Here is a 57,671-nt window from a genome sequence, read left to right as displayed (position 1 = left end):
CGTGGAATCATCAGGTAGCGTTTGAATTTCCCTTCTGGCGTATAGATAACAACCAGTGAACTGCACGGCGCATCCGTTGAGGCCAGAGTAGGAACCACGGCAATAGGCAGCCGCAGGCTGGCGCCGGTTGCTTTTGCCGTATCCAGGGTTTTCCCACCCCCCATACCGACAATCACATCGGCGCCAATTTCCTGCGCGCGTGCGGAGATGCGAGCAATTTCCTCATCACTGCACTCGCTACTGAACACTTCGATATCAAATTCAATCACCCCGTGCAGTGCTGTTGCAACTGTATCCCGGTAGGTGTTGTGAACAACAGGATCCTGCAAAATCAGCGCCTTATGACCGAGTGCGGCCAATTCCTGCGGGAGATGCGTTGTCAACGCTCCTTTACCCTGAACATATCGTGACGGAAAGATCGCGGTAGTAACCATTGTTTCTCCTTAAAAAGCATTAAAGTTCAATATACAGAACATAAATTCCACATAAAGAATTTAATGCTGTTTACTCTGAACACACAATGACCAGGTGAGAGCATAATCTTATCCTGTGAGGCAGTGCACAATTTTGGCTATGTATTAGACCGATGAGCAGTTTCCATTGGGTTACCCGCTCTTTCTCACCTTATCTCCGTTCATTTTTGAAGCAAATCACAAAATATAACCTTCCTTAGAGTATGGAATTGACGCTGTATGAATACGTCGGCATAGTGTCAATATACAGAACAGTAGTTCCATATACAGAACAAATTTTTGATACTAAAGGGATGCAATGATGAGCATTGAAATAGAGAAACCGACCACACGAGGGCGCTGGCTGCATATTATTCCAGCCACGATCCTCGTTTATATCGTGGCCTATATGGACAGGACCAATATCGCCATTGGGATCGCAGGCGGCATGGATGAAGATTTAGGCATGACGGCTTCTTTTGCCGGTCTGGTCGCCGGGATCTTCTTTATTGGTTATATCTTCCTGCAAATTCCCGGCGGTCAGATAGCCGAGCGGCTAAGCGCCAAAAAGTTAATTGCCTGGACAATCGTCGCCTGGGGTGGCTTTGCCCTGCTGACCGGTTTTGTTCAGACACCGACGCAGTTGTTGATTATTCGCTTTGTGCTCGGCGTGGCAGAAGGTGCTGTGTATCCCGCCATTCTGGCGCTGATTGGCCACTGGTTCCCAAATGAGGAGCGCGCCAGGGCTATCGCCTATTTCCAGATGAACCTGGCCGTCGCTTCTATTATTACCGGGCCGCTTTCCGGCTGGCTTATTGAAACCTACGGCTGGCGGGAGATGTTTATCATCGAAGGCTTGCTCTCTCTGGGACTGCTCTTTGTCTGGCTACCTTTGGTTTCCGATCACCCGCATCAGGCAAAGTGGCTGGATCCGAAAGAGCGCGCCTGGATCGAACAAAAATTGCTGGCCGATCGCGCGTTGAGTATTGGCGGAGAACAAAGCAGCATTCGCGGCGTATTAAAAAGCATCAACCTGTGGAAGCTTGTCGGTATCTATTTCTTCGTACAGGTCGGCTTCTATGGCTTCGCGCTATGGATGCCAAATCTGATTAAACACCTGACCGGCAGCGGCATGACCATCGTTGGGGTACTCACTGCGGCGCCTTACGTTCTGTGCATCATCGGTCAGTATTACATCGCCAAATGGTGTGATAAAACGATGAATCGCCGCCTTTACACGGCTATTCCTCTGCTGGGTTTCGCGGTCTGCCTCGCCCTCTCCTTATTACTGAAAGATAACGTCTGGCTCGCCTACGGCATGATGGTTATTTGCGGGTTCTTCCTGCAAGCCTATGCCGGTCCATTCTGGACGCTGCCGCCATTACTCTTCGCCCCCAACGTTCTGGGCGGCGTGCGCGGCACGATCAACGCCCTGGGCAACATTGGCGGCTTTATCGGTCCGTACCTCGTCGGGCTGTTAACGGTGACGTTCTCGCAAACAGCAGGAATGACCGTACTGGTTGCCGCCCTGCTTATCGCCGTTGGACTGCTTTTCAGCTTACCTTCTGTTACCGCTCGTCCTGCAGGTAGCAGTAACACACCTAACACCTCGACGCCGGGTGCGTCACTTAAACAGGAAGGAATCGCCAAATGAGCCAAAAATGTCAACATGCTCGCGACCTGTGGTCGCAGCTCGACGCCCTGCGTCTTGGAATGAATTACAGCAAAGAAGATGTCAATAAACTGCAGGTCCTGGTGGATGATTGCTATGGCGAAAGTCATCCGGGCAGTTTCCATCTTAACCAACTGGGCGATGAAGCCGTGCTGGGTGTTCATGAAAGCGGCGGGCGCGCGGTCCGTCACCATGTGACGGATATCTGCGACGGCTGGGGTCAGGGCCACGATGGGATGAACTACATCCTGGCATCTCGCGAAGCCATTGCCAACATGGTCGAAATTCATGCCTCAGTGGTGCCTTATGATGCCGGTATTCTGATCTCAAGCTGCGATAAATCTATCCCGGCGCATCTGATTGCCGCCGCACGCCTGAACCTGCCGCTGCTGCATATTCCCGGCGGTTCTATGCGTCCGGCACCGAATATGAGTACTTCTGACCTCGGCGGGATCACTGCTAAGTTGAAGAAAGGCGAAATCGGCATTCAGCAAGTGGAAGCCATGCAGCAATGCGGTTGCCCCACCGCCGGAGCCTGCCAGTTTATGGGAACGGCCAGTACCATGCAGTGCATGTCGGAGGCATTGGGGCTGGCCCTGCCAGGCAGCGCTTTGCTGCCATCGACCCTGGCGGAAATTCGCCGCGTTGCCAGAACCGCAGGCCACCAGGCGCTGTATCTGGCGGAGAAAAATATCACCACCCATAAGATCCTGACTCCTGCGGCGTTTGAAAATGCTATCAAAGTCCATGCCGCTATTGGTGGCAGCACCAATGCGATGATCCACCTTCCGGCCATCGCTCATGAACTCGGATGGGAGCTGAAGCCCGAACTGTTTGATCGGATCAATAACGAAATCCCTTATCTGACCAATATTCAGCCCAGCGGTGAATACGTTACCGAAATGATGTGGTTCGCAGGCGGCGTGCCAATGGTGCAATGGTATCTGCGCGATTATCTGGATCTTGATGTTCTTACCGTGACTGGCCGTACGCTCGGCGACAACCTGGAAATGCTCCATCAATCCGGCTTCTTTACCCGCAACCACGGTTACCTCAACAATTACAAAGTCAGTCCGGAGGCGGTAATCCGTAAACCAGAAAATGCCACCAAAAAAGGGTCGATTGCGGTACTGAAAGGCAACATCGCGCCTGAAGGAGCGGTCATTAAATACGCGGCCTGTGCGCCGGATATGCACCACCATACCGGTCCGGCTCGGGTCTTTAACTCCGAAGAAGACGCTCAGCAGGCCATCATCCATAACCATATCGAACCCGGCGACGTCATTTTCATTCGCTACGAAGGCGCAAAAGGCTCTGGCGCACCGGAAATGCTGATGACCACCGATGCCATCGTGTATGACAAACGCCTCGACGGAAAAGTCGCATTGATTACCGACGGTCGTTTCTCTGGAGCGACCAGCGGGCCATGTGTCGGACACGTCTCGCCAGAAGCCGCTGATGGCGGGCCGATTGCCCTGGTGGAAGATGGTGATTTAATCGAAATGGATGTGAAAGGCCGCAAGCTCAATATTGTAGGGATCGACGGGATGCCTAAAACAGAAGAGGAAATACGCCGCTGTCTTGAAGAGCGTCGAGCAAGCTGGAAGAAACCTGATTATTCAAACCGTCGCGGCGTCTTTAAACAGTTCACCGCTAATGCAACATCATTAATGGCCGGAGCCTGGCTTAAATAATATCCCTGGCGGGCTACGGCTCGCCTGTTTTAAGGATCAATACATGACTCAGATTACGAAATTTCACGGCGTATTTCCGCCAGTTCCGACCATTGTTAATGCGCAGGGAGAGTTAGATAAAGTCGGCATGGCAACCTTGCTGGATCATCTTATTGCAAGCAAGGTCAATGGCGTATTACTGCTGGGCAGTGGAGGGGAATTTTGCCATATGACCAATGCGCTGCGTCTGGAAACCGCAGAGTTTTGCGTCCGTCATATTAACCGCCGTATTCCAGTACTATTAGGTATTAGCAGCACCAGCACGCAGGAAGTGATTGAGTATGGTCAACATGCCGACCGACTCGAAGTCGATGCCGTGCTGGTACTCAATCCCTACTATGCCAGATTGACCGATGAGTATATTTATCATCATTTCAAAACCGTGGCTAATAACATAAAAAGCCCGGTCATTCTCTACAACTTTCCAGCATTGACGGGACAGGACCTTAGCGTTGATTTAATTACCCGGCTGGCGCAAGATCACCCCAATATTATCGGCATTAAGGATACCGTTGATAATATCAGCCATATTCGTGAAATCATCAATAATGTCAGGCCAGTGCGTCCGGACTTCGTTATTTTCTCCGGCTATGATGAATATATGATGGATACGCTTATCTTAGGCGGCAACGGCGGGATCCCAGCGACAGCGAACTTTGCGCCGCAGCTAACCTGCGGGATCTACCGCGCGTGGTGTGAAAAAGAGTATGAGACAATGTTCGGATTACAGCGCAGGCTGTCCGCGCTTTCCACTATTTACAGCCTGGATTCACCTTTCTTCGGGATAATCAAAAAGGCAATTCAGCTTAGCGGAGTCGATATTTCAACTCATGTAATGCCCCCCGTTTTGCCGGCAAATGAAGAACATATTTCGAATTTGAAGCAGATCTTACAGCGTGCGGGACTTTAAGCGATGACGAAAGCGGGCTTCTTGCCCGCTGTGTCTTTTTATTTCAGCACATCAGACGCGTCAGGCTACGGCTGGCATCCATCATCAGCGTAGCAAGCGACTCGCGTTTATCATCGGGGATCTGGAACGTAACGCCGGATACGCTCAGGGCGGCGATCACTTTCCCCTGCGTATTGAATACCGGCACCGCAATGCAGCGCACGCCAAGGGAGTCTTCTTCGTTATCATAACCCCAGCCGCGACGGCGAATTCCTGCTAACTCCTGCTTAAGGATATTCACATCCGTGATCGTCGTATCCGTAAAACGCGTTAATATCTGATCTGGAGGCAGCAACTCCTCCAGCTCTTCCCCGCTAAGCCATGCAATCAGCACCTTTCCCAGCCCTGAGCTATGTAATGAGAGGCGCTTGCCCTCCCAGCTTCGAATCACAATAGCCTGTGGGCTTTCGACTTTCAGAAGGTAAATAGGGGCATCGCCCTCCAGAACGCCAAGATGGCAGGTCAGGCCGGTGTTATCGCGAATCTCTTCAAGAATCGGTAACGCGATTTTTTTAATGTCATACTGTTCTGCCGCTTTATTACCTAATTCATACAGGCGTAGCCCCAGATAATACTTGTCTTTTTCCTGGCGTAATAACCCATGCTCCACCATGCCGTTGAGCAAAGATGAGGTACTGCTTTTCGCAATCCCTGAATTTTGATGGATCTGGGTAAACGTTGCGCCATCGCACTCCAGAAGGTAAGCAAATACGCGCATAATTTTATCGAGAGCCGGAATAGATGTCGTAATCTTTTTCATATTATTATCAATTAATTATGGATTTTTCTGCTAATACTATACACCAGTACTCAACCCTTTTTCCATGACAGAGACCAAGTGCCGCTAACAGATTCAGCAGACGAATATCGGCATACCCCCCGAATATACCACGATAAAAAACGGGGCCGTTTGGCCCCGTTCTCAAGCGTTAAACCGCTACAACCGCACCGGATCAATATGCCAGATATTTTCGGCATACTCTTTGATGGTTCTGTCCGATGAGAAGTAGCCCATATTGGCAATGTTGAGCATCGCTTTCGTCGTCCATTCTTCCGGGCGACGATACAACTCATCCACCTTATCCTGGCAGTCCACGTAGCTGCGGTAGTCCGCCAGCACCTGATAGTGATCGCCAAAGTTAATCAGCGAATCTACCAGATCGCGGTAACGGCCTGGCTCTTCCGGATTAAAGACGCCGCTACCAATCTGCGTCAGTACCTGATGTAGCTCTTCATCTTTTTCATAATAGTCGCGAGGCTTATAACCCTGCCTGCGCAACGCTTCCACCTCTTCGGCAGTATTACCGAAGATAAAGATATTCTCCTCGCCGACATGCTCCCGCATCTCTACGTTCGCACCATCCAGCGTACCAATGGTGAGCGCGCCGTTCAGGGCAAATTTCATATTACTGGTGCCGGAAGCTTCTGTCCCTGCCAGCGAAATCTGCTCAGACAGGTCAGCAGCGGGAATGATCACCTGCGCCAGGCTGACGCTGTAGTTCGGGATAAACACTACTTTCAGCTTGTCGCCAATCTGCGGATCGTTGTTAATCACTTTCGCCACGTCGTTGATCAGATGAATAATGTGTTTTGCCATGTAATAGGCGGAAGCCGCCTTACCGGCAAAAATATTCACCCGCGGCACCCAGTCGGCCTCCGGATTTTCTTTAATGCGGTTATAGCGGGTAATGACATGCAGCACGTTCATCAGCTGACGTTTGTACTCGTGAATACGCTTAATCTGCACGTCGAATAACGCTTTAGGGTTCACCACCACATTCAGTTGTTGCGCTATCACTACCGCCAGCCGTTTTTTATTTTCCAGCTTCGCCTGACGCACCGCATGATTGACCAGCGGATAATCACAATGCTGCTTCAGCTCGCTGAGCTGACTAAGATCGGTACGCCAGGTACGGCCAATATTCTCATCCAGCACGTCAGACAGCGGCGGGTTTGCCAGCGCCAGCCAGCGGCGCGGCGTAACGCCGTTAGTGACGTTACAAAAACGGGTCGGAAAAATCTTCGCAAAATCCGCGAACAGCGACTGCACCATCAGGTTGGAATGGAGTTCAGAAACGCCGTTGACTTTATGGCTGACCACCACCGCCAGCCAGGCCATCCGTACCCGGCGGCCGTTCGACTCATCAATAATCGACGCGCGTCCAAGCAGGCTGGTATCGTTGGGATATTGCTCCTGCAACGTTTTCAGGAAATAGTCGTTAATCTCGAAGATAATCTGCAGGTGACGGGGCAGAATTTTCCCCAGCATATCGACAGGCCAGGTCTCCAGCGCCTCGCTCATCAGCGTATGGTTGGTATAAGAGAAGACCTGACAGCACACCTCAAACGCGTCGTCCCAGCTAAATTTATGTTCATCAATCAGCAGGCGCATCAGCTCAGGAATTGACAGCACCGGATGCGTATCATTGAGGTGAATGGCGATTTTATCCGCCAGATTCTCATAGGTTTTATGCAGTTGATAATGACGGTGCAGGATATCCTGCACCGTCGCCGAGACCAGAAAATACTCCTGGCGCAGGCGTAGCTCTCGTCCGGAATAGGTGGAATCGTCCGGGTAGAGCACCCGTGAAACGTTCTCAGAGTGGTTTTTATCTTCCACCGCCGCAAAGTAGTCGCCCTGGTTGAATTTACCGAGGTTGATTTCACTACTGGCCTGCGCATTCCACAGCCGCAGTGTGTTAGTGGCGTCGGTGTCGTAACCGGGGATGATCTGATCATACGCGACGGCCAGAATCTCTTCCGTCTCAATCCAGCGCGCTTTTTTACCTTCCTGCTGAATGCGCCCGCCAAAAAGCACTTTATAGCGTGTATTGTGGCGCTTGAACTCCCACGGGTTGCCATATTCCAGCCAGTAATCCGGAGATTCTTTTTGCCGCCCGTCGACAATATTCTGCTTAAACATGCCGTAATCGTAGCGAATGCCATACCCGCGACCCGGTAATCCTAGCGTCGCCAGCGAGTCCAGGAAGCAAGCCGCCAGCCGTCCTAAGCCGCCGTTGCCAAGCCCTGGGTCATTCTCTTCATCGATCAGCTCTTCGAGATCTAAGCCCATGGCCTCCAGCGCGCCTTTAACGTCATCATAAATGCCCAGCGAGAGCAGCGCGTTAGAGAGGGTACGACCAATCAAAAACTCCATCGACAGGTAATAAACCTGCCGGGTTTCCTGCGATAATTGGGCTCGATTAGAACGCAGCCAGCGCTCCACCAGACGATCGCGCACCGCGAACAACGTGGCGTTCAGCCATTCATGTTTATTGGCAATGACCGGGTCTTTACCAATCGTAAACATCAGCTTATAGGCAATAGAATGCTTAAGCGCCTCAACGCTGAGTGTGGGCGATGCATAAGTAAACGGAGCATTCATATAAATGATTCCTGGATGACTATTTCAAGCGATAGTACAGCTCGCGGTATGATTTCGCGGCAACTTGCCAGCTAAAATCCATCGCCATCGCCTGCCGTTGTACAAACCGCCAAAGCGAAGGCCGTGACCACAACACAAAAGCACGCCGAATCGCGCGTAGCAACGACCAGGCGTTACTGTCTTCGAAGACAAAACCGCTGGCGATACCGTCCGCCAGATTTTCCAGCGAACTGTCGGAGACCGTATCGGCCAACCCCCCGGTACGCCGCACCAGAGGCAGCGTGCCATACTTTAAGCCATATAACTGCGTTAAGCCGCACGGTTCGAAACGACTGGGCACCAGAATAACGTCCGCGCCGCCCATAATGCGATGCGAGAAAGCTTCGTGATAGCCGATCTGTACGCCAACCTGCCCTGGGTGTTCCGCCGCCGCCGCGAGGAACCCTTCCTGAAGCACCGGATCGCCCGCGCCGAGTAGCGCCAACTGCCCGCCCTGCTCCAGCAGCCCCGGTAACGCCTCCAGCACCAGATCCAGACCTTTCTGGTTGGTCAGACGGCTTACCACGGCGAACAGCGGCACTTTGTCGTTAACCTTCAACCCCATCGCAATTTGTAGCTGACGTTTGTTTTCCGCCTTCTCTTCCAGGGTATCGCGCGTGTAGCGCGACGCCAGCAGCAGATCGGATTCCGGGTTCCAGATCTTCTCATCCACGCCGTTCAGTATGCCGGACAAGCGCCCTTCCAGATGCCGCTGGCGCAGCAGGCCTTCCATACCATAAGCAAACTGCGGTTCAGTAATTTCACGCGCATAGGTCGGGCTCACCGCCGTAATATGGTCGGCATAGTACAAACCGGCCTTCAAAAAGGAGAGTTGTCCGTTGAACTCCAGCCCATGCATATTAAAGAATGACCACGGCAGTTCGATGTCATCCATATGCTTTGCATAAAACATGCCTTGATAGGCCAGGTTGTGTACGGTAAAGACCGATTTCGCCGGCCGCCCGCGCGCCGCCAGATAGGCGGGCGCCAGCCCGGCGTGCCAGTCATGGGCGTGCACCACGTCGGGGCGCCAGAATGGATCAAGTCCGCAGGCCATTTCACAGCCGACCCACCCTAACAGGGCAAAGCGCAGCACGTTATCGGTATAGGCATATAAATTCGTATCGTGATAGGGACTGCCTGGACGCTCGTACAGATGCGGCGCGTCGATCAGATAAATGCCCACGCCGTTATAATGCCCGAACAGCAGCGATATCTTACCTGCGAACGTATCGCGGCGGCTCACCACATGCGCATCGGGTATCCCCCGACGGATATCGGGAAACCCTGGAAGCAGAACGCGAACATCAACACCATCCGCAATTTGTGCCGCAGGCAACGCGCCTATCACATCCGCCAGCCCCCCAGTCTTCAGCAGGGGGAACATCTCTGAACATACATGTAAAACCTGCATTATCGCTCCTGTTTGACCTGCAGTTTGCGCAGCATTTCACGCGTGACCAGTACAATACCTTCTTCTGAACGGTAGAAACGACGAGCGTCCTCTTCCGCATTTTCACCAATCACCATGCCTTCCGGGATAATACAGGCACGGTCAATAACACAGCGACGTAAACGGCAGGAGCGCCCTACCCAAACCTCAGGTAACAACACTGCCGAATCAATATTACAAAAAGAATTTATTCTCACCCGTGGGAAGAGCACAGATTGCACCACCACCGAACCGGAGATAATGCAGCCGCCGGAGACCAGCGAGTTCAGCGTCATACCGTGGCTACCGGAGCGGTCCTGCACGAATTTCGCAGGCGGTAGCGATTCCATATGCGTACGGATAGGCCAGTTCTGGTCATACATATCCAGCTCCGGCGTCACCGAGGCTAAATCCAGGTTCGCCTTCCAGTAAGCTTCCAGCGTACCTACATCGCGCCAGTACGGTTCGGCTTGTGGATCGGACTGCACGCAGGAGAGCGGGAAAGGATGCGCGTAAGCCATACCTTCGCGGGTGATTTTGGGGATAATGTCTTTACCGAAATCGTGGCTGGATGCGTCATCTTTATCGTCTGCCGCCAGCAATTCATACAGGTAATCGGCGTCAAAAACGTAAATGCCCATACTGGCCAGCGCTTTGCTGGCGTCACCAGGCATTGCGGGGGGATTCGCCGGTTTTTCGACAAAATCAATAATCTTGTCGCTTTCATCGACCGCCATCACGCCGAACGCCGTCGCTTCTTTGATCGGCACCGGCATACAGGCCACCGTGCAACGCGCGCCCTTTTCAACGTGATCGATCAACATACGCGAGTAGTCCTGCTTGTAGATATGATCGCCTGCCAGGATGACGACATATTCCGCTTTATAGCGACGAATAATATCCAGGTTCTGGGTCACCGCGTCTGCCGTGCCGCGATACCAGTTTTCGCCCTTCATACGCTGTTGGGCTGGCAGCAGATCGACAAATTCGTTCATCTCTTCGCTAAACAGTGACCAGCCGCGCTGAATATGCTGCACCAGCGTATGGGACTGATACTGAGTGATCACGCCGATACGGCGAATCCCGGAGTTCAGACAATTAGATAAGGCGAAATCGATGATGCGGAACTTCCCACCAAAGTGGACGGCTGGTTTGGCGCGTTTGTTCGTTAAATCTTTTAGACGCGTGCCGCGGCCGCCGGCCAGGATTAGGGCAACAGATTTCAATGGCAGCTGGCGCGCCAACATTACACGATCGTTCTTCTCTAAACTCACCATGATTAACTCCTTTTTTATCCTCTCTGGAACACACACAGTCCATGCGCAGGTCCCTGCCAGACCGCCGTTATCACCGGATTATCCTCTCCAGCGAATGGGGGAACGGCGCGCCATTCCCCTTCGGGTAAAACTATATCTGTCACCTCAAGCGTGGCATTTATCGCAATCAGAAAACGGTCCGACAACAGAATTTGCATCAGCTTAGGCCCGTTTTGCCACTCATCCGCACTCAAGGGTTGCGCGTTTTTATTTAGCCAACGCACGTTGCCATCGCCTTCTTCCCACCAGCTATTGCCGGTTAAAGCCGGTATCTGCTGACGCAAACGAATCAGCGCGGCGGTAAACGTGGTTAACCCACGATTTGCCTGCTGCCAGTCCAGCCAGGTTAAGGCATTATCCTGACAGTAGGCGTTATTGTTGCCGTGCTGGCTATGGCCGTGTTCATCGCCTGCCAGCAGCATCGGCGTTCCCTGAGAGAGCAGTAGCGTCGCCAGCAGGGCATGAATGCTGTCGCGCCGCCGCTCCATTAAATCAAGCGGACCGCCTAATCCTTCTTTACCATGATTGTCGCTGTAATTGCTGTTGGTGCCGTCGCGATTTTCCTCACCGTTCGCCTCATTGTGTTTCTGATTGAAACAGACGCAGTCCCGGAGCGTAAAACCGTCATGCGCCGTGAGCAGATTGACAGAGGCGCCGGGCGCGCGGCCATTGCGTTTAAACACATCGCTGGAAGCGGCGAAACGACAGGCAAACTCCCCGGTCGTCAGGTTACGCGGCAACCAGAATCGGCGGGCCGCATCGCGAAAATGGTCGTTCCACTCGGCAAACGGTGGCGGAAAATTCCCGACCTGATAGCCGCCCTCGCCAATGTCCCACGGTTCAGCAATCAGCTTGACCGTTGATAACACAGGACACGCTTTAATCGCGGCGAACAGCGGCGCATCCTGGCGAAACGTCGGCGTGCGCCCCATGACGGACGCCAAATCAAAACGAAAACCATCGACATGACAGGTTTCCACCCAATAGCGCAAACACTCGCACGCGTATTCCACCACGCCGGGATGGCTTAAATTGAGCGTGTTGCCGCACCCCGTCCAGTTGTGATAATCGCCATCGTCCCTTATCCAATAATAGCTACGGTTATCAATTCCGCGCAGGGAGAAGGTTGGACCGTCCAGATCCAGCTCGGCGCTATGGTTTAATACGATGTCCAGAATGACCTCAATCCCCGCGCGATGCAGCGCTTTCACCGCATCGCGAAACTCGTCCAGCGCCGTCTCGGGCGAACTGGCCCAGGCGGGATGCAGCGCGAACATCGCCATCGGGTTGTAACCCCAATAATTGGTCAGCCCCATACGTTGCAGGCGCGGCTCGCTGGCAAACTGCGCCACCGGCAACAGTTCCAGCGCCGTAATGCCAAGCTGCTTGAAGTACGCCACCATGACCGGATGACCGAGCGCTTTATAGGTGCCGCGTATCTCCTGGGGGAGTTCCGGATGCAGGTAGGTAAGCCCTTTGACATGCGCTTCATAGATGACCGTTTTTCCCCACGGCGTGCGCGGCGCGGCGTCATCTTCCCAGTCATAATGGTCGCTGATTACCACGCTTTTCGGCGCCACCGCCGCGTTATCGCGGTAGTCCGGTTCATCGTGTCCGCCGTGCAACAGCGGATGATCTTTTAGTTCGCCCTCGACCCGGCGCGCATAAGGATCAAGCAGTAACTTCGCCGGATTAAACCGATGCCCCTGCGCTGGCTGCCACGGGCCATGTACGCGATAGCCATAGCGCAAACCTGGCCTGGCGCCTGCCAGATAACCATGCCAGACATCGCCGCGACGTCCTGGCAGGTCATAGCGACGCTCATTCCCTCGGGAATCAAAAACGCACAGCTCTACGCGCTCCGCATGGGCGGAAAAGAGCGTGAAATTCACGCCATGACCGTCATACGTTGCGCCATGCGGCGTTGCTTCGCCGATCGCAAGCTGCGTCATTCCCCCTCCCGCATCAGCCAGATCGTCGCCAACGGCGGTAACGTCAGGCTAAGAGAGTGCTGACGGCCATGGCTTTCGATCTCATCGCTGTGCACCACGCCGCCATTGCCGGTGTTGCTACCGTGATAATGCATCGAATCAGTATTGAGAATTTCACGCCAGCGTCCCGGCTGGTTGATGCCAAAGCGGTAGTCGTGGCGAGGCACGGGCGTAAAGTTGCTGGCGACGATGATCTCGTTACCGGCTTTATCACGGCGTACAAAAATCAGTACCGAGCGTTCATTGTCATCGACCACCAGCCACTCAAAGCCGTAAGCATCAAAATCCAGCTCATGCAACGCTTTATGGTGGCGATAGGTGTGGTTGAGATCGCGCACCAGACGCTGAACCCCGTGGTGCCAGTTATCGCCCCCCTCCAGCAGGTGCCAGTCGAGGCTGGCGTCATGGTTCCACTCGCGTCCCTGGGCAAACTCATTCCCCATAAACAGCAGTTTCTTGCCGGGGAAGGCCCACATCCAGCCATAATAGGCGCGCAGGTTGGCGAATTTTTGCCACGCATCGCCCGGCATACGATCGAGAATGGATTTCTTGCCGTGAACCACCTCATCGTGCGACAGCGGCAGAACAAAGTTTTCGGTATGGTTGTACAACATACCAAAGGTCAGCTTGTCGTGATGATACTGGCGGTACACCGGGTCCAGCTTCATGTAGTCCAGCGTGTCGTGCATCCAGCCCAGATTCCACTTGTACCAGAACCCCAGGCCGCCCGTTTCCGGTGGACGCGTCACGCCAGAGAAGTCTGTCGATTCTTCCGCCATGCTGACCGCGCCGGGCACCTGCTCGCCAATAATGCGGTTGGTATTACGCAGAAACTCAATGGCTTCCAGGTTTTCACGACCGCCGAACTCGTTCGGTATCCACTCGCCCTCTTTGCGGCTGTAGTCACGGTAGATCATAGAGGCCACCGCATCGACACGCAGCGCATCAATCCCAAAACGCTCCATCCAGTACAGGGCGTTACCCACCAGATAATTACTGACTTCACGACGACCATAGTTGTAGATCAGCGTATTCCAGTCCTGGTGATAGCCCTCGCGCGGGTCGCTGTGCTCATAGAGGTGGGTGCCGTCAAACTCCGCTAGGCTAAATTCATCGGACGGGAAATGGCCCGGCACCCAGTCGAGAATGACGTTAAGGCCCGCCGCATGGGCCGCATTGATGAAATAGCGGAAGTCGTCCCGCGTACCAAAGCGGCGGGTCGGCGCGTAGAGGCCGGTCGGCTGGTAGCCCCAACTGCCGTCAAACGGATGTTCGTTGACCGGCAAGAGTTCAAGGTGCGTAAAGCCCATCCATTTGGCGTAAGGCACAAGCTGATCCGCCAGCTCACGATAGCTCAGCCAGAAATTGTTATCCGTATGGCGGCGCCATGAACCTAAATGCACCTCATAAATCGAGATCGGCGCATCAAACTGATTGGCTTTTTGTCGTTCTTCGCTTGGCGTCACTTTCTCCGGCAGTCCGCAAATCATCGACGCCGTTTCCGGACGCATCTGCGCCTCAAAAGCATAGGGATCGGCTTTAATGCGCAGATTACCGTTCGCATCAAGCAGCTCGAATTTATACAGTTGTCCATTATGCGCGCCGGGGATAAACAGCTCCCAAATACCGCTCTCTTTGCGCAGACGCATCGGGTGGCGACGCCCATCCCAATAGTTGAATTGCCCGACAACCGAAACGCGACGAGCATTAGGCGCCCAGACGGAAAAACGGGTGCCGGTGACGCCATCCATCGTATCGGCGTGCGCGCCCAGCGTTTCATAAGGACGCAGGTGGGTGCCTTCCGACAATAGCCAGGCATCCATTTCCTGTATTAATGGACCAAAACGGTAAGGATCGTCGATGAGGTTCTGCTGTCCGTGCCAGGTCACGGCGAGCTGATAGCGAAAGAAATTTTTACGTCGGGGTAAAACGCCGCAGAAAAAACCGCGAGCGTCGAGACATTCCAGTTTGCCGACTTTACGTCCGGTTTTGGGTTCAATCACCCATACGTCGGTGGCGTCAGGTAATAGGGCGCGGACTTCTAGTCCGGCTTGGGTCTGGTGCATTCCGAGTACGGAAAAAGGGTCCGCAAAATGTCCTGCAATTAGCGCATTAATCACGTCTCTATCGATACGACTGGACATGGTTTGTCATCCTGTTTTGTGGCGTCACTCCATCTCACTGAATTCAACATCAGGTAGTGACACTTCTTTGACCTGAACGGCGCAGCACACTGTGCATCCTATCTGCGTCGTCCTACCTTCAGGTTAGGCTTAATACCCGCGGGATTAAGCTACCCTTAAAGAATAGCCAATGCTCTGCTTAACTCCTGATAAAAATGAAACATCTGCGTTTACTCCTGTATTACGCAAAAAAAGGGTGACGATGCACCCCTGGTTTAACACAAATTTCCCCGCCGGATGGCGGCGCTGACGCGCCTTATCCGGCCTACAGAACCACACGCAGGCCCGATAAGCGCTGCAATAGCCACTACGCCAACTGGCGCAGCATTCGACGCAGCGGCTCGGCGGCGCCCCATAACAACTGGTCGCCTACGGTAAACGCCGATAAGAACTCTGGCCCCATGTTCAGCTTACGCAGACGACCAACCGGCGTAGTCAACGTGCCGGTCACCGCCGCCGGGGTTAATTCGCGCATAGTGATATCACGATCGTTCGGCACCACTTTCGCCCACGGATTATGTGCCGCCAGCAGTTCTTCCACCGTCGGAATGGATACCTCTTTTTTCAGCTTGATGGTGAACGCCTGGCTGTGACAGCGCAGCGCGCCGACGCGCACGCACAAACCATCAACCGGAATCACAGAGGCAGTATTGAGAATCTTGTTGGTTTCCGCCTGGCCTTTCCACTCTTCGCGGCTCTGGCCGTTATCGAGCTGTTTGTCGATCCAGGGGATCAGGCTTCCCGCCAGCGGTACGCCAAAGTTATCAACCGGCAGCTCGCCGCTGCGGGTCAATGCCGTAACTTTGCGTTCAATATCAAGAATTGCGGAAGACGGCGTCGCCAGTTCATCGGCGACATGGCCATACAACTGACCCATCTGGGTTAACAGCTCGCGCATATGGCGCGCGCCGCCGCCGGAGGCGGCCTGATAGGTCGCGACGGATACCCAGTCAACGAGATTATGGGCAAAGAGACCGCCCAGCGACATCAACATCAGGCTAACGGTACAGTTACCGCCCACAAAGGTCTTCACGCCATTGTTCAGGCCGTCGGTAATCACGTCCTGGTTGACCGGGTCGAGAATAATAATGGCATCATCTTTCATGCGCAGCGTAGAAGCCGCGTCAATCCAGTAACCCTGCCATCCGCTTTCGCGCAGCTTTGGATAAATTTCGTTGGTATAATCGCCGCCCTGGCAGGTCACGATGATATCGAGCGCTTTTAGCGCATCCAGATCAAAAGCGTCCTGTAGCGTGCCGGTGGAGGTGTCGCCGAAGGTGGGCGCCGCCTGTCCAAACTGGGAGGTAGAAAAGAAAACAGGGCGAATAGCGTCGAAATCGCGCTCCTCTACCATGCGTTGCATGAGAACAGAGCCGACCATTCCGCGCCAGCCGATAAAACCAACATTTTTCATAGCGTTTTTTTCCTGCAAAGAGATGTGCTGTGTATGCGCGCCAGTATCCTGTGGCGCATCCTTCACCATACAAAAAGCAGCCAAAGTCGCAAGTGAAATTAATCAATGATAGCGAAGCCATCAGTAATGCGACTTATCCTGCCTTACCGCGCAAGCAGAAAGTCCAGTGGCGATTATCAGGGAATTTGCGTTAGGAAGGGAATCATTTCCGTCGCTGTTTTATTGATCCTAATTATGGATCAGCGTAGAAATTTGCCTGTTTTTATGCGCGTACTGAAACATGGCGAGGCAAAACGTCGTTGGGCGATTGCCATGCACACCTCAATAAAAAAACCGGGTAGCGATTACGCCTTACCCGGCTTACGGTGTCGATATGTGCCCGTTTCCAGGCCCGGTAAGCACCGCGCCACCGGGCAACAAGACTCAGCTCAGCAGTTGGAAAGCAATCATCCCGACAATCGCGCCGACCGTGCCGAGGATAGTCTCCATCATCGTCCAGGTCTTCAGCGTCTGCGCTTCGGTCGCGCCGGTAAATTTACCGAACAGCCAGAAGCCAGCGTCGTTAACATGAGAAACCACAATTGAACCGCCGGCGATACAGATAGAGAGCGCCGCCATCTGCGCGCCGGAGAAATTCAGTTGCTCAATGACCGGCATCACCAGACCGACCGCGGTTAAACACGCCACGGTCGCGGAACCCTGAATGATGCGCACCGCCGCCGCCAGCACAAAGCAGGTAATGGCAATCGGCAGTCCCATACCGGTTAACGCTTCGCCCAGCGCCGGGCCGACGCCGGAGTCAACCAGTACCTGTTTGAACACCCCGCCTGCGCCAATCACCAGCAGGATAATGCCCGCCGGTTGCAGCGCGTGGCCGCAGATTTCCATCACTTTGTCTTTCGGCATCCCCTGACGCATCGCCAGGCCGTAAATCGCTACCAGACAAGCGACCAGAATCGCAGTGAAGGGGTGACCGATAAACTCAAACCATTCGTAAGCGGTGGAACCTTCCGGCACAAAACGCGCGGCGATCGTTTTCAGCCCTACCAGCACCAACGGCAGCAGAATCAGCGACAGGCTGAAGCCGAAAGAAGGCATTTTACCTTCACCCAGATGCGGCTCGGTAATGTCGTCAGGAATACGCAGCTCAACGTAACGGCTGATAAAATTCCCCCACAGCGGCCCGGCGATAATCATGCCAGGAATGGCGGCGCACAGCCCAATCAGGATCATCCAGCCGAAATCAGCATGCATCTGGGAAGCCAGCAGCATCGGCGCAGGCCCAGGCAACAAAAACGCCGCGGCTGCCGCCACGCCCGCAAACAGCGGAATGACCAGCTTCACCAGGTTTGTGCCGGTATGACGCGCCATAGAGAACGCCACGCTTATCAGCAGCACAATCGCCACTTCAAAGAACAGCGGGAGCGCGCAAATCAGCCCGGCAAGGCCAATCGCATAGTGCGCGCGGTTATGGCCAAAGGATTTAAGCATCTTGACGGCTATCTGATCGACCGCGCCGGTTTCATGCAGAATCTTGCCAAACATCGCCCCCAGCGCGACCACAATCGCCAGGAAGCCCAGCGTGCCGCCCATCCCTTTTTCCATGGTCGCGGCGATTTTATCAAGCGGCATCCCTGAAAAAAGCCCCGCGCCCATTGAGACGACCATTAACGCGACGAAGGCGTGCATACGCGCCTTCATCACGAGAAACAGCAGCAGTAAGACGGAACCGACGGCGGTTAAAACCAGTGTTAATGTACTCACAGCGTACTGCCTTTATTGATGACCTCAATGGTGCTCGCCACAACGCCTTCCAGCGGCTGGTCGATATCCACCACCAGAACATCGCGTTCGTCGGCACCCGGCTCTTGCAGCGTTTCAAACTGCGTCACCAGCATCTGGGTTTTGAAGAAATGACCTTTGCGCGCTTTCAGACGGCTTTCAATGACGTCGAAATCACCTTTCAGATAGATAAAGGAGAGGTTCGGGTTTCCCTCGCGCAGCAGGTCGCGATAATGTTTTTTCAGTGCGGAACAGACGATCAGCGAGATTTTATTGGTACGCTGCATCGCGAAAGCGGCGTCGTTCAGCGCCTGTAACCACGGTTTGCGGTCATCATCATTCAACGGCTCGCCGGAAGCCATTTTTTCAATATTGCAGCGCGGATGCAGAAAATCGCCGTCCAGAAACGCGGCATGAAGCTGATGCGCCACGGCGCTTGCGACAGCGGATTTACCGCTGCCTGATACGCCCATCAGAACGTAAACGTGGTGATCATGATTAGTCGTGCTCAAAGCGGGCCCCCACTCTACAAGTTGCAAAATTTGTTACGGGTAACTGTTATCGGTAACATTGTCCAACCGCACCATTCACGACGCAATGACCATTCGTGCCAAAAGTGAATAAGTGTGAGCTACTTCAAAGTTGTCAGACTAAATAGATCCGCCCGGTGACAAGGTGAAACCTAAATCTAACATTTTCGGCGTGACCGTTTCGCCGCGAATGCGGGCCAACAGACGTTCCGCGCCAATGCTGCCCATTCGCTCGCGCGGCGTCAGGACGCTTGCCAGACGCGGTTCCATCACCTGGCCGATGTCATGACCGTGGAACCCGGCGATCGCCATGTCGTCCGGGATTTTTAGCCCCAGGCGCTGGCATTCGAAGGCCGCCCCCACCGCCAGGTCATCGTTGGTGCAAAAAATACCGTCAAGCTGTGGGTATTCACGTCGCGCCTGGCGCATGAGTTCGATACCGGAAGAGTAGGATGAAGATTGCTCCATCATCACACTGTAAGGAACCAGGCCTGCGTCCCGCATCGCCTGTTCATAGCCCTTCTGCTTGATGATAGTACGTTCGTCGAGGCGCGCCCCCAGATAGGCGATATGACGATGACCACGCGCGATAATCGCGGCGGTCATCTGACGGGCGGCCTCGAAGTTATCAAAACCAACGGCAATATCGAGACACGGCGACTGGCTGTCCATCAGTTCCACCACCGGAATCCCGGCGACTTCGATCATTTTTAAGGTGCGCGGCGTATGGGTACGCTCAGTGAGGATAAGACCGTCGATATTCCAGGAGAGCATCGACTCCAGGCGCTCCTGCTCCATTTCGGGCTTATAGCCGTAGTGCGCCAGCATGGTTTGATAACCATGCGCGTCGGTGACGGCCTCAATGCCGCGTAACACTTCCGCAAAAACCTGGTTGGTGAGAGACGGTAACAGCACGCCGATAGCGCGACTGGTGGCGTTAGAAAGGATATCAGGAGCGCGATTGGGAATATAACCCAGCTCATCAAGTGCAGCGGCAATTTTGCCCCGCAGCGCCACGGAGACCTGCTCCGGGTTACGCAAAAAGCGGCTGACCGTCATTTTGGTCACGCCCACGCGGTCGGCCACATCCTGAAGTACGGGTCTTTTCTTTTTCATCGTCCTGAAAGGTATAAAAGGGATAGATTTGCCCAGTTTACCACGGACGTGCGTGAACCTTCGCAGAGAAAAAAAGTCGTTTTTTTATTGTGAGAAATACACAAAATCATTCGAGTTGCATCAAGGCGGCGACGCAGTGACAAATTCGTCAGGAACGAATTTGAACAACCGAAGGTTGCCTCTGGTGAGGGACAAGGATGTCCCTCAGTAAATCCCCGGGAGCGTACATTAAGTACGCGACCGGGGTGAGCGACAAATCTGCCGGGAGCAGATTTGAACGCTGCTCGCAGCGGCCCCGAAGGGGCGAGGCCTATGGATGGGCCGAGTAATAAAGCCAACACAGATGCGGCTTGAAGGATGACGTGTATTTTTAGACTGGCGGCAAGTCAAACAACAACACTTCACTGTCGCTGTCGGCATGAATCGAGATTGCCTGCTCATCCCAAATCGCCAGGCCGTCGCTGGTCGTCGCTTTGGTACCGTTAATGGTCACGTTACCTTTTACCACCTGGATCCAGACGCGGCGCTCAGCGGCAATCTGATGCACCGACTGCTCATCTTTAAGCAGCGCCCAGCGGTACAGCTCCATATCCTGGTGCACTTTCAGCGAACCATCGCGAGCATCTGGCGAAAGCACCAGTTGCTTGCCCTGCGCGGCGTCGAAGCGGCGCTGTTCGTAGCGCGGCGTGATGCCTGTTTCTTGCGGAATGATCCAGATCTGGTACAGCCGCAGACGATCCGTTTTGCTCGGGTTGTACTCGGAGTGGCGAACGCCGGTCCCGGCGCTCATAATCTGGAATTCACCGGCCGGAACCTGTTCTTTATTGCCCATACTGTCCTGGTGTTCTACGGCACCTTCCAGCACATAGGTCAAAATTTCCATGTCTTTATGCGGATGCGTGCCGAACCCCTGGCCTGCGTCGATCACATCGTCGTTAATCACACGCAGCGCCGAGAACCCCATAAAGTTCGGATCGTAATAATCGGCAAAAGAAAAGGTATGCCAGGAGTCAAGCCAGCCATGATTCGCATGACCGCGGTCGTTTGCTTTGCGTAAGTAGATCATTGTGTTCACCCCCAGATGTTTTCGATGGAATAAGTGTGGACTCATTCCGTCCGGGATCATAGAGGGTGAAAATTGACTCCTCTGTTCAAAAAAAATGAATAAGCGCAGAGGAGTCTGTAAGGGCTATTTAGCGAGGGTTATCGTCGCAGGCGTTGCCTGTTCGAAGGCACGCTCGAGGATTTCCAGATTGGTAAGAACTTCAGATTCCTTGACGTAATTAGGCGTACCGACGGTCAACGTCTGGTACAGCGCATCATAGACGCGGCCATAGTCACCCGTTTCCGGTTTCACCTCTTCTTTCACGGTCACGCCGTCATCGTTAACATATTCCAGCACACCGACGGATTCGTCAGCGGCGAAACCGGGTTCACCGGGCATAATGTTCGCTTTCAGGCTGGTTTCTTGTTGATCGATACCGTATTTCACAAACGAACCTTTGGTGCCGTGAACAATAAACTTCGGATAGTCGATTTTCACCAGATGGCTGGTTTTAACGATAGCCTTCAAATCGCCATAAAACAGTTGCGCTTCAAAGGTGTCATCCGGATTCGCTTTATTACGCAGGCTACGAATGTCATACGCGACATGATCCGGACGGCCAAATAGCGAAATAATTTGATCCATGGTGTGGACGCCAAGTCCATAGAATGCGCCGTCCTGCGGCAGGCCCGGTTTGGTTTCTGCTACCGGGCGGTAATAATCGAAATGGCTTTCAATTTCGACAATCTTGCCCAGTTTGCCGCTCTCAATCGCTTTTTTAGCCGTGAGAAAACAGGAATCAAAACGCCGATTCTGATACGGCGTGACGGTCAGTCCTTTGCTTCGCGCCAGGTCGAACAACACTTTTGCCTCCGCCAGCGTCGGCGTGAAAGGTTTCTCAACCAGCACATTTTTACCCGCTTCCAGCGCGCGTTTGGCGTATTCGAAATGGCTGTCAGCATGCGTACAGACGATCACCAGTTTTACCTGCGGATCGCCCAACACCTCATCCAGATCGCTGGTGAAGTGAATATGCGAATACTGCGGCGCCTGCTCTTCCGATTTAGCGTGACGACGGAAAATATGCGCGACATGCCAGGTATCTTTCCGATTCAGAACGTAGGGGAGATGGTAACGGGTGGTACTTTTGCCGAATCCAATAAATGCGCAGTGTAAGGTCATGAGACGATCCTTTTGAAGATGATTGTTTACACCATAGCGCAAAGCGTGAGGAGACTGAATGTTGGATTCTTTGCCGGATGCGGAGAAGCCTTTTCGGGCCTACAAAAGCAGATGCCTCAAGATCGGCCGTCGGCGTCGCGGTCCGTTTGTTCACGGCAAGCGCGCAGGGCCCGGAGCGTACTAAATGTACGTGAGGAGCACGAGCACTTCCCGGGGACAAAATGACAAGTAAGCCAGGCTGAAACAAAACCCCAAAAAAAAGCCAGCAAAAGCTGGCTAAAGTAATACTGGAAGCAATGTGAGCAATGTCGTGCTTTCAGGTTCTCCGTAGGGTTCCCCTGAATGCAAGGCAATAATAATCATTCTCATTCGCACTTGTCTACTTCTTTTTGCAAAAAAATGCGGTTGACGGAATTTTCTTTCTCAGCGAGTGTAAATACACAATTACCCCTGCAGGAGATAAGGAATGAGTGAAATAGTGATACGCCACGCTGAACCGAAAGATTACGACGCCATTCGTCAGATCCACGCCCAGCCGGAGGTGTACCACAACACGCTACAGGTTCCTCATCCTTCCCTCGAAATGTGGCAGGCGCGGCTAACCGAGCAAGCCGGGGTTAAACAACTGGTTGCCTGCATTGACGATATTGTCGTTGGCCATCTTTCTATTCAGGTCACCCAACGTCCCCGTCGCAGCCACGTGGCCGATTTTGGTATCTGCGTGGATGCCCGGTGGCACAATCGTGGCATTGCCAGCGCGCTGATCCGCACCATGATCGACATGTGCGATAACTGGCTGCGCGTTGACCGTATTGAGTTAACGGTGTTTGTTGATAACGAGCCCGCCGTGGCGGTGTATAAGAAGTACGGCTTTGAAATCGAAGGCACCGGTAAGAAATACGGCCTGCGCAACGGTGAGTACGTTGATGCGTACTTTATGGCGCGCGTGAAATAGCGCTTCCCCGCCCCACCCTGTGGGGCGAAACGTCACAAACCTTCACAACATTCCAGTTATTGCAACCTACTTCCCCTATATCAAAACAATAACCATCTGAATTTCATGGTTATTACCACTTTAAGCTTTATCACCGTTTTTTCCGTAATTTTAGCAATATTAATATTACATTTTTGTTTTTTTTTGGTTTCTGCCATCACTTTATGGTGACAATCACAACAATATACTCCTCCCGGGACTAATTTAACCACGGTGAGGTAAAAAATGAAATTTGAACGCCATCATAGAATATTGAAGGAACTCAGTATTTCGGGAGTTGTAAAAGTTTCAAATCTGGCGAAAAGTCTCAAGGTAACAAAGGAAACTATTCGTTCAGATCTCAATGAACTTGCCGGACAGGGATATCTTACTCGCTGTCATGGTGGTGCATTTATTACCCTTGATTCTCTTGATAACGTCGCAAAAAATGAAATTGCTTATGTGCTGGAAAAATATGAATCAGCGCAGAAAATAAAAAAAGGTCTCTCTGCCATGAAAAATAATGTATGTGTTATTGGCTCGTTCAATGTTGATATTATCAGTTATCTACCGAGATTACCCTCAACGGGAGAATCATTGCTGGCCGATAAATTTATTTTTTCACCCGGCGGTAAGGGATGTAATCAGGCATTAGCAGCAAGCTATGCCGATTCTGATGTGCATTTTATTACTAAAGTCGGCTCAGATCATTTTAGTGATTACGCCATTAATTTTATAAACTCATCAAAAATCCATAAAAGTGTTATCTACCAGACCAAAGAAACACAAACAGGTACAGCAACCATCATGGTGAATGGAGATACCGGAGATAACGTCATCGCTATCTACCCTGGCGCCAACATGACAATTTCCCCTGATGAAATCACCATTCAGAAAGAAGCCATTGTTCATTCAGATATTGTTCTTGTCCAACTGGAGACGAATTACGAAGCGCTGCAGCAAACAATTCGTCTCGCACAAAAAAATGACATACCGGTCATCATCAATCCAGCGCCATACAATGACATGGTTAACACCATCATTGATAACATTGACTATATTACGCCAAATGAAACGGAAGCAGGCCTGCTGGCCAATATGGCGGTTAATGATATCGAATCAGCCAAATGCGCGGCCAAAATTATTCATCAGAAAGGCGTCAAAAATACCATTATTACATTAGGTAGCAAAGGTTCGCTTGCTTATGATGGCACACAATTCATCTATTCCCCGGCATTTCCGGCAGTTGTAAAAAATACGGCGGGAGCGGGTGACGCTTTCAATGGCGCCCTCGCATCTGGTCTTGCAAAAGGAAAGTCACTGGCATCCGCATTGTGCTACGCCAGCGCATTTGCCTCACTTGCGGTTGAAACGCCTAATGCCTCTGATATGCCGGAAAACGACTCCGTTCTTCATCGTATTCAGGGTTCACATTACAAACAAACTATCTCTACTCACTAAATCAAGGAGCAGACTATGAACAATACGCAGAAAAAACTAAAGGTGCTCTTTATTGGAGAATCCTGGCATATTCATATGATTCATTCAAAAGGTTATGACAGTTTCACCTCCAGTAAATATGAAGAAGGCGCTACATGGTTACTGGAATGCTTGAGGAAAGGCGGCGTTGATATTGATTACATGCCTGCCCACACGGTACAAATTGCCTTTCCAGAGAGTATTGACGAATTAAATCGTTACGATGTGATTGTTATTAGCGACATTGGTAGTAATACCTTCCTGTTGCAAAACGAGACATTTTATCAGCTAAAAATAAAACCAAACGCTCTGGAGTCCATTAAAGAGTACGTCAAAAATGGCGGTGGACTACTCATGATTGGCGGTTATCTGTCATTTATGGGTATTGAGGCAAAAGCCAATTATAAGAACACCGTTCTTGCTGAGGTTCTGCCAGTTATTATGCTTGATGGCGATGACCGGGTAGAAAAGCCCGAGGGTATCTGTGCTGAGGCTGTCTCACCTGAACATCCTGTTGTTAACGGGTTCTCAGATTATCCGGTATTTCTTGGATATAACCAGGCCGTCGCCAGAGACGATGCCGATGTCGTATTAACAATAAATAATGACCCATTGTTAGTGTTCGGTGAATACCAACAGGGTAAAACCGCCTGCTTTATGAGTGACTGCTCCCCACACTGGGGAACCCAGCAGTTTATGTCATGGCCGTTTTATACCGACCTGTGGGTCAACACGCTTCAATTCATCGCCAGAAAATAAAAAACAATGGAGTAACGAAAGTTACTCCTTTTATAAAATATAAGGATTGATGTATGAACAAGAATAAGTACTCAACCCCCTTACTGATGCTTGCCACCATCTTAGCCGGTATGCTTTCCCCGATGCAGTCTGCCGTTAATGGGCAGTTAGGACATTGGTTACAAGACGGTAATGCTTGCGCAGTAATCTCGTTTGCCAGCGGTCTGGTCGTCATGTTTTTTATTATTATTGCGCGCAAAGAAACACGCCAGCAATTCGCCTCAATCCCTACTCTGATTAAAAAGAGAAAAATCCCGCTATGGAATTGGTTTGCAGGATTATGCGGGGCGATGGTCGTATTTTCTGAAGGCGCATCCGCCAGCGCGCTGGGCGTTGCCACCTTTCAAACGGCATTAATTTCCGCTCTGCTTCTTTCCGGCCTGCTGTGCGACCGTTTTGGCATCGGTGTGGAGGAGAAGAAATATTTTACGCCATGGCGCATTACTGGCGCATTGTTCGCCGTTATCGCCACCATTTTTGTCGTGTCGCCACAGTGGCACTCAACCTCGTTTATCCTGCTCGCTATCCTCCCCTTTTTGGCCGGGTTACTCGCTGGCTGGCAGCCTGCGGGGAATGCTAAAGTCGCCGAGGCAACGGGCTCCATGCTGGTGTCCATTACATGGAACTTCATCGTCGGCTTTTGTGTCCTGGGCGCAGCGCTGGCGATACGTATCGCATTAGGCCATGTCACCATCCAGTTACCCGATACATGGTGGATGTATCTCGGTGGTCCGCTGGGTCTGCTGTCCATCGGGCTAATGGCGATTCTGGTGAGAGGCTTAGGGCTATTGATGCTGGGCGTAGCGTCAACAGCAGGCCAACTGCTTGGCTCAGTGCTAATTGATGAATTGATCCCTTCATTAGGCAATACGGTCTACCTGGTCACCATCATCGGTACGCTGTTCGCGTTAGTCGGTGCGATTGTGACCACCATCCCTGAATACAGAGCATCCAAAATGGCGCAAAGAATGGAGGTGTCAGAATGAAAGGTTTCCTGCAAACCGTAACAGGCCCGGTGGCGCATACGGATATGGGGCTGACGCTACCGCATGAACATCTGTTTAACGATCTGTCTTCGGTCGTAGACGAGCCACATTATGCTTTTTCACAGCAACTGGTGGGAAAGAAAGTCAGTGCTGACCTGCAGTGGGGGCTGAAACACGACCCATACTGCTGCGCCGATAACATGGACCGCAAAGAGATTGATGATGTTATCTTCGAAATCAATAATTTTATGTCTTTAGGCGGCAGGACGATTGTCGACGCCACCGGATCAGAATCCATTGGACGGGACGCCTCAGCGCTGCGAGAAGTTGCCTTAAAAACGGGTTTGAATATCGTTGCGTCATCCGGACCTTATCTGGAGAAATTTGAAAGTACCCGGATCCATAAACCTGTTGAGCTGTTAGCCTCACTCATTGATAAAGAACTGAATCAGGGTATTGGCGAGACGGATATTCGCGCTGGCATGATCGGTGAAATCGGCGTATCCCCCGCGTTTACCCAAGCGGAGCGTAACAGCCTGCGGGCAGCGTCTCTGGCACAATGTAACAACCCCCATACGGCGATGAATATCCATATGCCGGGGTGGCTGCGGCTGGGGGATGAGGTGCTGGATATCGTGCTGGAAGAAATGAACGTCTCTCCGGCAAAAGTCTCGCTGGCGCATTCGGACCCTTCAGGAAAAGATGTCGTCTATCAACGTAAAATGCTCGACCGTGGCGTATGGCTTGAATTTGACATGATTGGTCTGGACATCACCTTCCCAAAAGAAGGTGTCGCGCCGGGCGTTCAGGAGACCGCAGATGCAGTAGCGAATCTGATTGTACTGGGTTACGCCGACCAAATCGTTTTAAGCCATGATGTTTTTCTCAAACAGATGTGGGCGAAAAATGGCGGAAATGGCTGGGGGTTTGTCCCGAATGTCTTCCTCGCCTATCTGGCTGCTCGCGGAGTAGACAACGATACTCTGCGCAAGCTTTGTATTGATAATCCAGCCCGATTACTCACGGCATAATCTGCAAATAGCCCGGTGTCTGACACCGGGCCTGGAATTAAAAATCAGTATCCCGCCGTTAAATCATCCACCGAACGCGGGTCAGACGCGCCATACAGTTCGCCATCCGGTCCAACCATAATACTTTGGGTACTGCCCATCGCTTCTTTCAGCGCCACTTTCTGCCCTTTCTGTTCCAGCAACTTCAGCGTATCGGGACTGAAGCCCTTTTCTACCCGCAGTTCGTCCGGCAACCATTGATGATGGAAACGCGGCGCGTTGGTCGCTTCGGCGACATTCATGCCAAAATCAATGCTGTTCACTACCATTTGCAGCACAGTAGTGATGATTCGACTCCCGCCAGGACTGCCGGTCACCAGCCAGGTTTTGCCATCTTTTACCACAATAGTGGGCGACATCGACGACAGCGGACGCTTCTTCGGACCGACCGCGTTAGCATCGCCGCCTACCAGGCCATAAACATTAGGTACACCGGGTTTAGCAGAAAAATCATCCATTTGATTATTCAGCAGAATACCGGTATTTCCCGCCACAATTCCTGTGCCGAAGGTGGTGTTCAGGGTATAGGTCACCGCCACAGCATTGCCGTCTTTATCCACCACCGAGAAGTGGGTGGTCTGGTTGCTTTCATACGGGGCGAGCTTGCCCGGTTTTATCTGGCTGGAAGGTTTGGCCTTGTTGATATCAATTTGATCGGCCAGCGTTTTCGCATAGGCTTTGTGGGTCAGCGCCTGCCACGGCACTTTCACAAAGTCCGGATCGCCCAGATACTCTGAGCGGTCAGCGTAGGCGTATTTTTCCGCTTCCGCCATGATTTGCATGGCATCGGCGCTGCCAAAGCCGTACTTCTTCATGTCGAAATTTTCAAGAATATTAAGGATCTGTACGATGTGAATACCGCCCGAGGATGGCGGCGGCATGGAGAAGACCTGATACCCGCGATAGTCACCGCTGATTGGCATACGCTCAACGGCTTTATAGCTGGCTAAATCCTCTTTGGTCATCAGACCGCCGTTCTTCTGCATTTCCCCGGCAATCTGGTCGGCAATCGCCCCTTTATAAAACGCAGCCGGGCCGTTTTCGGCAATCATTTCCAGGCTTTTCGCCAGATTCTTCTGGACCAGCTTATCGCCTTTTTTCAGCGGCTCGCCGTCTTTCCAGAAAATGGCTTTGCTGTTCTCATGGTTGGGGATCACTTCGCTGCCGTAAGTTTTTAAGTCGTCGGCCAGCGCATCGTTAACCACAAAACCCTCTTCCGCCAACTTCATCGCCGGACGCACCACTTTATTCAGCGGCATCGTGCCGTATTTCTCCAGCGCCAGCGAGAACCCCGCCACGGTACCCGGCGTACCGGATGCCAGATGCGACGTCAGCGACTTTTTCGCATCGGCGTTACCCTGATCGTCGAGGAACATATCACGGGTCGCGCCAGCAGGCGCCATTTCACGAAAATCGATCGCCGTGGTAGCGCCATCTTTAGTGCGCAGCAGCATAAATCCCCCGCCGCCCAGATTTCCGGCTTGCGGATGCGTGACAGCCAGCGCATAGCCCACGGCGACGGCGGCATCCACGGCATTACCGCCCTGCTTTAAGATATCCACGCCAACCTGCGTCGCCATTGCATCCACCGAGGCCACCATCCCTTGCGTCGCCCGCACAGGATGAAAGACATCTTCTTCAACACCATAGGAGACTGGCGGCGCGACGGGAGGATTGGCCACCGCGCTAAACGTCCCCCCGGCCAGCAGAGCGGCGATCGCCACCCAGCGCATAAACGTTGGTTTCATCGTTGTTTTTCTCCAGATAAATGGGTGTATGTCCCGTTTAATCCTGGTCCACAACGCTTAAAAAATCATCATCATGGCGAAATAGAGGTACACTTAAAAAGAGGCCTCATCGGGAGGAGACGACAATGAAACGCTTACTACTTATTACGGCTTTGTTACCCTTTGCTGTATTGGCCCAGCCAATTAACACTATGAATAATCCTAATCAGCCAGGTTATCAGATTCCCAGCCAGCAGCGTATGCAGACGCAGATGCAAACGCAGCAGATTCAGCGGCAGGGTATGTTGAAACAACAGATGCAAGCGCAGGCGCGCAGCCAGCAGCAAAATCTACAGTCGCAGTTGAATGCCAATACGCAGCGGGTTCAGCAGGGACAGCCGGGCAACGGTATGCTCGGTCAGCAAACGCTGCCCAATACGCAGGGCGGAATGCTCAGCGGCAGCGGAAATCCGGACCGGATGCTAAACCATTCCCAGCCAATGTTGCAGCAGGACAGCGGGACGCCGCAGCCTGACATCCCGCTGAAAACTATCAGCCCTTAAAACTGAAAGTGAGGGCCGATGTCATCAATGCGATCGGTGCAGATACAATCCACGCCCCAGCGCAGCAGCTCTGCCGCCCGCTGGGGCTGATTGACGGTATACACCAGAATCCGCAGACCCGCGGCCTTAATCTCTTGCACTCGCGTCTCATCGAGTAATTTATGGTTGAGATGGAGGGAAACACAGCCCAGACGGGTCGTCAGTTCACGCCAGTCTTCACGCCATTTATCCAGCAGTAACCCGCGCGGCAGTTCAGGTGCTGCCGCCTGCGCCGCCTCCAGCGCCTCTATCTCAAAGGAAGAAAGCAGCGGCGGCGTCATCCCGGCCCACAGTTCGCGGGCGGCCAACGCCACGACGCGTCCTGTTAGCTTTCCGCTCCCCGTTGTCGGTTTGATCTCAATATTCGCCATCATGCCGTGTTTACGGCAGCGCTCCGCCACCTGCGAGAGCAGCGGCAGCGGCTCGCCTTTAAATTCGCCGCTAAACCAACCGCCAGCGTCCACACGCAATAAATCCTGCCAGTTCAACTCGCCCGCCACGCCCCAACCGTTGCTGGTGCGCTCCAGGTTATCGTCATGCAGCAGGAAAATTTCGCCGTCTTTCGACAGCTTGGCATCAAACTCAATCATGGTGTGCCCGTATCGCGCGCCCACGTCAATCGCCGCCAGAGTGTTTTCCGGCGCCAGTTTACCGCCGCCGCGATGGGCGACAATGTGGGGATAAGGCCAGTTACTCATACACGTTGTCCTGTTTCGCCATCAAAAAGATGCCGCTGATGTTCCGGCAGATGCAGCCATAGCGTACTGCCCGCCGCCGGGCGCTGCTGATGCGCCAACCGCACCACCAGTTTCTGATCGCCCCAGCGCCCATGCGCCAGATTATCCGCGCCCAGAATCTCCAGCGTGTCTACCGTTAACGGCACGCCGCCTTCCGCCTGCGAGCTTAACGCAATATGCTCCGGGCGGATACCCAGCGTCATTTTACGTCCGGCATGACCCCGATAGTCCGCACTTATCGGCAACGCCAGACCGCCAGGCAATTCGAAACGGTCGCCGGAAGCGCTGATAACGCCGTCCAACAGATTCATCGCCGGGCTGCCAATAAAGCTCGCCACGAAGCGACTGGCCGGTTTTTCATACACCTCTACCGGCGTGCCAATCTGTTCTGCGACGCCTTTATTCATCACCATCACCCGCTGGGCCAGCGTCATCGCCTCTACCTGATCGTGAGTAACATAGAGCGAGGTGGTACGAAGGCGACGATGCAGATGTTGTAACTCCAGACGCATCTGCACGCGCAGCTTGGCGTCGAGGTTAGAGAGCGGTTCGTCGAATAAGAAGACTGCCGGCTCGCGGACGATCGCGCGCCCCATTGCCACGCGCTGCCGCTGACCGCCGGAAAGCTCGCGTGGACGGCGTTTAAGCAGGCCGTCCAGCTCCAGAATGCGCGCCGCCTCCCGCACGCGTTCTTCAATATGCGCTTTGCTCATACCGCGAATTTTTAGTCCCCACGCCATGTTCTCCTCTACGCTCATATGGGGATAGAGAGCATAGTTCTGAAATACCATCGCGATGCCGCGATCTTTGGGCTCCATCTCGGTGACCCGTTTGCGATCAATCCAGATATCGCCGCTGGTCACGCGTTCCAGACCGGCCACCATCCGCAGCAGCGTTGATTTGCCGCAGCCGGACGGCCCGACCATCACGATAAACTCGCCATCCGCCACGTCCAGCGTCAGCGGTTGAATGACCTGGGTTTTGCCGTCCCAGCTTTTGGTTACTGCCTGTAGTTTTAAACCAGCCATTTTATTTCTCACTGTCCACTAAACCACGCACAAACGCCCGTTGCATGGCTAAAACGATAACGACCGGAGGGATAAGGGTGAGCAACATTGCCGCCATCACCTGGTTCCATTGCGTGGTACCTTCGCCGGTAGCGATCATCCCTTTGATACCCGCTACGGCAGTGCCAAGATTCACGTCGGTGATAATCAACAGCGGCCACAGATACTGGTTCCAGCCGTAGATAAAGGTGATGACGAATAACGCCGCCAGGTTGGTTTTTGACAGCGGCAACACGATGTCGCGGAAAAAGCGCATCGGCGACGCGCCGTCAATACGGGCCGCCTCCACCAGTTCATCCGGAAGCGTCATGAAGAACTGACGAAACAGGAAAGTGGCGGTAGCGGACGCCATCAGCGGTAGCGTCAGACCGGCATAGCTGTCGAGCATTTTCAGGTTGGCGATCACTTCCACCGTCGGGAAGATACGCACTTCAACCGGCAACATCAGGGTGATAAAAATCATCCAGAAGAACAGGTTACGCAGGGGAAAACGAAACCAGACGATGGCGAATGCGGAAAGCATAGATACCGTGATTTTGCCTACCGTAATGCTGAACGCCATAATGAAACTGTTAAGCATCATCAGCCAGAATGGCGCGCTATTAACACCGACGCCGTTGACCCAAATAGTTTTGATATTCTCCAGTAACTGCGTGCCGGGAAGCAGCGTCATCGGCGTCTCAAACACCGCACGGTCGTCCAGCGTCGCCGCGACAAACGCGACATACAGCGGAAACAAAATGACCGCGATCCCCAGAATCAGCATGGTATGGCTGAATATTGTCAGCCCGCGACGATTCTCTATCATTGGTAACGCACCTTACTTTCCACATAGCGGAACTGCACCACCGTCAGAATGATGACGAGGAACATCAACACTACCGACTGCGCGGCGGACGCCGAGAGATCCAGGCCGGTAAACCCTTCGCGATAGATCTTATAAATCAGCGTCGTGGTGGCTTGTACCGGCCCGCCGGCGGTCGCGGCGTCGATCACCGGGAAGGTGTCGAAAAAGGCATACACCAGGTTGACCACCAGCAGGAAGAAACTGACCGGCGCAATAAGCGGCAAAGAAAGCCGGAAGAAACGACGAATCGGCCCGGCGCCGTCAATGGCCGCCGCTTCCACCAGCGAGCGGGGAATGGATTGCAGCGCGGCAAAGAAGAATAAAAAGTTGTAACTAATCTGCTTCCAGACTGACGCAAATACCACCAGGAACATCGCCTGACCGCTGTTTTGCGCATGGTTCCAGTCATAGCCGAATTCGCCGAGGAAATGGGTGATTAATCCCCGCCCCGGGTTAAACAGGAAAATCCACAATACGGCGGCGACGGCGGGCGCGACGGCATAAGGCAGCAGCATCAGCGTCTGATAAAAACGGCTGCCGCGCACCACGTAATCCACCAGGGCGGCGAAAAACAACGAGACCAGCAGGCCGCTAAATGTGACCAGCGCGCTGAATTTAATCGTCGTCCAGAAGGCGTCGAGATAATAACTGTCGTGAAAAAGCGCGACAAAATTCTCCAGCCCGACAAATTGGCTGGAAAAACCAAACGGATCGACGCTTTGCAGCGAATACCACAGCGCTTCGCCCGCAGGCCAGATAAAGAAAATAACGGTGATAACCAACTGCGGGGCAACCAGTAAATACGGCAGCCAGCGCGAGCGGAACACCGGACGGGATGATGACATGAAGGTTCTTTTCCTGGAAGGTGCCGGATGGCGGTGCAAGCACCTTATCCGGCCTACAAATGCTGTAGGCCTGATAAGCGCAGCGCCATCAGGCACTTATACACTTAAGATTTGCTCGCTTTCTCAAAACGACGCAGTAACTGATTCCCGCGATCCACCGCGGTATCCAACGCCTGTTGTGGGGTTTTCTTCCCGGTCCAGACGCTTTCCAGCTCTTCGTCCACGATGGTACGAATCTGCGGCATATTGCCCAGACGCAAGCCTTTGGTGAAGGGTAACGGCGGCTTATTCAACATCTGGCGAGTGGCGATATCCGCACCGGGGTTTTTATCGTAATAACCCTGCTCGCGGGTCAGCTCGTAGGCGGCGGTGGTAATCGGCAGGTAGCCGGTTTTTTGATGCCATTCAGCAGCGTTTTCCGGTTTTGCCAGGAAGTCGAGGAATTTGGCGACGCCGGTATAGGTTTCTTTATCTTTACCCTGCATGACCCATAGGCTGGCTCCGCCGATAATGGCGTTTTGCGGCGCGCCCTTGATATCAGCGTCGTACGGCATCATACCCACGCCATAGTTAAATTTGGCATACTGGCGGATATTGGCGAGCGAACCGGAGGACGCGGTTGTCATCGCGCAGTCACCGTTATAAAACTTCTCGGTAGACTCGTCCTTACGCCCAACATAGCTAAAATCGCCTTTTTTATTCATCTCTTCCAGCAGCGCGATATGTTTCACCTGCTCTGGCTTATTAAACTCCAGCACCGCATCTGTACCGTCAAAACCATTGTTTTTACTGGCGAAGGGGAGACCGTTCCAGGCGCTGAAGTTTTCCAGTTGGATCCAACCTTGCCAGCCGCTGGCGTAACCGCATTTCATGCCTGCCGCTCTCAGTTTCGCGGTATAGTCAGCCAGCTCCTGCCAGGTTTTCGGCGGCTGTTCCGGATCTAAACCGGCTTTCTTAAAGGCGTCTTTGTTGTAGTACAGTACCGGCGTGGAGCTGTTAAAGGGCTGGGAGAGCAGATGCCCGCTTTTAGCATCGGTGTAGTAGCCTGCAACGGTTGGTACAAACTGGGACTCGTCAAAGTTAATACCGGCGTCTTTAAACATTTCATAAACCGGCTTAATGGCTTTCGAGGCCATCATGGTCGCTGTCCCAACCTCATAAACCTGCAATATTGCCGGCGCGTTGCCGGTACGGAATGCCGCGATCCCGGCGCTCAGGTTCTGTTCATAGTTCCCCTTATAGACCGGAACGATTTTGTAATCCGGATTGGCCTGGTTGAAACGTTGCGCCAGTGAATCAACTTCTTTGCCTAACTCCCCTTCCATTGAATGCCAGAATGGAATAGTGGTGACGGCCAACGCCTGACCCGTAAATGCCAGACTTAGCGCCAGTCCTAAAGCTGTATGTCGTAACGATATCATCGGTTATCTCTCTTTTTGTGCCGGGATGCGCGATATCACGCGTTTTATGTTCGCGGGGGTAACATGACATGCTCGAATGACAGAAAAATAACTTTTTTATTACAAAAAAAAGATAGTAAGGCGACAGAGAGATGGCAAGGCAGTGAAAGCGCCGGAAAAGAAAAGTGGGAGCTACGGCACGGATAGGTACGACATTATTCCCGGGGGCGGCGCACATGCCGTAACTCAACCAGGCGGAGCGTCGCCGGGATTAACATCTCAGGCGCGTAAGCGAACGGCAATTTGCTCCAGCGTAAGCCGCCCTGCCGCCGCATCGACTGTCATATCGACAAAATCCGGATTCGCAGCGAGTGAGATCCCGTTACGCTTTAAAAACAGCAGCGTAATAAATAAGGCGGTGCGTTTGTTACCATCATTGAAGATATGCCAACGGGATATAGCGAGCAAATGCATTGCCGCCAGCAGCCACACGTCGGTCACCCCTTCATATTCGATTTGATTGAGTACCCGGTACATTAGCGCTTCCGCGCGGCCAGGATCAGGCATGCCTGTTACACCAGGCGTAACGCGGAGAAGCCTGTCGTGAAACTGAATTATCTCTTCCGCTGAGATAAGTTGTAGGGTCATTTATCCGCCAGATCCCTGAGCTCATTGCCATGAACCGCCATAATGGCAGCAAACTCATCATCCATTCGCGCCGTCTGATAACGCTCAAACTCCTCGGCGCTGATGATCACTGCGGACTTATGCCCACGACGCGTGATGGTGACAGGGCCCGCCGTCACCGCGCTTTCCAGGACTTCGGCCAGATTTTGCCGCGCTTCGCTATAGTTAACCGTACGCATAAACATCTCCCCAGTTGTACATGTTTATTGTACAACAAACACGTACAAAAAAAGAGCCATCAGGCTCTTTTGAAAAATTTTACCGCTTGCCGTTACCGGGGGCGGCGCACGCGCTTCCCCCTGGCACAGTCTAACCGCCCAGATAGGCGCTGCGCACCGCTTCGTTCGCCAGCAGTGCATCACCGGTATCGGATAGCACCACGTGGCCGTTTTCCAGCACATAACCGCGGTCGGCGAGCTTCAGCGCCTGGTTAGCGTTTTGCTCGACAAGGAAGATGGTCATACCCTGCTCGCGCAACTGCTCAATGGTGTCGAAGATCTGCTGGATGATGATCGGCGCCAGCCCCAGCGACGGTTCATCCAGCAGCAATAGCCTCGGCTGGCTCATCAGCGCGCGGCCAATCGCCAGCATCTGCTGTTCGCCGCCGGACATGGTGCCCGCTCGCTGGATACGGCGTTCATGCAGGCGCGGAAACAGCTCGTACACCCATTTGATACGCTCCTGAAACCGATCGCGCTCGGCAAAAAAACCGCCCATCGCCAGGTTCTCTTCTACCGTCATCCGCGAGAAGACGCGCCGCCCTTCCGGCACTATCGCCACCGCTTCACGCATGATTTTCGCCGTCTGCCAGTCGGTGATGTCTTTACCGTCAAACACCACCCGTCCGCTGGAGGCGCGCGGATCGCCGCACAAGGTGCCAAGCAGCGTCGTTTTCCCCGCGCCGTTAGCGCCAATCAGGGTAACGATTTCCCCCTGGTTGATGTGCAGACTGACGTCGTGCAGCGCCTGAATCTTGCCGTAGTGGGCGCTGACTTTTTCAAACGTTAACATCGTTTTTTCCATCTTATGCCTCACCCAGATAAGCGCGGATGACGTCCGGGTTGTTGCGGATCTCTTCCGGCGTGCCGTTCGCCAGCGGCGTGCCCTGGTTCACCACGTAAATGCGATCGGAAATGCCCATCACCAGCTTCATATCGTGTTCAATCAGCAAGATAGTGGTGTTGTGATGGTTACGTAGTTCGGCAATCAGCTCATCCAGCTCTTTGGTCTCTTTCGGGTTAAGGCCAGCCGCCGGTTCGTCGAGCATCAGAATTTCTGGCTGCGTCACCATGCAGCGGGCAATCTCCAGCCGGCGCTGGTCGCCGTAGGCCAGATTACTGGCCTGGCGGTTGGCATGTTCCAGCAGGCCAATACGCTCAAGCCAGGTCGCCGCGCGGTCCAGCGCTTCACTTTGCGCGCGGCGGAAAGCGGGCGTTTTCAACAGGCCGGAAAAGAGGCCCGTTTTCAGTTGCTGGTGCTGCGCCACCAGCAGGTTTTCAATCACCGTCATTTCGCGAAACAGGCGCACATGCTGGAAAGTACGTACCACGCCCATGCGGGCGATCTGCTGGCCCGGCAATCCTTCCAGATGCCGCTCGCGCAACGTGATCGTACCGCCTGTCGGCTTATAAAAACCGGTCAGGCAGTTAAACACCGTCGTTTTACCCGCGCCGTTAGGGCCAATCAGCGACACAATTTCCCGCTCACGCAATTCCAGCGATACATTGTTGACCGCCAGCAAACCGCCAAAGCGCATCATCAGGCCGTTAACCGCTAATAATGGCTGACTCATGCCTGCTCTCCTTTCGCCTGACCACTTTTCAGCTTCAACTGCGGACGCGTCATCGGCAGCAATCCCTGCGGGCGCCAGATCATCATCAACACCATCAAACCGCCGAGCATCAACATGCTGTATTCGTTGAAATCGCGCATCAACTCGCGCGACACCACCAACAGAACCGCCGCCAGGATCACCGCAAACTGCGAGCCCATTCCGCCCAGCACCACAATCGCCAGCACGAAGGCGGATTCGGCGAAGGTGAAAGATTCCGGGCTGACAAAGCCCTGGCGGGCGGCAAACAACGTCCCGGCGAAACCGGCAAACGCGGCGCTGATAGTAAAAGCGGTCAGCTTGATGCGCGTCGGGCTTAAACCTAATGAGCGACAGGCGATCTCATCTTCACGCAACGCTTCCCACGCCCGGCCCAGCGGCATACGCAGCAGGCGGTTAATGACAAACAGCGACAGGACCACCAGCAACAGGGCCACCAGATAAAGGAAAATGACCCGGTCGGATGGGTCGTACTTCACGCCAAAGAAATTGCTGAAGGTATCCCAGCCGCCTTCGCGGGTGTTGCGGCTAAACTCCAGACCAAACAGCGTCGGTTTCGGGATCTGGCTGATACCGTTCGGGCCGCCGGTAATTTCCGTGTTGTTGAGCAGCAGGATACGGACGATTTCGCCGAAGCCGAGCGTCACAATCGCCAGATAGTCGCCGCGCAGACGCAGTACCGGGAAGCCGAGCAGGAAACCAGCAGCGGCGGAGACCAGTCCCGCCAGCGGCAGGCAGGTCCAGAAACCCAAACCATAATAGTGGTTGAGCAGCGCAAAGGTATAAGCGCCGATGGCGTAAAAGCCGCCGTAGCCCAATACCAGCAGGCCGGACAGCCCTACCACCACGTTCAGCCCCAGACCGAGGATGATATAAATCATGGTCATAGTGGCGATATCGACGCTACCGCGCGACACCATAAACGGCCACGCCACGGCGATAACCAGCAGCGCCATCAGAAACAGCTTTTGCTTAACGGTAGAGCCATCGATCGCCGGCAGAATAAACTTCGGTCCGGAGACGTGCTTCACCGCTTTCTGGAACATCGGACGCAGCAACTGAAAGAAAAAAACCACTGCCGTACCGATAAAGATCCACTGCCAGCGGATGTCGGCGGCGGTATCCACCACCAGTTTGGTGCCGTCCAGCTCCAGTTGTACGCCCATGAAGACGCCAGCCAGAACGAAGAACATCGCCGCAGAGAATAGCGCCATCGCAATATGCATCGGTTTCATACTTTCTCTACCTCCGGACGCCCTAGGATACCGGTCGGCATCACCAGCAGTACCAGAATCAGCAGAGCGAACGATACGACATCTTTATATTCGGTACTTAAATATGCAGACGAGAGCGCTTCGGCGACGCCCAAAATCAGACCGCCGATCATCGCGCCCGGAATGCTGCCAATCCCGCCCAGCACCGCCGCGGTGAACGCTTTCATCCCGGCCATAAAACCGATGTAGGGGTTAATCACGCCATAGAACTGGCCGAGCAGCACGCCCGCCACCGCCGCCATTGCCGCGCCGATAACAAACGTTAGCGCAATGACGCGGTCGGTATTAATGCCGAGCAGGCTGGCCATTTTCAGATCCTCCGCGCAGGCGCGGCAGGCGCGGCCCATCCGGGAGTAGCGAATGAAAATGGTGAGCGCCAGCATAGCCAGAAAGGTGACTATCCAGATAACCGCCTGCATGGTGGTGATGGATGCGGAAAAGTTTTCGCTGCTGCTCACAATCCACTGGCCGTTAAACAGGCTGGGTAACGCCACGTCGCGCGAACCTTCCGTCAGGCTGACGTAGTTTTGCAGAAAGATGGACATCCCGATGGCGGAAATCAGGGCGATCAGGCGCTTAGAGTTGCGCACGGGCCGGTAAGCGACTCGCTCGATACTCCAGCCGTAGGCGCTGGCAATAATAATCGCGCCGATAAATCCGGCGGCCACCAGGAGCCAACTGGTGTCTATTCCCATCATCATTAGCGCGGCGATGATCATAAAAGAGACGTAGCTGCCGATCATATACACCTCGCCATGAGCGAAGTTGATCATGCCGATAATGCCGTACACCATCGTATAACCGATAGCAATCAGCGCGTAGGTGCTCCCCAGCGTGACGCCGTTAAACATCTGCTGCAAGAAATAGAGAAACTGCTCGGACATAAGGTAACCTTTCTAAACCCGCCCGGCGTGCGGGCGGTGGGATAACTTATCTTCTGGCATTACTTCGCGACGGTTGACGAGCCGTCGGCGTGCCACTGGAAGACGCCAAATTCAAATCCCTTAAGATCGCCTTTTTCATCCCATTTCAGCGGCCCAATAACGGTATCAGCCCCGTTAGCTTTAAGATCTTTCACCAGATCCAGTGGCGCATGGCTGGCGCTACGCGTCATTGCGGTCGCCAGCGACTGGACGGCGGCGTAGGTGATCCAGACATACGGACCGCTGGGATCTTTCTTGTCGGCTTTCAGCGCCTCGACAATCGCTTTATTCGCCGGGTCCTGGTCATAACGTTTTGGCATCGTCACCAACATGCCTTCCGCCGCACCACCCGCAATATTGGACAGCGACGCGTTACCCACGCCTTCCGGCCCCATAAATTGCGTTTTCAGGCCATTAGCCCGTGCCTGGCGCAGCATCTGCCCCATTTCCGGGTAGTAGCCGCCGTAATACACAAAGTCGATATTCTCTTTTTGCAAGCGAGCAATCAGGGCGGAGAAATCTTTTTCGCCGGCGGTAATACCATCAAAAAAGACAATATTGGCATTGCCCTGCTTCAGACCATCCTGCACAGAGCGCGCCAGTCCTTCGCCGTATTGCTGTTTATCGTGAATGATAGCGATGCGCTGCGGTTTCACCGTTTCCAGGATGTATTTTGCGGCCGTTGGCCCCTGGGAGGAGTCCAGGCCGGCGGTACGCATAATGTACTGATAGCCGCGCTGGGTCAGCTCCGGGTTAGTCGCCCCCGGGGAGATCATCAGAATACCTTCATCTTCATAGATATCGGATGCTGGCTGAGTAGAAGAAGAACACAAGTGACCAATAACGTACTGAATACCGTCGTTAACGATTTTGTTGGCCACCGCCACCGCCTGTTTTGGATCGCAGGCATCATCGTACTCTACGCCGACCAGCTTATCGCCTTTAATACCGCCTTTAGCGTTGATGTCTTTAATGGCCTGGCGCGCGCCGTTAAATTCCATATCGCCCCATTGCGCTACCGGGCCGGACATCGCCCCGACTATGGCGACTTTAATATCATCTGCCATTGCCCCCTGCGAGACTGCTAATGCAACAATCCCTGCGATTATTGTTTTCGCTTTCCGTTTCATGTGCCTGTATCCCCATTCGTGATGTTATATGTTTTGTTTTTTGCTGGTTAAAAAGCAGACTGTACTTTTTATAAATGGTGCGCTTTTTACTGACTCATTAATGAGTTAGCGCAGCATTTAAAGCATAATAAGATTAAAATCTCTATTTTTCAGTCTATTAAGAAAAGATAATATTCTGCTTTTCGCTATAGATAAACAAAAAAAAGCACGCTTGTCAGCATAAAATAACGGCATATTAAGTGGAATAATTCACTAGCATTCAGGGAATTATGCTGCCTGTTTTCCATTCTCTAATGCTTCAAACTGTAATTATCGTTGTTAAAAAATTAATAACCTGGTAAATGACACAAAAAAGAGAAAGCATCTGGCCTGCCTGTTTCGGTACACTGATCGCATCTTTTGAAATCGGGACAAGCCGTCGATGAAGCTGACCATTCTTCGTTTAGAACACTTTAGCGCTCAGGATCAGATCGATCTGGGCAAAATCTGGCCGGAATATTCCGCCTCCTCATTAAGCGTAGATGAAACGCACCGGATTTATGCCGCGCGGTTTAACGAGCGTTTGTTGGGCGCCGTAAGAGTGACGCTGAGCGGAACGCAGGGCGCGCTGGATTCCTTACGCGTGCGTGAAATCACCCGCCGCCGCGGCGTCGGGCAATATCTGGTAGAAGAAGTCATCCGCGATAATCCCAACGTCTCGTCGTGGTGGATGGCAGATGTCGGTGTTGAAGACCGCAGCGTGATGGCCGCGTTTATGCAGGCGTTAGGCTTTACCGCACAGCATGACGGCTGGGAGAAGCGCTAAAAGAAAGCCGGATGGCGCTGACGCTTATCCGGCCTACATGCCGGGAGAAAAGATAAAAACCACCTCGCAATTTTCCAAGAATTTCGCGTTGCAGGCAGGCGGCAAGTTATGAAATCCCCGGGAGCTTACATAAGTAAGTGACCGGGGTTGAATAACGTAGCCAACGCACCTGCAGCGCGAAAGGCGCCAGGAAAATTACTTAGCGTCTGTCGCCGTACCGTTCGCATGCCAGTCAAATACGCCGAACTCAAATCCTTTCAGATCGCCCTTCTCATCCCACGACAGCGGTCCCATTACGGTGTCGACCGTGGCGCCTTTCAGGTATTTGGCAATTTCCGCCGGATCGTCAGACTGGTTCAGACCCGCCTGTAAGGATTGCAGCGCGGCGTAGGTGGTCCACACGAATGCGCCGCTAGGATCTTGTTTCTTGGCTTTGATGGCATCCACAATCGGTTTGTTCGCCGGGACCTGGTCGTAGTTCTTCGGTTTGGTGACCAGTAAGCCTTCCGCTGACTCTCCGGCGATATTAGACAGTGACACGTTCGCCACCCCTTCCGGCCCCATAAACTGGGTTTTCAGCCCTGCGGCGCGGGACTGGCGCAAAATCTGCCCCATTTCCGGGTGATAACCGCCGTAGTAGACAAAGTCGATATTCTCTTTCTTCAGGCGCGCAACCAGAGTGGAGAAATCTTTTTCGCCAGCGGTGATGCCGTCAAAGAATACGACGTTAACGCCGCCTTTCTTCAGACCGTCCTGCACCGCGCGCGCCAGCCCTTCGCCGTACTGCTGCTTATCGTGGATAATCGCGATGCGCTGCGGTTTTACCTTCTCCAGAATATACTTTGCCGCCGTTGGCCCCTGGTCAGAGTCCAGACCGGTGGTGCGCAAAATCAGGTTATAGCCGCGCGCGGTCAGCTCCGGCGCGGTCGCCGCCGGGGTTATCATCAGGATGCCTTCGTCTTCGTAGATATCAGACGCTGGCTGTGTGGAAGAGGAGCATAAGTGACCGATAACATACTTGATGCCGTCGTTCACCACTTTGTTAGCGACCGCTACCGCCTGTTTCGGATCACAGGCGTCGTCATATTTCACCGCGACGAGCTTATCGCCTTTAATACCGCCTTTCGCATTGATATCGGCAATTGCCTGCTCCGCACCGGTAAATTCCTGGTCGCCATACTGCGCCACCGGACCGGACATCGCGCCGACAACCGCGACTTTAATGTCCTCTGCGAATGCCATATGGCTTAATGACAGGGCGATACATCCTGCCAATAACGTTTTACCCTTCATATTCATCCTGATAATCCCCATTATTCTGGTTGTTACGTGTGTTGTGGCGTTATTGTTCAGCACTTTATTTCGATTATTGGCTAGCTACCCGTGCTTTAGCAGCATACTCTGCTAAAACATACCCGATTTTTATTATTTTGGAATAGCTAAATTTACATCCAGATAACAGATTTGTGTCGGTGGGGGAGAGGAAGGGCCCGTAGGCCCGATAAGCGAAGCGACATCGGGCAAACGTGTTGCCGGATAGCAGCGTAAACGCCTTATCCGGCCTACAAAAAACAAAACCCCCGAATTCACATTCGAGGGTTCATTGGCAATTCGCGAAGATTACGCTTCGATCGCAGCGCGAAGCTTTTTCATGGCGTTCTTTTCAAGCTGGCGCACACGCTCAGCGGAGACGCCGTAACGATCGGCCAGCTCCTGCAACGTAGACTTATTGTCTTCGTCCAGCCAGCGAGCGCGGATAATATCCTGGCTACGCTCGTCGAGCCCCTGCATCGCATCGGTCAGTCGGTTAGCGGCCTGCTCTTCCCAGTTATCGTCTTCAATGCCGTCGGCAAAGTTAGACGATTTATCCTGCAGATACAGCACCGGCGCCATTGGCTGGCTGTCGGACTCATCGTCCGAAGACATGTCAAACGTCATGTCCTGCGCCGCCATACGCGACTCCATCTCACGCACGTCTTTACTGGAAACACCCAGTTCGCGCGCCACCATTTCAACCTCATCCTGATTAAACCAGCCCAGACGCTGCTTGGTTTTACGCAGATTAAAGAACAGCTTACGCTGCGCTTTCGTGGTTGCGACTTTAACGATACGCCAGTTACGCAGCACGTATTCGTGAATTTCTGCTTTAATCCAGTGTACGGCGAAGGAGACCAGGCGCACGCCTACTTCCGGGTTAAAACGACGTACGGCTTTCATCAGGCCGATGTTGCCTTCCTGGATCAAATCCGCCTGCGGCAGACCATAGCCCGCATAGTTACGAGCAATATGAACAACAAAGCGCAGGTGAGACAGGATCAGCGTTTTAGCTGCTTCCAGATCGCCCTGGTAATGCAGCCTTTCAGCCAATGCCCGCTCCTCGTCAGCCGATAACATCGGCCACGCGTTCGCCGCCCGGATATAAGATTCCAGGTTGCCAACAGGGGCTAAAGCTAAATTTTGCATTTCTTTGGTCATTCAAATCCTCTCAATCAGTATTGCCTGGCACCGTCAGCGAGCAACAACCGTGCCAAAGCCGATGAGCAACGAGAATATCACCCACTCTTTTATCAGACAGTGATTTTATCCACAAGTTCAATGTAACACTGTGCATAATTTGCACAAATCTTGTGACATAAAGATGATGCGCGGGGAAGAGACAACAGGGACTCTTTCCCTGCGAACGGAAGCCCATTGCAGGGAAAGATTATACCACGATTTTATCAATCGGGAGTAAAGTGACGTAAATGTTGCACCGTGGCCAGCCAGGCGGCGATCCAGCCAATCATGGAACAGACCAGCAGCAGCAACAGGCACTCATCGAACGATAAGCCATTGAGATCAAACTTCGTGCCGAAGACCTGCGCCACTTCAGTCACCGCCGATGATAAACGCATCACCAAAATTTCAGACAATATCAGTGAAAGAAACGCGCCGGAAAAACCGAGCAACGCGCCGCCATAGAGGAACGGACGCAGGATAAAGCCATCGGTCGCGCCAATCAGCTTTTGCACGTTAATGGTATCGCGACGGGCAAAAATGCTCAGGCGCACGCTGTTGCCGATAACGAGGAAGACCGCCGCGACCATCAGCACGCCAATCATCGCCGACACGCGGCCCACCAGCCCGGTGAGCGCCGCCAGGCGCGCAAACCAGCTATCATCCATGCGGACTTCGTCAATGCCGTTAATCTGCGAGATACGGTCGCGCAGCGTATTAAGCGAGGCGGTACTCTGGAAGTCCAGCTTGGGGATCACCACCGCCACCGCTGGCAGCGGGTTCTCTTCCAGCATATCCAGCGCGCCGCCAAAACCCGACCAGTTGCGGAATTCGCCCAGCGCGTCCTCACGGGACAGGTAGTTGACCTTCTCAACGCCCTGCTCGGCCTGAAGCTGCCCAACGACCCGCGCCGCCGCATCATCATCCAGCGTTTTTTGCAGATAAACGGTGATCTGCGGCGACGGGTAATACTGAGTCGCCGCCTGGTTGACGTTCTTATAGACCATGTAACAGACGCTGGGCAGCGTCAGGGAGATGGCGATCACCATCACCGTCAGAAACGTCGCCAGCGGTTTGCTTTTCAGATCCTGCAGCGCGCCGTGCCAGGCATAGCGCACCTGTTCATTAAAGACATTCGTTTTACGTGAGTTCGGTTTCGGCGTCGGCTTCTGGCGTCCTGGCGCGTTGCGCCCGCCGCCTGTTCCGCCGCGAGACTTACGCAGTCGATCCAGCCGTCCGCCGAACTGCCTGATTTGGTTAATCGCGTCGCGCCTATTCATTGGCCAGGCCTCCATGCAGATGTCCATCGCTCAGGACGAGCTGCCTATAGGAACGACGGGAGATAAGTCCAATATCGTGCGTCGCCATCAGTACCGTCACCCCTACGCGGTTAAACTCTTCAAACAGACGTAAAATCCCTTCCGACAACGCGTCGTCCAGGTTCCCGGTCGGTTCATCCGCCAGCAATACCGCTGGCTTATTGACCACCGCGCGGGCGATGCCCACGCGCTGTTGTTCGCCTCCGGAGAGTTGAATCGGGAAGTTTCTCGCTTTGTCCAGTAGTCCAACCTTATCCAGCGCCGCCGACACACGACGACGGATATCATCGCCGCTGGCGCCAGCAATGATTAACGGTATCGCCACATTGTCATAGACCGTGCGATCCATCAGCAGATGGTGATCCTGGAAAATCATCCCAATCTGGCGGCGCAAAAACGGCACTTCGCGGTTTTTCAGGCGCGTAATATCATGCCCGCTGAAGAAGATTTTGCCGGCGCTGGGCCGCTCAATCCCACAGATTAGCTTCAGCAGGGTACTTTTCCCCGCGCCGGAGTGGCCGGTCAGAAACGCCATCTCGCCTGGCCGCATATGGAATGTCACTCCCTGCAGCGCTTGTCTCCCGCCGAGATAGGCCTTGCTGACATGTTCAAAGCGAATCATTGTTAATCCTCTCGGGCAAAAAGTGCCTCAATAAAATCGTCCGCCTTAAACGGACGCAAATCCTCGATACGTTCGCCCACGCCAATGTAACGGATAGGAATGCCAAACTGGTCAGCTACCGAGAAAATCACCCCGCCTTTCGCCGTACCGTCCAGCTTGGTCAGGGTAATACCGGTTAAGCCTACCGCTTCATGGAACAGTTTGGCCTGGCTTACCGCGTTCTGTCCGGTGCTGGCGTCAATGGTCAGCATAACTTCATGTGGCGCTTCTTCGTCCAGCTTTTTCATGACGCGAACGATTTTTTTCAGCTCTTCCATCAGGTGCGACTTGTTCTGCAGACGCCCTGCCGTATCGGCAATTAACACATCCACATTACGCGCCTTCGCGGCCTGGATAGCGTCAAAAATCACCGAGGCGGAGTCCGCGCCGGTATGCTGGGCGATAACCGGAATGTTGTTACGCTGTCCCCAGACCTGTAGCTGTTCGACCGCCGCCGCGCGGAAAGTATCCCCCGCCGCCAGCATCACTGATTTACCCTGCTGCTCAAACTGGCGCGCCAGTTTACCGATAGTAGTGGTTTTACCCACGCCGTTCACGCCAACCATCAGAATAACAAAAGGCGTTTTACCTTCAATATTAAGCGGTTCGTCTACCTTCGCCAGAATCTCGCCCATCTCGTCTTTCAACAGACCATACAGCGCCTCAGCATCTTTAAGCTGTTTGCGGCTGGCGCCTTCCGTCAGATTAGCGATAATCTTACGCGTGGTTTCTACCCCGACATCAGCGATGAGCAACTGCTCTTCCAGCTCCTCGAACAAATCATCGTCGATTTTCTTGCCGCGGAACAGACTGATAAATCCGGAACCGAGATTTTCTTTGGTTTTCAGCAGACTGCGTTTCAGGCGGGCAAAGAAACCTTCTTTAGTCGGTTTTTCCTGCTCCTGAACGATCGCTTCCACCGGCTCGTCTTCTTCCGCTGGCGGAACAACCATCACCGCCTCTTCCGCCGCCTGAGCGGCCAGCGCCTGCGCTTCCAGCTCTTCGTCGGTGAATTTCGCCGCGTTTTCGCCCTCTTCTTCTACCGCGGCAATGACCTCTACGGTTTCCGCTTCGGCCTGCCACTCTTCCGGCGAGATAGCCTCGTCTTTGACCTCTTCCGGCAGCGGCAATTCCTCGCGTTCCACCGCGATCTGCGGCGCTGCCGTCTCAATGGCCGCCGCGGGCTCCGGCTCTACCGGCTGCGGTTTTTCGCTCTCCTGAACTTTCTCAGTAACGTCCACCACTTCTTCCGCAAAGGCTTCTGTTTCTGCTTTGCTGTGCGCGGGCGTTTGCGCGTCTACGTCTGCCGCCGTCTCAACAGGGGGCTCAACCGGTCGTTGTTCCTCAACAATCTGCTGTTCTTCGGTCTGTTCCTGCTTCTGCTCTTTATCACCGAAGCCCAACCAGGAAAAGAAGCCACGTTTTTTCTGTTTTGCCATCTGCGACTACACCCCTCGCGGCGCTATATACATGGAAGCTAAAAAAATGATGAAATAGTCTATCACTTAACTTAATTCACATCACCGCCTGGAATAACTTGCAACAGGCGGTTCGAGCAAGAGAAATGAAAAAACCGACTCACTCTGGCAGCGGCCAAATCCGCATTATTGGCGGGCAATGGCGTGGCCGTAAATTACCGGTTCCGGACAGCCCGGGTCTGCGTCCCACCACCGATCGCGTGCGCGAAACGTTATTTAACTGGCTGGCTCCGGTAATGGTAGACGCCCACTGTCTGGATTGCTTTGCCGGCAGCGGCGCGCTGGGTCTGGAAGCGCTATCACGTTATGCGGCCCAGGCAACGTTACTGGAAATGGATCGCGCCGTATCGCAGCAGTTGCAAAAAAATCTGGCGACGCTGAAAGCCAACAATGCTCGCGTCGTCAATACCAATACTCTGGCCTTCCTCAGCCAGCCGGGAACGCCGCATCACGTCGTCTTTGTCGACCCGCCGTTTCGTAAAGGGCTGCTGGAAGAGACGTTACAATTGCTGGAAACCCAGGGATGGCTGGCCGACGACGCGCTAATCTACGTAGAAAGCGAGGTGGAAAACGGTCTGCCGCCCGTTCCGGCGAACTGGGCATTGTATCGAGAAAAGGTGGCCGGACAGGTCGCTTATCGTCTGTATCAGCGCGACGCGCAAGGAGAAAATGATGTTGATTAATCTGGGCCGCTTATTAATGCTCTTCGTGTGGGCATTTTTGATTCTTAATCTGGTGCATCCCTTCCCGCGCCCGCTCAATATCTTCGTCAACGTGGCGTTGGTGTTCATGGCGCTGATGCACGGTATGCAACTGGCGCTGCTGAAATCAACGATACCGAAAGCGGGTCCGCAGATGACGACGGGAGAGAAAATCCGCATTTTCCTGTTCGGCGTGTTTGAGCTGCTGGTCTGGCAGAAGAAGTTTAAGAACAAAAAATAACGTTTGCTGCCGGATGACGGTTTATTCGTTATCCGGGGTACGGCTAACAAATCCGACGAACCGCGTTCCCTTATAGCTTAGCGTACCTTGATCGCCCACCGTCAAAGCGTGGTACTGCTGCGCTTGTAAACGGAACGTTTTTTCCAGACCGCCATTGAGCGGCTTAAAACTTGCCTCATAGCGCATACTGGTTCCCGCCGGGATCACTTCCTGCTGGCGAGAGCGTCGGTCGTTGACCGGCTTCTCCCGTTTATTGCTGACCACGACTTGCTTTTGCTGTAACGGCGCCGCCTCATTAGCGGCTTTTTCCCGCCGTTGCTGAACGAAGCGAAACGACGCGGCAACTACGATTAATGCGATGATTATAATGAAGAAAAGCGGTGGCTTACTCATACTGTTAACCTGTCAGAAAATGCGGAAATAAGCATACCCTGCCCGTTATAGTGTTGTCATCTGACCGTCACGGCCTCTACACTGAATAATAGAGCCGCAAGCATACCGTTTGCGAAAAAATAACGAATTCAAGGAATTAAGATGCTTTGGTCGTTTATCGCTGTCTGCCTGTCCGCATGGCTGTATGTGGACGCCTCCTATCGCGGGCCAGCCTGGCAACGCTGGGTTTTTAAGCCCGTCACGTTATTACTGTTGCTGTTACTGGCCTGGCAAGCGCCGATGTTTGACGCCATCAGTTATCTTGTGTTGGCCGGACTGTGCGCCTCGCTGGTCGGCGATGCGTTAACGCTCTTACCGCGTCAACGCCTGCTGTACGCCGTCGGGGCATTTTTCTTATCGCATCTGCTCTACACCATTTACTTTGCCAGCCAAATGACGTTGTCGTTCTTCTGGCCGCTGCCGCTGGCGTTACTGATAGTCGGCGCGTTGCTTATCGCCGTTATCTGGACGCGACTGGAGGAGCTACGCTGGCCGGTATGTACTTTTATCGCCATGACGCTGGTCATGGTCTGGCTGGCGGGCGAACTGTGGTTCTTCCGCCCAACGGCGCCAGCCCTTTCGGCCTTTACCGGCGCGACGCTGCTGTTCATCGGCAATATCGTCTGGCTGGGTAGCCATTACCGCCGCCGTTTCCGGGCGGATAACGCGATTGCCGCCGCCTGCTACTTTGCAGGACACTTCCTGATTGTTCGCTCGCTGTACCTGTAAATAATAGCGCTTGACTCTGGAGTCGACTCCAGAGTGTATCCTCCGGTTAATGAGAAAATTATCATCAACCGGAGGACGTTATGTCGACCCCTGATACCGATGGCAAAAAAGTCCCGCCCTTTACCTCCTTCAGATTAGCCCCGGCAATACAGAAGGCCGATAGCTGCTGCTGCGAAGAACATTGCGCGTCCAGCGCGCCTGTTTCTACTGCCGTGGCAGGCACGCGCTATACCTGGAAAATCTCCGGCATGGACTGCGCCGCCTGCGCCCGAAAAGTGGAGAATGCGGTACGCCAAATTCGCGGCGTCAACCAGGCGCAAGTGCTGTTCGCCACCGAAAAGTTAGTGGTCGATGCCGACACCGACCTCCGCGCGCAAATTGAACACGCCGTACAGAAGGCGGGTTATACCTTGCGTAGTGAAGATTCGCGCGACGCCGCGCCTGAATCTCGTCTTAAAGAGAACCTGCCGCTTATTACGCTGATCATTATGATGGCGATAAGCTGGGGGCTGGAGCAATTTAACCACCCGTTCGGCCAACTGGCCTTTATCGCCACCACCCTGGTCGGTCTGTATCCTATTGCCCGCCAGGCGCTGCGGCTGATGAAAAGCGGCAGTTGGTTCGCTATTGAAACGCTGATGAGCGTCGCCGCCATTGGCGCGCTGTTTATTGGCGCGACGGCGGAGGCGGCAATGGTATTGCTGCTGTTCCTCATCGGCGAGCGCCTGGAAGGATGGGCCGCCAGCCGCGCCCGTAAAGGCGTCAGCGCGTTAATGGCGCTTAAACCGGAAACGGCGACCCGTCTGCGCAACGGCGTACGGGAAGAGGTCGCGATTAATACCCTGCGACCGGGCGATATTATCGAAGTCGCCGCCGGGGGGCGTTTACCCGCCGACGGTAAACTGGTTTCCGGTTTCGCCAGCTTTGATGAAAGCGCGCTCACCGGCGAGTCTATCCCTGTGGAGCGCGCAACGGGCGACAAAGTCCCGGCAGGCGCGACCAGCGTTGACCGTCTCGTCACCCTGGAGGTGTTATCTGAACCTGGCGCCAGCGCGATTGACCGTATCCTGACGCTGATTGAAGAGGCGGAAGAGCGCCGTGCGCCCATTGAGCGGTTTATTGACCGTTTCAGCCGCATCTATACGCCAGTCATTATGGTCATCGCGCTGCTGGTGACGCTTATTCCGCCGCTGATGTTCGATGGCGGCTGGCAGGAGTGGATTTATAAAGGGCTGACGCTGCTATTAATCGGTTGCCCGTGCGCGCTGGTGATCTCCACGCCCGCGGCCATTACCTCCGGGCTGGCGGCGGCGGCACGGCGCGGCGCATTGATTAAAGGCGGCGCAGCGCTGGAGCAACTGGGCCGTATCACGCAGGTCGCCTTTGATAAAACCGGTACGTTGACCATCGGTAAACCACGGGTGACGGCGATTCATCCGGCAAGCGGTATCAGCGAGGCTGAACTGTTGGCGCTGGCGGCAGCCGTAGAACAAGGCGCTACGCACCCGCTGGCACAGGCTATTATCCGCGAAGCGCAGACACGCGATCTGGCGATCCCGACGGCGGAATCGCAGCGAACGCTGGCCGGCACCGGAATTGAAGCGCAGGTTAACGGCGAACGTATTCTGATTTGCGCGGCGGGGAAACAGCCTGCGGCAGCGTTTGCCGGGCAAATTAGCGAACTGGAAAACGCCGGGCAGACGGTGGTTCTGGTGCTGCGTAACGAGACCGTACTTGGCGTCCTCGCCCTCCAGGATACATTGCGTGACGATGCGCGCGACGCCATCCGCGACCTGCATCAGTTAGGCGTTAACGGCGTGATTCTGACCGGCGATAACCCACGGGCGGCGGCAGCGATTGCCGGCGAGCTGGATCTGGCGTTTAAAGCCGGGCTACTGCCGGAAGACAAGGTGCGGGCAGTCACCGCTCTTAACCAACAAGCGCCGCTGGCCATGGTGGGCGACGGCATTAATGATGCGCCCGCGATGAAAGCCGCCAGTATCGGAATTGCGATGGGCAGCGGTACTGACGTCGCGCTGGAAACGGCTGACGCCGCCCTTACTCATAACCGTCTGCGCGGGTTAGCGCAGATGATTACGCTGGCGCGCGCTACCCACGCGAATATCCGGCAGAACATCACCATTGCGCTGGGGCTGAAAGCCATTTTCCTGGTGACGACGCTACTGGGTTTTACCGGGCTATGGCTGGCAATCCTGGCGGATACGGGAGCTACGGTATTGGTGACCGCCAACGCGCTACGTTTGCTGCGTAAAAACTAATCTTCTCCCGCCCGGCGGCGTCGTGTCGCCGGGTTATCCCGCGATATTCCTTTCTTTGTTCATATTATTCACGCGAAAATTATTTATTTTCTATTACTTATCAAACCATTAATCAGAAATAGCGTGATTTGATGTAAGGTTAATTTTTATCCAACCGATATTGATCATACCGTCTACAAAATAAGGAATGTTAGGCACTATGAAAAATATCAAAGTCATCACCGGCGTTATCGCGACGCTGGGCATATTTAGCGCCTTATTGCTGGTGACAGGAATACTGTTTTATTCCGCCGTCAGCAGCGATCGGCTGAATTTCCAGAATGCGAGCGCACTGAGTTACCAACAACAGGAACTGGGCGGCAGTTTTCAGACATTGATCGAAACCCGCGTTACCATTAACCGCGTGGCGATACGCATGTTAAAAAATCAGCGCGATCCCGCCTCGCTGGACGCCATGAACACGCTGTTAACCAACGCTGGCGCGTCGCTCAACGAAGCGGAAAAACATTTCAACAACTACGTGAACTCCGAAGCGATCGCGGGAAAAGATCCGGCGTTGGATGCCCAGGCCGAAGCCAGCTTTAAGCAGATGTATGACGTTTTGCAGCAGTCTATCCACTATCTTAAAGCCGATAATTACGCCGCCTATGGCAACCTTGACGCGCAAAAAGCGCAGGATGACATGGAGCAGGTATATGACAAGTGGCTCTCTCAAAATGCGCAATTAATAAAATTAGCCAGCGATCAGAATCAGAGCAGTTTTACCCAGATGCAATGGACGCTGGGGATAATTCTACTTATCGTACTCATCGTGCTGGCGTTTATCTGGCTGGGGCTGCAACGCGTTCTACTCCGCCCGCTGCAACGGATTATGGCGCACATTCAAACTATCGCCGACGGCGATCTTACCCATGAGATAGAGGCCGAAGGACGCAGTGAAATGGGCCAACTGGCCGCCGGTCTTAAAACGATGCAGCAGTCGTTAATCCGTACCGTCAGCGCGGTGCGCGATAACGCAGACTCTATCTATACTGGCGCAGGCGAAATTTCCGCCGGCAGCAGCGACCTCTCTTCCCGTACCGAACAGCAGGCCTCGGCGCTGGAGGAGACCGCCGCCAGCATGGAACAGTTAACCGCCACGGTACGGCAAAACACCGATAACGCACGACAGGCGACGGGTCTGGCGAAAACCGCATCAGAAACCGCGCGTAAAGGAGGACGCGTGGTGGATAACGTAGTGAACACCATGAACGATATCGCCGAAAGTTCGGAAAAAATCGTGGACATCACCAGCGTGATTGACGGTATCGCCTTCCAGACTAATATCCTGGCGCTGAACGCCGCGGTAGAAGCCGCCCGTGCCGGCGAACAGGGGCGAGGATTCGCGGTCGTGGCCGGAGAGGTACGCACGTTGGCCAGCCGTAGCGCGCAGGCCGCCAAAGAGATCAAAGTACTGATTGAAAACTCCGTGTCGCGCATTGATACCGGCTCTACGCAGGTACGCGAAGCGGGAGAAACCATGAAAGAGATCGTCAACGCCGTGACCCGCGTGACCGATATTATGGGCGAAATCGCCTCTGCCTCCGATGAGCAAAGCAAAGGCATTGAGCAGGTGGCGCAGGCGGTATCGGAAATGGACAGCGTGACGCAGCAAAACGCCTCGCTGGTAGAGGAATCCGCAGCAGCAGCGGCGGCGCTGGAAGATCAGGCTAACGAACTTCGTCAGGCGGTCGCCGCGTTCCGCATCCAGAAACAACCTCGTCGGGAGGCGTCGCCGACGCCGTTAAGCAAAGGTTTAACGCCGCAGCCCGCCGCAGAACAGGCGAACTGGGAAAGCTTCTAATCAGAATGCTATCTGCCGTGCGGTTAATGCGCTTTACGCAATAAATAGCGGTACGGCAGACCCTCCGTCTCTTGCGCCAGCAAATCGTGTTCCATAAAGGTACAGAACCCCGGAATATCACGCGTCGTCGCCGGATCGTCGGCGATAATCAGCAATGTTTCGCCAGTTTGCATGTTGCGCACCGTTTTGCGCACCATCATTACTGGTTCAGGGCAACGCAGCCCCAGGGCGTCAAGCGTATGGTCAGGGGAGGAAAACAGATCGCTCATCTTCGTCTCAATGGTAGAAAAACGGCGATATTTTACGCCCATCTTCGTCAGTAAGCCAGGCAGGTTAACGATTGCGTGAAAATTAGCCATTGCAATGCCAGCGCAAAACAGTATTATGCGGCGGTTCTTTATTGGGTTCCCTCACCCCATCCAACAAAAAGGTCACAATATGACTCCGTTTACACAATCACAGCGCATAAAAGCGTTGTTCTGGCTATCGCTATTCCATTTACTGGTGATCATTTCCAGTAACTATCTGGTGCAGCTCCCCATCACTATTTTTGGTTTCCACACGACCTGGGGCGCGTTTAGTTTTCCTTTTATTTTTCTCGCCACCGATCTTACCGTGCGTATTTTTGGCGCACCGCTGGCGCGCCGCATTATCTTCGCCGTCATGATCCCTGCGCTGCTGGTGTCATATGTGGTTTCATCGCTGTTCTATATGGGCGCCTGGCAAGGTTTCGCCGCGTTGGCGAACTTTAATCTGTTCGTCGCCCGTATCGCCGCCGCCAGCTTTATGGCCTACGCGCTGGGACAGATCCTTGATGTCCATGTGTTTAACCGCCTGCGCCAAAATCGTCGCTGGTGGCTGGCGCCGACCGCTTCAACGCTGTTTGGCAATATCAGCGATACCCTTGCCTTTTTCTTCATTGCGTTCTGGCGAAGCCCCGATGCCTTTATGGCCGAACACTGGATGGAAATTGCGCTGGTGGATTATTGCTTTAAGGTGCTCATCAGCATTATTTTCTTCCTGCCGATGTACGGCGTTCTACTGAATATGTTGCTGAAAAAGCTGGCAGATAAATCTGAAATTTCCCCATTACCGGCAAGTTAAAGGTTCGTTTTCCGAGTTGTGATAAGATGAGCGAATGAGCCGTTATGGCCGTTTATCGAAAGGAAGAAGTCAATGCGCAATTTGGTTAAATATGCCGGTATTGGCCTGCTGGTTATGGGGCTTGCGGCCTGTGATAACAACGATACAAAAGCGTCGGCAGAAAGCGCCGCCGCAGAAAGTCAGGCCTCCGGCCAGCCCATCAGCCTGATGGATGGCAAACTCAGTTTCTCGCTGCCGGCGGATATGACCGATCAAAGCGGTAAGCTGGGCACCCAGGCGAATAATATGCACGTTTATTCTGACCCGACGGGCCAGAAAGCGGTGATTGTTATCGTCGGCGATAATACCGATGAAGCGTTGCCGGTGCTGGCGAACCGCCTGCTTGAGCAACAGCGTAGCCGCGACCCGCAGCTTCAGGTGGTCACCAATAAGTCTATTGAGCTCAAAGGCCATACGTTGCAACAACTGGACAGCATTATCTCCGCGAAAGGCCAGACGGCGTACTCTTCCATCGTGCTGGGCAAAGTGGATAACCAATTGCTGACGATTCAGGTCACGCTGCCTGCGGACAATCAGCAAAAAGCGCAAACCACGGCTGAAAACATCATCAATACGTTAGTTATTAAGTAACCTTTACGATGATGATGCGGCCTCCGGCAGTGCAGACGGAGGCCGTTTTTTTAAGCGCCAGGTCAGCAATAGCGCCATCGTTACCAGCCCGGCTGCCGCCAGATAAATCACCGGCACGCCCGCCCAGGTCATCACCAGCCCCGCCAGCGGCCCGGTAACCCCCAAAGACATATCCATAAAGACGGTATAGGTCGCCAGCGCCGCGCCCTGGTTCTGCGGCGGCACGGCTTTGACGGCCACCACGCCCAGCGCCGGAAAGACCAGCGAAAACCCCATCCCCGTGAGTAAAACGCCGATTTTTGCCATCCACGGCATGGCTGCCGTCCCCACAAGTAACAGACCAATAATCTCCACGCCAAAGCAGATCATGGCGACATTCAACCCGCCTAAACGATTGATGCCGTTAGGGAACAGCAAACGCGTGCCGACAAACGCGACGCTAAATAACGTGAGCGCAAAGGCGGCGCCATCCCAGCCTTTAGCATCATAAAATAAGGTAATAAACGTCGCGATGACGCCAAACCCTGCCGAGGCCAGCGCCAACGCCATACCATACAGCCAGACACGCCCCAGCACCGCGCGAAACGGCAGCGGCTTGCCTTTGTTCGCCTTCACCGACGGACGTGGAAGGGCTAACAGTACCGCCAACAGCGCCACGCCCATCACCGTTAGCGCCAGTCCCTGTAACCCGCCCCAGGCATAACACAGCACGCCCAGCGGCGCGCCCATCGCCATTGCGCCGTAGGTGACGATACCGTTCCAGGAGATGACCCGACCAATATGCAACGACCCGACGACACCGACGCCCCACAGTGTCGAACCGGTGCCGGCAAAACTTTGCCCAATCCCCAAAATCACGCGACCCAGCCCCAGTAGCAACAAACTGATCATCGGCCAGGCGCTGGCGATATCCGCCAGCAGGTAGCCGAGTCCGCTTAAAAAACAGCCGCATAAGCCAAAGACAACGATTTTTTTCGGCCCTAATACATCCGCATACCGCCCGGCATGGGGACGGCTTAACAGAGTGGCGAAGTATTGCAGGCTGATAATAAGCCCCGCCCAGAACGCGCTGAATCCCATCGCATCATGCACATAGCCGGGCAAGACGGCGAGCGGCAGGCCGATAGTCAGGTAGCTGGCAAAGTTAAACATCACGATGGAGACAATACGCAGATTGAGGCGCAATCCGTTTAGCGCCGGTTCAGCGACGGGTTCGGGCATGAGTATCACCGCATTTTTACAACATGTTTTCTTTTCTATCATGGCGCGCGGTGAAAATCAGTAGTGAGATTCAGATTATCGGTATCAGGGCAGCCGCTACACTTAGAAAAAAACACAACAAGGAAAACTTCATGGCAACCGCTCAACCCGACAAAACGGGTATGCATATTCTGCTGAAACTGGCCTCCCTGGTTATTATTCTCGCCGGGATTCATGCCGCGGCGGATATTATTGTACAACTCTTGCTGGCGCTCTTTTTCGCCATTGTTCTTAATCCATTAGTGACCTGGTTTATTCGCCGGGGCGTGAAGCGACCGCTGGCGATTACTATCGTGGTGGTCGTCATGCTGATCGTGCTTACCGCGCTGGTGGGTGTGCTTGCCGCATCGCTTAATGAATTTATCGCTATGCTGCCTAAATACAGCAAGGAGCTGACGCGTAAGGTCTTACACCTTCAGGAGTTAATGCCCTTCCTGAATTTACATATGTCGCCGGAACGTATGCTCCGCGGGATGGATTCCGATAAAATCATGCTCTTCACCACAACATTAATGACCGGCGTATCGGGCGCGATGGCAAGCATTGTGCTGCTGGTGATGACCGTGGTTTTTATGCTGTTTGAGGTGCGTCACGTGCCTTATAAATTACGTTTCGCGCTAAACAATCCACAAATCCATATTGCCGGCCTGCACCGCGCCCTGAAAGGCGTCTCGCATTATCTGGCGCTGAAAACGCTGCTCAGTTTATGGACGGGCGCGATTATCTGGCTGGGACTGGCGTTAATGGATATTCAGTTTGCGCTAATGTGGGGCGTACTGGCCTTTTTGCTCAATTACGTTCCTAATATCGGCTCGGTGATTTCCGCCGTTCCCCCCATGATTCAGGCGCTGTTATTTAACGGTTTTTACGAGTGCGTACTGGTCGGCGCGCTCTTTTTGGTGGTCCATATGGTGATTGGCAACATTATGGAGCCACGCATGATGGGCCATCGTCTGGGAATGTCCACGCTGGTGGTATTTCTTTCGTTACTGGTCTGGGGATGGCTATTAGGCCCGGTCGGGATGCTCTTGTCCGTTCCTTTGACCAGCGTCTGCAAAATCTGGATGGAAACCACTAAAGGCGGCAGCAAACTGGC

Annotated in this window: 53 protein-coding genes and 1 pseudogene (2 of these 54 cut by a window edge); 20 read left to right on the top strand and 34 right to left on the bottom strand. The window is 53.7% G+C overall.

The annotated features are described in order from the left end of the window. Positions 1 to 434: the beginning of a glycerol dehydrogenase gene (locus J4650_RS15380; protein WP_000258839.1), read on the bottom strand. Its footprint begins 676 nt before the window's first position; the window shows 434 of its 1,110 coding nt (coding positions 1-434); it begins with the start codon at positions 432 to 434; its stop codon lies beyond the left edge, outside the window. Positions 435 to 771: 337 nt separating this feature from the next. On the opposite strand from J4650_RS15380, the gene J4650_RS15375 reads away from it, so the two are divergent. Genes J4650_RS15375 through J4650_RS15365 form a run of 3 tightly spaced genes read left to right on the top strand, consistent with a single transcriptional unit; the run spans position 772 to position 4,767 of the window. After that, positions 772 to 2,106 carry an MFS transporter gene (locus J4650_RS15375; RefSeq protein ID WP_001518078.1) on the top strand — a complete coding sequence of 445 codons (1,335 nt, stop codon included), beginning with the start codon at positions 772 to 774 and terminating at the stop codon, positions 2,104 to 2,106. After that, on the top strand, positions 2,103 to 3,818 hold the full coding sequence (locus J4650_RS15370; protein WP_000078493.1) for a dihydroxy-acid dehydratase: 1,716 nt from the start codon (positions 2,103 to 2,105) through the stop codon (positions 3,816 to 3,818). The genes J4650_RS15375 and J4650_RS15370 overlap by 4 nt, the downstream gene beginning before the upstream one ends. Before the next feature lie 43 nt (positions 3,819 to 3,861). Next, entirely contained in the window at positions 3,862 to 4,767 is a 906-nt protein-coding gene (locus tag J4650_RS15365; RefSeq protein ID WP_000192193.1) for a dihydrodipicolinate synthase family protein, read from the top strand. Positions 4,768 to 4,810: 43 nt separating this feature from the next. Here the strand turns inward: J4650_RS15365 and J4650_RS15360 are convergent, their stop codons facing one another. The 7 genes from J4650_RS15360 to asd form a co-directional block, all read right to left on the bottom strand. Next, the gene (locus tag J4650_RS15360) at positions 4,811 to 5,566 is read right to left on the bottom strand and encodes an IclR family transcriptional regulator (protein ID WP_000724553.1); all 756 of its coding nucleotides are present in this window, start codon (positions 5,564 to 5,566) and stop codon (positions 4,811 to 4,813) included. Between the two features lie 177 nt (positions 5,567 to 5,743). After that, positions 5,744 to 8,191, bottom strand: coding sequence for a glycogen phosphorylase (gene glgP / locus J4650_RS15355; protein ID WP_023993863.1), 2,448 nt, complete (start codon positions 8,189 to 8,191; stop codon positions 5,744 to 5,746). Positions 8,192 to 8,210: 19 nt separating this feature from the next. Then, positions 8,211 to 9,644 (bottom strand): glycogen synthase GlgA, encoded by a 1,434-nt coding sequence (gene glgA / locus J4650_RS15350; RefSeq protein ID WP_001197669.1) that lies wholly within the window; start codon positions 9,642 to 9,644, stop codon positions 8,211 to 8,213. Continuing rightward, on the bottom strand, positions 9,644 to 10,939 hold the full coding sequence (gene glgC, locus J4650_RS15345; RefSeq protein WP_000253994.1) for a glucose-1-phosphate adenylyltransferase: 1,296 nt from the start codon (positions 10,937 to 10,939) through the stop codon (positions 9,644 to 9,646). Before glgC ends, glgA begins: the two co-directional genes overlap by 1 nt. A 14-nt stretch (positions 10,940 to 10,953) precedes the next feature. Then, positions 10,954 to 12,930 (bottom strand): glycogen debranching protein GlgX, encoded by a 1,977-nt coding sequence (gene glgX, locus J4650_RS15340; RefSeq protein WP_000192491.1) that lies wholly within the window; start codon positions 12,928 to 12,930, stop codon positions 10,954 to 10,956. Further along, positions 12,927 to 15,113, bottom strand: coding sequence for a 1,4-alpha-glucan branching enzyme (glgB, locus tag J4650_RS15335; protein ID WP_000098553.1), 2,187 nt, complete (start codon positions 15,111 to 15,113; stop codon positions 12,927 to 12,929). Before glgB ends, glgX begins: the two co-directional genes overlap by 4 nt. A 346-nt stretch (positions 15,114 to 15,459) precedes the next feature. Next, on the bottom strand, positions 15,460 to 16,566 hold the full coding sequence (asd, locus tag J4650_RS15330) for an aspartate-semialdehyde dehydrogenase (protein WP_000799940.1): 1,107 nt from the start codon (positions 16,564 to 16,566) through the stop codon (positions 15,460 to 15,462). A gap of 126 nt (positions 16,567 to 16,692) precedes the next feature. Here asd and J4650_RS15325 point away from each other — a divergent pair. Beyond that, positions 16,693 to 17,067, top strand: a pseudogene (locus tag J4650_RS15325) (MarC family protein); the annotation flags it as partial. On the opposite strand, the gene gntU reads toward J4650_RS15325, so the two are convergent. The 5 genes from gntU to J4650_RS15300 form a co-directional block, all read right to left on the bottom strand. Then, positions 16,990 to 18,330, bottom strand: a complete 1,341-nt coding sequence (gntU, locus tag J4650_RS15320; RefSeq protein WP_000105950.1) for a gluconate transporter — start codon at positions 18,328 to 18,330, stop codon at positions 16,990 to 16,992. The pseudogene J4650_RS15325 and the gene gntU overlap by 78 nt on opposite strands. Beyond that, positions 18,327 to 18,860, bottom strand: coding sequence for a gluconokinase (gene gntK / locus J4650_RS15315; protein WP_000108342.1), 534 nt, complete (start codon positions 18,858 to 18,860; stop codon positions 18,327 to 18,329). The genes gntU and gntK overlap by 4 nt, the downstream gene beginning before the upstream one ends. A gap of 138 nt (positions 18,861 to 18,998) precedes the next feature. Continuing rightward, positions 18,999 to 19,994, bottom strand: a complete 996-nt coding sequence (gene gntR, locus J4650_RS15310) for a gluconate operon transcriptional repressor GntR (protein ID WP_000730239.1) — start codon at positions 19,992 to 19,994, stop codon at positions 18,999 to 19,001. Positions 19,995 to 20,364: 370 nt separating this feature from the next. Next, the gene (locus J4650_RS15305) at positions 20,365 to 21,060 is read right to left on the bottom strand and encodes a pirin family protein (protein ID WP_000639789.1); all 696 of its coding nucleotides are present in this window, start codon (positions 21,058 to 21,060) and stop codon (positions 20,365 to 20,367) included. A gap of 123 nt (positions 21,061 to 21,183) precedes the next feature. Continuing rightward, positions 21,184 to 22,221, bottom strand: a complete 1,038-nt coding sequence (locus J4650_RS15300) for an oxidoreductase (RefSeq protein WP_023993861.1) — start codon at positions 22,219 to 22,221, stop codon at positions 21,184 to 21,186. A 466-nt stretch (positions 22,222 to 22,687) separates the two neighbouring features. Here J4650_RS15300 and yhhY point away from each other — a divergent pair, with 466 nt between their 5' ends. The 5 genes from yhhY (at position 22,688) to J4650_RS15275 (ending at position 27,488) form a co-directional block, all read left to right on the top strand. Continuing rightward, on the top strand, positions 22,688 to 23,176 hold the full coding sequence (yhhY, locus tag J4650_RS15295; protein ID WP_001290278.1) for an N-acetyltransferase: 489 nt from the start codon (positions 22,688 to 22,690) through the stop codon (positions 23,174 to 23,176). A gap of 264 nt (positions 23,177 to 23,440) precedes the next feature. After that, positions 23,441 to 24,655, top strand: a complete 1,215-nt coding sequence (locus J4650_RS15290; protein ID WP_000667440.1) for a PfkB family carbohydrate kinase — start codon at positions 23,441 to 23,443, stop codon at positions 24,653 to 24,655. A 15-nt stretch (positions 24,656 to 24,670) separates the two neighbouring features. Next, on the top strand, positions 24,671 to 25,432 hold the full coding sequence (locus J4650_RS15285; RefSeq protein ID WP_001066509.1) for a glutamine amidotransferase: 762 nt from the start codon (positions 24,671 to 24,673) through the stop codon (positions 25,430 to 25,432). 53 nt (positions 25,433 to 25,485) lie between these two features. Further along, positions 25,486 to 26,457 (top strand): DMT family transporter, encoded by a 972-nt coding sequence (locus J4650_RS15280; protein ID WP_001038949.1) that lies wholly within the window; start codon positions 25,486 to 25,488, stop codon positions 26,455 to 26,457. Then, entirely contained in the window at positions 26,454 to 27,488 is a 1,035-nt protein-coding gene (locus tag J4650_RS15275) for a phosphotriesterase (protein WP_000675711.1), read from the top strand. Before J4650_RS15280 ends, J4650_RS15275 begins: the two co-directional genes overlap by 4 nt. 44 nt (positions 27,489 to 27,532) lie before the next feature. Here J4650_RS15275 and ggt read toward each other — a convergent pair whose 3' ends face one another. Next, positions 27,533 to 29,275, bottom strand: a complete 1,743-nt coding sequence (gene ggt, locus J4650_RS15270; RefSeq protein WP_023993859.1) for a gamma-glutamyltransferase — start codon at positions 29,273 to 29,275, stop codon at positions 27,533 to 27,535. Positions 29,276 to 29,400: 125 nt separating this feature from the next. On the opposite strand from ggt, the gene J4650_RS15265 reads away from it, so the two are divergent. Then, positions 29,401 to 29,817, top strand: a complete 417-nt coding sequence (locus tag J4650_RS15265) for a DUF2756 family protein (RefSeq protein WP_023993858.1) — start codon at positions 29,401 to 29,403, stop codon at positions 29,815 to 29,817. On the opposite strand, the gene ugpQ is transcribed toward J4650_RS15265, so the two are convergent. The 12 genes from ugpQ to livK all read right to left on the bottom strand — a co-directional run bounded on the left by ugpQ (position 29,814) and on the right by livK (position 40,597). Beyond that, entirely contained in the window at positions 29,814 to 30,554 is a 741-nt protein-coding gene (gene ugpQ, locus J4650_RS15260; protein WP_000073545.1) for a glycerophosphodiester phosphodiesterase, read from the bottom strand. The genes J4650_RS15265 and ugpQ overlap by 4 nt on opposite strands. After that, positions 30,551 to 31,621: a sn-glycerol-3-phosphate import ATP-binding protein UgpC gene (locus J4650_RS15255; protein WP_000907846.1), complete on the bottom strand. Its 1,071-nt coding sequence runs from the start codon at positions 31,619 to 31,621 to the stop codon at positions 30,551 to 30,553. The genes ugpQ and J4650_RS15255 overlap by 4 nt, the downstream gene beginning before the upstream one ends. Position 31,622: 1 nt before the next feature. Continuing rightward, a complete protein-coding gene (ugpE, locus tag J4650_RS15250) occupies positions 31,623 to 32,468 on the bottom strand; it encodes a sn-glycerol-3-phosphate ABC transporter permease UgpE (protein ID WP_000572196.1) in 846 nt (281 codons plus the stop codon). Continuing rightward, on the bottom strand, positions 32,465 to 33,352 hold the full coding sequence (gene ugpA, locus J4650_RS15245) for a sn-glycerol-3-phosphate ABC transporter permease UgpA (protein WP_000099303.1): 888 nt from the start codon (positions 33,350 to 33,352) through the stop codon (positions 32,465 to 32,467). Before ugpA ends, ugpE begins: the two co-directional genes overlap by 4 nt. Positions 33,353 to 33,456: 104 nt before the next feature. After that, positions 33,457 to 34,773, bottom strand: a complete 1,317-nt coding sequence (gene ugpB / locus J4650_RS15240) for a sn-glycerol-3-phosphate ABC transporter substrate-binding protein UgpB (RefSeq protein ID WP_023993857.1) — start codon at positions 34,771 to 34,773, stop codon at positions 33,457 to 33,459. A gap of 258 nt (positions 34,774 to 35,031) precedes the next feature. Then, entirely contained in the window at positions 35,032 to 35,400 is a 369-nt protein-coding gene (locus J4650_RS15235; RefSeq protein ID WP_023202025.1) for a type II toxin-antitoxin system death-on-curing family toxin, read from the bottom strand. Beyond that, the gene (locus tag J4650_RS15230) at positions 35,397 to 35,618 is read right to left on the bottom strand and encodes a type II toxin-antitoxin system Phd/YefM family antitoxin (protein WP_023993856.1); all 222 of its coding nucleotides are present in this window, start codon (positions 35,616 to 35,618) and stop codon (positions 35,397 to 35,399) included. The genes J4650_RS15235 and J4650_RS15230 overlap by 4 nt, the downstream gene beginning before the upstream one ends. Positions 35,619 to 35,748: 130 nt before the next feature. Then, on the bottom strand, positions 35,749 to 36,462 hold the full coding sequence (gene livF, locus J4650_RS15225; RefSeq protein ID WP_000416114.1) for a high-affinity branched-chain amino acid ABC transporter ATP-binding protein LivF: 714 nt from the start codon (positions 36,460 to 36,462) through the stop codon (positions 35,749 to 35,751). A 1-nt stretch (position 36,463) separates the two neighbouring features. Then, positions 36,464 to 37,231, bottom strand: a complete 768-nt coding sequence (gene livG, locus J4650_RS15220; protein ID WP_000082083.1) for a high-affinity branched-chain amino acid ABC transporter ATP-binding protein LivG — start codon at positions 37,229 to 37,231, stop codon at positions 36,464 to 36,466. Beyond that, the gene (gene livM / locus J4650_RS15215) at positions 37,228 to 38,505 is read right to left on the bottom strand and encodes a branched chain amino acid ABC transporter permease LivM (protein ID WP_000803764.1); all 1,278 of its coding nucleotides are present in this window, start codon (positions 38,503 to 38,505) and stop codon (positions 37,228 to 37,230) included. The genes livG and livM overlap by 4 nt, the downstream gene beginning before the upstream one ends. Beyond that, a complete protein-coding gene (gene livH, locus J4650_RS15210) occupies positions 38,502 to 39,428 on the bottom strand; it encodes a high-affinity branched-chain amino acid ABC transporter permease LivH (RefSeq protein ID WP_023183687.1) in 927 nt (308 codons plus the stop codon). Before livH ends, livM begins: the two co-directional genes overlap by 4 nt. 59 nt (positions 39,429 to 39,487) lie before the next feature. Next, positions 39,488 to 40,597 carry a high-affinity branched-chain amino acid ABC transporter substrate-binding protein LivK gene (gene livK / locus J4650_RS15205; protein ID WP_000822976.1) on the bottom strand — a complete coding sequence of 370 codons (1,110 nt, stop codon included), beginning with the start codon at positions 40,595 to 40,597 and terminating at the stop codon, positions 39,488 to 39,490. Positions 40,598 to 41,018: 421 nt separating this feature from the next. Here livK and panM point away from each other — a divergent pair, with 421 nt between their 5' ends. Both panM and J4650_RS15195 read left to right on the top strand, forming a co-directional pair. Further along, positions 41,019 to 41,402 carry an aspartate 1-decarboxylase autocleavage activator PanM gene (gene panM, locus J4650_RS15200; protein WP_000778873.1) on the top strand — a complete coding sequence of 128 codons (384 nt, stop codon included), beginning with the start codon at positions 41,019 to 41,021 and terminating at the stop codon, positions 41,400 to 41,402. Beyond that, a complete protein-coding gene (locus tag J4650_RS15195; protein ID WP_001517957.1) occupies positions 41,380 to 41,514 on the top strand; it encodes a hypothetical protein in 135 nt (44 codons plus the stop codon). The genes panM and J4650_RS15195 overlap by 23 nt, the downstream gene beginning before the upstream one ends. Positions 41,515 to 41,597: 83 nt before the next feature. Here the strand turns inward: J4650_RS15195 and livJ are convergent, their stop codons facing one another. The 5 genes from livJ to ftsY form a co-directional block, all read right to left on the bottom strand. Continuing rightward, positions 41,598 to 42,701 carry a branched chain amino acid ABC transporter substrate-binding protein LivJ gene (gene livJ / locus J4650_RS15190; protein ID WP_001533929.1) on the bottom strand — a complete coding sequence of 368 codons (1,104 nt, stop codon included), beginning with the start codon at positions 42,699 to 42,701 and terminating at the stop codon, positions 41,598 to 41,600. 321 nt (positions 42,702 to 43,022) lie between these two features. Continuing rightward, positions 43,023 to 43,877 carry an RNA polymerase sigma factor RpoH gene (gene rpoH / locus J4650_RS15185; RefSeq protein WP_000159621.1) on the bottom strand — a complete coding sequence of 285 codons (855 nt, stop codon included), beginning with the start codon at positions 43,875 to 43,877 and terminating at the stop codon, positions 43,023 to 43,025. 245 nt (positions 43,878 to 44,122) lie between these two features. Then, complete coding sequence (ftsX, locus tag J4650_RS15180; protein ID WP_001081707.1) at positions 44,123 to 45,178, bottom strand: permease-like cell division protein FtsX; 1,056 nt, start codon at positions 45,176 to 45,178, stop codon at positions 44,123 to 44,125. Further along, on the bottom strand, positions 45,171 to 45,839 hold the full coding sequence (gene ftsE / locus J4650_RS15175; protein ID WP_000617729.1) for a cell division ATP-binding protein FtsE: 669 nt from the start codon (positions 45,837 to 45,839) through the stop codon (positions 45,171 to 45,173). The genes ftsX and ftsE overlap by 8 nt, the downstream gene beginning before the upstream one ends. Positions 45,840 to 45,841: 2 nt before the next feature. Continuing rightward, the gene (gene ftsY, locus J4650_RS15170) at positions 45,842 to 47,317 is read right to left on the bottom strand and encodes a signal recognition particle-docking protein FtsY (RefSeq protein ID WP_001533896.1); all 1,476 of its coding nucleotides are present in this window, start codon (positions 47,315 to 47,317) and stop codon (positions 45,842 to 45,844) included. Positions 47,318 to 47,442: 125 nt separating this feature from the next. On the opposite strand from ftsY, the gene rsmD reads away from it, so the two are divergent. Both rsmD and J4650_RS15160 read left to right on the top strand, forming a co-directional pair. Next, complete coding sequence (gene rsmD, locus J4650_RS15165) at positions 47,443 to 48,039, top strand: 16S rRNA (guanine(966)-N(2))-methyltransferase (RefSeq protein WP_000743275.1); 597 nt, start codon at positions 47,443 to 47,445, stop codon at positions 48,037 to 48,039. After that, positions 48,029 to 48,298: a DUF1145 family protein gene (locus J4650_RS15160; RefSeq protein ID WP_000906757.1), complete on the top strand. Its 270-nt coding sequence runs from the start codon at positions 48,029 to 48,031 to the stop codon at positions 48,296 to 48,298. Before rsmD ends, J4650_RS15160 begins: the two co-directional genes overlap by 11 nt. 21 nt (positions 48,299 to 48,319) lie before the next feature. Here the strand turns inward: J4650_RS15160 and J4650_RS15155 are convergent, their stop codons facing one another. Continuing rightward, positions 48,320 to 48,691, bottom strand: a complete 372-nt coding sequence (locus J4650_RS15155; protein WP_001635861.1) for a DUF2500 domain-containing protein — start codon at positions 48,689 to 48,691, stop codon at positions 48,320 to 48,322. A gap of 141 nt (positions 48,692 to 48,832) precedes the next feature. On the opposite strand from J4650_RS15155, the gene J4650_RS15150 reads away from it, so the two are divergent. From J4650_RS15150 to J4650_RS15140, 3 genes are all read left to right on the top strand, one after another. Next, on the top strand, positions 48,833 to 49,459 hold the full coding sequence (locus tag J4650_RS15150; protein ID WP_000964735.1) for a lysoplasmalogenase: 627 nt from the start codon (positions 48,833 to 48,835) through the stop codon (positions 49,457 to 49,459). Between the two features lie 80 nt (positions 49,460 to 49,539). Then, complete coding sequence (zntA, locus tag J4650_RS15145) at positions 49,540 to 51,738, top strand: Zn(II)/Cd(II)/Pb(II) translocating P-type ATPase ZntA (protein ID WP_001748873.1); 2,199 nt, start codon at positions 49,540 to 49,542, stop codon at positions 51,736 to 51,738. Between the two features lie 199 nt (positions 51,739 to 51,937). After that, a complete protein-coding gene (locus J4650_RS15140; protein ID WP_001620698.1) occupies positions 51,938 to 53,581 on the top strand; it encodes a methyl-accepting chemotaxis citrate transducer in 1,644 nt (547 codons plus the stop codon). A 23-nt stretch (positions 53,582 to 53,604) separates the two neighbouring features. Here the strand turns inward: J4650_RS15140 and tusA are convergent, their stop codons facing one another. Then, on the bottom strand, positions 53,605 to 53,850 hold the full coding sequence (tusA, locus tag J4650_RS15135) for a sulfurtransferase TusA (RefSeq protein WP_001541054.1): 246 nt from the start codon (positions 53,848 to 53,850) through the stop codon (positions 53,605 to 53,607). A 169-nt stretch (positions 53,851 to 54,019) separates the two neighbouring features. Between tusA and J4650_RS15130 the strand changes: the two genes are divergently transcribed. Together J4650_RS15130 and J4650_RS15125 are read left to right on the top strand one after the other, a co-directional pair. Then, the gene (locus J4650_RS15130; protein ID WP_001531644.1) at positions 54,020 to 54,685 is read left to right on the top strand and encodes a 7-cyano-7-deazaguanine/7-aminomethyl-7-deazaguanine transporter; all 666 of its coding nucleotides are present in this window, start codon (positions 54,020 to 54,022) and stop codon (positions 54,683 to 54,685) included. A gap of 72 nt (positions 54,686 to 54,757) precedes the next feature. After that, positions 54,758 to 55,315 (top strand): DcrB family lipoprotein, encoded by a 558-nt coding sequence (locus tag J4650_RS15125; RefSeq protein WP_001245277.1) that lies wholly within the window; start codon positions 54,758 to 54,760, stop codon positions 55,313 to 55,315. A 3-nt stretch (positions 55,316 to 55,318) separates the two neighbouring features. On the opposite strand, the gene J4650_RS15120 is transcribed toward J4650_RS15125, so the two are convergent. Next, complete coding sequence (locus tag J4650_RS15120) at positions 55,319 to 56,578, bottom strand: MFS transporter (protein ID WP_077677850.1); 1,260 nt, start codon at positions 56,576 to 56,578, stop codon at positions 55,319 to 55,321. 89 nt (positions 56,579 to 56,667) lie between these two features. Here J4650_RS15120 and J4650_RS15115 point away from each other — a divergent pair, with 89 nt between their 5' ends. Further along, positions 56,668 to 57,671: the 5' portion of an AI-2E family transporter gene (locus J4650_RS15115; protein ID WP_000179588.1), read on the top strand. 46 nt of this gene lie beyond the right edge of the window; only the first 1,004 of its 1,050 coding nucleotides appear in the window; its start codon is at positions 56,668 to 56,670; its stop codon lies beyond the right edge, outside the window.

This window comes from Salmonella sp. 32120201201600049SM (assembly GCF_017572835.1).
Lineage (GTDB): Bacteria > Pseudomonadota > Gammaproteobacteria > Enterobacterales > Enterobacteriaceae > Salmonella > Salmonella enterica.
The sequence above is the reverse complement of the archived record's forward strand: the minus strand, read 5'-3'. Positions and strand labels throughout refer to the sequence as shown.

Coding starts and splice junctions, on each gene's coding strand:
- J4650_RS15375 (WP_001518078.1), top strand. CDS start 772: ATGATGAGCATTGAAATAGAGAAACCGACCACACGAGGGCGCTGGCTG.
- J4650_RS15370 (WP_000078493.1), top strand. CDS start 2,103: ATGAGCCAAAAATGTCAACATGCTCGCGACCTGTGGTCGCAGCTCGAC.
- J4650_RS15365 (WP_000192193.1), top strand. CDS start 3,862: ATGACTCAGATTACGAAATTTCACGGCGTATTTCCGCCAGTTCCGACC.
- J4650_RS15360 (WP_000724553.1), bottom strand. CDS start 5,566: ATGAAAAAGATTACGACATCTATTCCGGCTCTCGATAAAATTATGCGC.
- glgP (WP_023993863.1), bottom strand. CDS start 8,191: ATGAATGCTCCGTTTACTTATGCATCGCCCACACTCAGCGTTGAGGCG.
- glgA (WP_001197669.1), bottom strand. CDS start 9,644: ATGCAGGTTTTACATGTATGTTCAGAGATGTTCCCCCTGCTGAAGACT.
- glgC (WP_000253994.1), bottom strand. CDS start 10,939: ATGGTGAGTTTAGAGAAGAACGATCGTGTAATGTTGGCGCGCCAGCTG.
- glgX (WP_000192491.1), bottom strand. CDS start 12,930: ATGACGCAGCTTGCGATCGGCGAAGCAACGCCGCATGGCGCAACGTAT.
- glgB (WP_000098553.1), bottom strand. CDS start 15,113: ATGTCCAGTCGTATCGATAGAGACGTGATTAATGCGCTAATTGCAGGA.
- asd (WP_000799940.1), bottom strand. CDS start 16,566: ATGAAAAATGTTGGTTTTATCGGCTGGCGCGGAATGGTCGGCTCTGTT.
- gntR (WP_000730239.1), bottom strand. CDS start 19,994: ATGAAAAAGAAAAGACCCGTACTTCAGGATGTGGCCGACCGCGTGGGC.
- J4650_RS15305 (WP_000639789.1), bottom strand. CDS start 21,060: ATGATCTACTTACGCAAAGCAAACGACCGCGGTCATGCGAATCATGGC.
- J4650_RS15300 (WP_023993861.1), bottom strand. CDS start 22,221: ATGACCTTACACTGCGCATTTATTGGATTCGGCAAAAGTACCACCCGT.
- yhhY (WP_001290278.1), top strand. CDS start 22,688: ATGAGTGAAATAGTGATACGCCACGCTGAACCGAAAGATTACGACGCC.
- J4650_RS15290 (WP_000667440.1), top strand. CDS start 23,441: ATGAAATTTGAACGCCATCATAGAATATTGAAGGAACTCAGTATTTCG.
- J4650_RS15285 (WP_001066509.1), top strand. CDS start 24,671: ATGAACAATACGCAGAAAAAACTAAAGGTGCTCTTTATTGGAGAATCC.
- J4650_RS15280 (WP_001038949.1), top strand. CDS start 25,486: ATGAACAAGAATAAGTACTCAACCCCCTTACTGATGCTTGCCACCATC.
- J4650_RS15275 (WP_000675711.1), top strand. CDS start 26,454: ATGAAAGGTTTCCTGCAAACCGTAACAGGCCCGGTGGCGCATACGGAT.
- ggt (WP_023993859.1), bottom strand. CDS start 29,275: ATGAAACCAACGTTTATGCGCTGGGTGGCGATCGCCGCTCTGCTGGCC.
- J4650_RS15265 (WP_023993858.1), top strand. CDS start 29,401: ATGAAACGCTTACTACTTATTACGGCTTTGTTACCCTTTGCTGTATTG.
- ugpQ (WP_000073545.1), bottom strand. CDS start 30,554: ATGAGTAACTGGCCTTATCCCCACATTGTCGCCCATCGCGGCGGCGGT.
- J4650_RS15255 (WP_000907846.1), bottom strand. CDS start 31,621: ATGGCTGGTTTAAAACTACAGGCAGTAACCAAAAGCTGGGACGGCAAA.
- ugpE (WP_000572196.1), bottom strand. CDS start 32,468: ATGATAGAGAATCGTCGCGGGCTGACAATATTCAGCCATACCATGCTG.
- ugpA (WP_000099303.1), bottom strand. CDS start 33,352: ATGTCATCATCCCGTCCGGTGTTCCGCTCGCGCTGGCTGCCGTATTTA.
- ugpB (WP_023993857.1), bottom strand. CDS start 34,773: ATGATATCGTTACGACATACAGCTTTAGGACTGGCGCTAAGTCTGGCA.
- J4650_RS15235 (WP_023202025.1), bottom strand. CDS start 35,400: ATGACCCTACAACTTATCTCAGCGGAAGAGATAATTCAGTTTCACGAC.
- J4650_RS15230 (WP_023993856.1), bottom strand. CDS start 35,618: ATGCGTACGGTTAACTATAGCGAAGCGCGGCAAAATCTGGCCGAAGTC.
- livF (WP_000416114.1), bottom strand. CDS start 36,462: ATGGAAAAAACGATGTTAACGTTTGAAAAAGTCAGCGCCCACTACGGC.
- livG (WP_000082083.1), bottom strand. CDS start 37,231: ATGAGTCAGCCATTATTAGCGGTTAACGGCCTGATGATGCGCTTTGGC.
- livM (WP_000803764.1), bottom strand. CDS start 38,505: ATGAAACCGATGCATATTGCGATGGCGCTATTCTCTGCGGCGATGTTC.
- livH (WP_023183687.1), bottom strand. CDS start 39,428: ATGTCCGAGCAGTTTCTCTATTTCTTGCAGCAGATGTTTAACGGCGTC.
- livK (WP_000822976.1), bottom strand. CDS start 40,597: ATGAAACGGAAAGCGAAAACAATAATCGCAGGGATTGTTGCATTAGCA.
- panM (WP_000778873.1), top strand. CDS start 41,019: ATGAAGCTGACCATTCTTCGTTTAGAACACTTTAGCGCTCAGGATCAG.
- J4650_RS15195 (WP_001517957.1), top strand. CDS start 41,380: ATGACGGCTGGGAGAAGCGCTAAAAGAAAGCCGGATGGCGCTGACGCT.
- livJ (WP_001533929.1), bottom strand. CDS start 42,701: ATGAATATGAAGGGTAAAACGTTATTGGCAGGATGTATCGCCCTGTCA.
- rpoH (WP_000159621.1), bottom strand. CDS start 43,877: ATGACCAAAGAAATGCAAAATTTAGCTTTAGCCCCTGTTGGCAACCTG.
- ftsX (WP_001081707.1), bottom strand. CDS start 45,178: ATGAATAGGCGCGACGCGATTAACCAAATCAGGCAGTTCGGCGGACGG.
- ftsE (WP_000617729.1), bottom strand. CDS start 45,839: ATGATTCGCTTTGAACATGTCAGCAAGGCCTATCTCGGCGGGAGACAA.
- ftsY (WP_001533896.1), bottom strand. CDS start 47,317: ATGGCAAAACAGAAAAAACGTGGCTTCTTTTCCTGGTTGGGCTTCGGT.
- rsmD (WP_000743275.1), top strand. CDS start 47,443: ATGAAAAAACCGACTCACTCTGGCAGCGGCCAAATCCGCATTATTGGC.
- J4650_RS15160 (WP_000906757.1), top strand. CDS start 48,029: ATGTTGATTAATCTGGGCCGCTTATTAATGCTCTTCGTGTGGGCATTT.
- J4650_RS15155 (WP_001635861.1), bottom strand. CDS start 48,691: ATGAGTAAGCCACCGCTTTTCTTCATTATAATCATCGCATTAATCGTA.
- J4650_RS15150 (WP_000964735.1), top strand. CDS start 48,833: ATGCTTTGGTCGTTTATCGCTGTCTGCCTGTCCGCATGGCTGTATGTG.
- zntA (WP_001748873.1), top strand. CDS start 49,540: ATGTCGACCCCTGATACCGATGGCAAAAAAGTCCCGCCCTTTACCTCC.
- J4650_RS15140 (WP_001620698.1), top strand. CDS start 51,938: ATGAAAAATATCAAAGTCATCACCGGCGTTATCGCGACGCTGGGCATA.
- tusA (WP_001541054.1), bottom strand. CDS start 53,850: ATGAGCGATCTGTTTTCCTCCCCTGACCATACGCTTGACGCCCTGGGG.
- J4650_RS15130 (WP_001531644.1), top strand. CDS start 54,020: ATGACTCCGTTTACACAATCACAGCGCATAAAAGCGTTGTTCTGGCTA.
- J4650_RS15125 (WP_001245277.1), top strand. CDS start 54,758: ATGCGCAATTTGGTTAAATATGCCGGTATTGGCCTGCTGGTTATGGGG.
- J4650_RS15120 (WP_077677850.1), bottom strand. CDS start 56,578: ATGATAGAAAAGAAAACATGTTGTAAAAATGCGGTGATACTCATGCCC.